Origin of the sequence: Sphingobium sp. 15-1 (assembly GCF_013375535.1) — a bacterium.
GTDB lineage: Bacteria > Pseudomonadota > Alphaproteobacteria > Sphingomonadales > Sphingomonadaceae > Sphingobium > Sphingobium aromaticivastans.
Genome location: NZ_JABXJG010000001.1, coordinates 57,672 through 113,574 on the forward strand (window position 1 = coordinate 57,672; position 55,903 = coordinate 113,574).

At 61.6% G+C, this 55,903-nt stretch carries 55 protein-coding genes and 1 tRNA gene (2 of these 56 only partly in view); 33 read left to right on the forward strand and 23 right to left on the reverse strand.

The features are described from left to right. From hemH to HUK72_RS00270, 8 genes are all read left to right on the forward strand, one after another. A protein-coding gene (gene hemH / locus HUK72_RS00235) for a ferrochelatase (RefSeq protein WP_176594991.1) crosses the window boundary here: on the forward strand, positions 1-843 show its 3' portion. 129 nt of this gene lie to the left of the window's left edge; only the last 843 of its 972 coding nucleotides appear in the window; its start codon lies beyond the left edge, outside the window; the stop codon is at positions 841-843. A gap of 36 nt (positions 844-879) precedes the next feature. Further along, positions 880-1,602: an acetoacetyl-CoA reductase gene (phbB, locus tag HUK72_RS00240; RefSeq protein WP_176594992.1), complete on the forward strand. Its 723-nt coding sequence runs from the start codon at positions 880-882 to the stop codon at positions 1,600-1,602. Then, entirely contained in the window at positions 1,602-1,877 is a 276-nt protein-coding gene (locus HUK72_RS00245; protein WP_176594993.1) for a ribbon-helix-helix domain-containing protein, read from the forward strand. Before phbB ends, HUK72_RS00245 begins: the two co-directional genes overlap by 1 nt. A gap of 85 nt (positions 1,878-1,962) precedes the next feature. Beyond that, positions 1,963-4,551 carry a TonB-dependent siderophore receptor gene (locus HUK72_RS00250; protein WP_176594994.1) on the forward strand — a complete coding sequence of 863 codons (2,589 nt, stop codon included), beginning with the start codon at positions 1,963-1,965 and terminating at the stop codon, positions 4,549-4,551. 271 nt (positions 4,552-4,822) lie between these two features. Further along, entirely contained in the window at positions 4,823-5,581 is a 759-nt protein-coding gene (locus tag HUK72_RS00255) for an energy transducer TonB (RefSeq protein WP_176594995.1), read from the forward strand. 116 nt (positions 5,582-5,697) lie between these two features. Beyond that, positions 5,698-8,190 carry a TonB-dependent siderophore receptor gene (locus HUK72_RS00260; protein ID WP_176594996.1) on the forward strand — a complete coding sequence of 831 codons (2,493 nt, stop codon included), beginning with the start codon at positions 5,698-5,700 and terminating at the stop codon, positions 8,188-8,190. Further along, on the forward strand, positions 8,190-8,942 hold the full coding sequence (locus HUK72_RS00265) for a tetratricopeptide repeat protein (RefSeq protein WP_255325571.1): 753 nt from the start codon (positions 8,190-8,192) through the stop codon (positions 8,940-8,942). Before HUK72_RS00260 ends, HUK72_RS00265 begins: the two co-directional genes overlap by 1 nt. Then, positions 8,936-9,619 (forward strand): Fe2+-dependent dioxygenase, encoded by a 684-nt coding sequence (locus tag HUK72_RS00270; protein WP_176594997.1) that lies wholly within the window; start codon positions 8,936-8,938, stop codon positions 9,617-9,619. Before HUK72_RS00265 ends, HUK72_RS00270 begins: the two co-directional genes overlap by 7 nt. A gap of 153 nt (positions 9,620-9,772) precedes the next feature. On the opposite strand, the gene HUK72_RS00275 is transcribed toward HUK72_RS00270, so the two are convergent. From HUK72_RS00275 to HUK72_RS00290, 4 genes are all read right to left on the reverse strand, one after another. Next, a complete protein-coding gene (locus HUK72_RS00275; RefSeq protein ID WP_176594998.1) occupies positions 9,773-10,645 on the reverse strand; it encodes an FAD:protein FMN transferase in 873 nt (290 codons plus the stop codon). Positions 10,646-10,746: 101 nt separating this feature from the next. Next, the gene (locus HUK72_RS00280; RefSeq protein ID WP_176594999.1) at positions 10,747-11,643 is read right to left on the reverse strand and encodes a DUF4198 domain-containing protein; all 897 of its coding nucleotides are present in this window, start codon (positions 11,641-11,643) and stop codon (positions 10,747-10,749) included. A gap of 125 nt (positions 11,644-11,768) precedes the next feature. After that, positions 11,769-12,299 (reverse strand): DUF2271 domain-containing protein, encoded by a 531-nt coding sequence (locus HUK72_RS00285; RefSeq protein WP_176595000.1) that lies wholly within the window; start codon positions 12,297-12,299, stop codon positions 11,769-11,771. Between the two features lie 16 nt (positions 12,300-12,315). Then, the gene (locus tag HUK72_RS00290; RefSeq protein WP_176595001.1) at positions 12,316-12,960 is read right to left on the reverse strand and encodes a PepSY-associated TM helix domain-containing protein; all 645 of its coding nucleotides are present in this window, start codon (positions 12,958-12,960) and stop codon (positions 12,316-12,318) included. A 385-nt stretch (positions 12,961-13,345) separates the two neighbouring features. On the opposite strand from HUK72_RS00290, the gene HUK72_RS00295 reads away from it, so the two are divergent. Further along, positions 13,346-14,314 (forward strand): VacJ family lipoprotein, encoded by a 969-nt coding sequence (locus HUK72_RS00295; protein ID WP_176595002.1) that lies wholly within the window; start codon positions 13,346-13,348, stop codon positions 14,312-14,314. Positions 14,315-14,687: 373 nt separating this feature from the next. Here the strand turns inward: HUK72_RS00295 and HUK72_RS00300 are convergent, their stop codons facing one another. Then, the gene (locus tag HUK72_RS00300; protein WP_176595003.1) at positions 14,688-19,343 is read right to left on the reverse strand and encodes an NAD-glutamate dehydrogenase domain-containing protein; all 4,656 of its coding nucleotides are present in this window, start codon (positions 19,341-19,343) and stop codon (positions 14,688-14,690) included. Between the two features lie 428 nt (positions 19,344-19,771). Beyond that, positions 19,772-21,043, reverse strand: a complete 1,272-nt coding sequence (locus tag HUK72_RS00305; RefSeq protein WP_176595004.1) for a hypothetical protein — start codon at positions 21,041-21,043, stop codon at positions 19,772-19,774. 182 nt (positions 21,044-21,225) lie between these two features. Between HUK72_RS00305 and HUK72_RS00310 the strand changes: the two genes are divergently transcribed. Continuing rightward, a tRNA-Thr gene (locus tag HUK72_RS00310) sits at positions 21,226-21,301 on the forward strand. Positions 21,302-22,018: 717 nt separating this feature from the next. Continuing rightward, on the forward strand, positions 22,019-22,225 hold the full coding sequence (locus HUK72_RS00315; protein ID WP_176595005.1) for a cold-shock protein: 207 nt from the start codon (positions 22,019-22,021) through the stop codon (positions 22,223-22,225). A 269-nt stretch (positions 22,226-22,494) separates the two neighbouring features. Here the strand turns inward: HUK72_RS00315 and HUK72_RS00320 are convergent, their stop codons facing one another. Further along, positions 22,495-22,725 (reverse strand): hypothetical protein, encoded by a 231-nt coding sequence (locus HUK72_RS00320; protein WP_176595006.1) that lies wholly within the window; start codon positions 22,723-22,725, stop codon positions 22,495-22,497. Here HUK72_RS00320 and HUK72_RS00325 point away from each other — a divergent pair. Together HUK72_RS00325 and HUK72_RS00330 are read left to right on the forward strand one after the other, a co-directional pair. Beyond that, positions 22,715-22,921 (forward strand): hypothetical protein, encoded by a 207-nt coding sequence (locus tag HUK72_RS00325; protein ID WP_176595007.1) that lies wholly within the window; start codon positions 22,715-22,717, stop codon positions 22,919-22,921. The two genes, HUK72_RS00320 and HUK72_RS00325, sit on opposite strands and share 11 nt — an antisense overlap. Continuing rightward, on the forward strand, positions 22,914-23,147 hold the full coding sequence (locus tag HUK72_RS00330; protein WP_218035878.1) for a hypothetical protein: 234 nt from the start codon (positions 22,914-22,916) through the stop codon (positions 23,145-23,147). The genes HUK72_RS00325 and HUK72_RS00330 overlap by 8 nt, the downstream gene beginning before the upstream one ends. Positions 23,148-23,166: 19 nt before the next feature. On the opposite strand, the gene HUK72_RS00335 is transcribed toward HUK72_RS00330, so the two are convergent. Then, positions 23,167-23,349 (reverse strand): hypothetical protein, encoded by a 183-nt coding sequence (locus HUK72_RS00335; RefSeq protein WP_176595008.1) that lies wholly within the window; start codon positions 23,347-23,349, stop codon positions 23,167-23,169. 52 nt (positions 23,350-23,401) lie between these two features. Continuing rightward, positions 23,402-24,094: a CDP-alcohol phosphatidyltransferase family protein gene (locus HUK72_RS00340; protein WP_176595009.1), complete on the reverse strand. Its 693-nt coding sequence runs from the start codon at positions 24,092-24,094 to the stop codon at positions 23,402-23,404. A 399-nt stretch (positions 24,095-24,493) separates the two neighbouring features. Here HUK72_RS00340 and HUK72_RS00345 point away from each other — a divergent pair, with 399 nt between their 5' ends. From HUK72_RS00345 to HUK72_RS00355, 3 genes are read left to right on the forward strand one after another with little or no spacing between them, the layout of a single operon-like run. Then, positions 24,494-24,709, forward strand: a complete 216-nt coding sequence (locus HUK72_RS00345) for a hypothetical protein (protein WP_176595010.1) — start codon at positions 24,494-24,496, stop codon at positions 24,707-24,709. Next, positions 24,706-24,948 (forward strand): hypothetical protein, encoded by a 243-nt coding sequence (locus HUK72_RS00350; protein WP_176595011.1) that lies wholly within the window; start codon positions 24,706-24,708, stop codon positions 24,946-24,948. Before HUK72_RS00345 ends, HUK72_RS00350 begins: the two co-directional genes overlap by 4 nt. A gap of 2 nt (positions 24,949-24,950) precedes the next feature. Then, on the forward strand, positions 24,951-25,118 hold the full coding sequence (locus HUK72_RS00355) for a hypothetical protein (protein ID WP_176595012.1): 168 nt from the start codon (positions 24,951-24,953) through the stop codon (positions 25,116-25,118). Here the strand turns inward: HUK72_RS00355 and HUK72_RS00360 are convergent. The 8 genes from HUK72_RS00360 to HUK72_RS00395 all read right to left on the reverse strand — a co-directional run bounded on the left by HUK72_RS00360 (position 25,101) and on the right by HUK72_RS00395 (position 32,295). Then, a complete protein-coding gene (locus HUK72_RS00360) occupies positions 25,101-25,850 on the reverse strand; it encodes a spermidine synthase (RefSeq protein WP_176595013.1) in 750 nt (249 codons plus the stop codon). The two genes, HUK72_RS00355 and HUK72_RS00360, sit on opposite strands and share 18 nt — an antisense overlap. Positions 25,851-26,188: 338 nt before the next feature. Beyond that, the gene (locus HUK72_RS00365) at positions 26,189-26,704 is read right to left on the reverse strand and encodes a nuclear transport factor 2 family protein (RefSeq protein WP_176595014.1); all 516 of its coding nucleotides are present in this window, start codon (positions 26,702-26,704) and stop codon (positions 26,189-26,191) included. 49 nt (positions 26,705-26,753) lie between these two features. After that, positions 26,754-27,095 carry a hypothetical protein gene (locus HUK72_RS00370; protein ID WP_176595015.1) on the reverse strand — a complete coding sequence of 114 codons (342 nt, stop codon included), beginning with the start codon at positions 27,093-27,095 and terminating at the stop codon, positions 26,754-26,756. Between the two features lie 55 nt (positions 27,096-27,150). Then, positions 27,151-27,948: an SDR family NAD(P)-dependent oxidoreductase gene (locus HUK72_RS00375; RefSeq protein WP_176595016.1), complete on the reverse strand. Its 798-nt coding sequence runs from the start codon at positions 27,946-27,948 to the stop codon at positions 27,151-27,153. Between the two features lie 69 nt (positions 27,949-28,017). Beyond that, positions 28,018-28,155, reverse strand: a complete 138-nt coding sequence (locus HUK72_RS00380) for a hypothetical protein (protein ID WP_176595017.1) — start codon at positions 28,153-28,155, stop codon at positions 28,018-28,020. A gap of 69 nt (positions 28,156-28,224) precedes the next feature. After that, complete coding sequence (locus HUK72_RS00385) at positions 28,225-30,630, reverse strand: TonB-dependent receptor (protein WP_176595018.1); 2,406 nt, start codon at positions 30,628-30,630, stop codon at positions 28,225-28,227. 110 nt (positions 30,631-30,740) lie between these two features. Next, positions 30,741-31,202: an antibiotic biosynthesis monooxygenase gene (locus HUK72_RS00390; protein WP_255325572.1), complete on the reverse strand. Its 462-nt coding sequence runs from the start codon at positions 31,200-31,202 to the stop codon at positions 30,741-30,743. Between the two features lie 697 nt (positions 31,203-31,899). After that, positions 31,900-32,295 (reverse strand): VOC family protein, encoded by a 396-nt coding sequence (locus HUK72_RS00395; RefSeq protein ID WP_176595020.1) that lies wholly within the window; start codon positions 32,293-32,295, stop codon positions 31,900-31,902. A 230-nt stretch (positions 32,296-32,525) separates the two neighbouring features. On the opposite strand from HUK72_RS00395, the gene dld reads away from it, so the two are divergent. The 12 genes from dld to HUK72_RS00455 all read left to right on the forward strand — a co-directional run bounded on the left by dld (position 32,526) and on the right by HUK72_RS00455 (position 44,925). Beyond that, entirely contained in the window at positions 32,526-34,232 is a 1,707-nt protein-coding gene (dld, locus tag HUK72_RS00400) for a D-lactate dehydrogenase (RefSeq protein WP_176595021.1), read from the forward strand. A 401-nt stretch (positions 34,233-34,633) separates the two neighbouring features. Next, the gene (locus tag HUK72_RS00405; RefSeq protein ID WP_176595022.1) at positions 34,634-35,566 is read left to right on the forward strand and encodes an SDR family NAD(P)-dependent oxidoreductase; all 933 of its coding nucleotides are present in this window, start codon (positions 34,634-34,636) and stop codon (positions 35,564-35,566) included. Between the two features lie 132 nt (positions 35,567-35,698). Beyond that, on the forward strand, positions 35,699-36,166 hold the full coding sequence (locus tag HUK72_RS00410) for a VOC family protein (RefSeq protein WP_218035879.1): 468 nt from the start codon (positions 35,699-35,701) through the stop codon (positions 36,164-36,166). A 44-nt stretch (positions 36,167-36,210) separates the two neighbouring features. Then, on the forward strand, positions 36,211-36,990 hold the full coding sequence (locus HUK72_RS00415; protein WP_176595024.1) for a hypothetical protein: 780 nt from the start codon (positions 36,211-36,213) through the stop codon (positions 36,988-36,990). Positions 36,991-37,022: 32 nt separating this feature from the next. Further along, on the forward strand, positions 37,023-37,874 hold the full coding sequence (locus HUK72_RS00420) for an alpha/beta fold hydrolase (protein WP_176595025.1): 852 nt from the start codon (positions 37,023-37,025) through the stop codon (positions 37,872-37,874). Then, positions 37,871-39,487: a gamma-glutamyltransferase family protein gene (locus tag HUK72_RS00425; protein ID WP_176595026.1), complete on the forward strand. Its 1,617-nt coding sequence runs from the start codon at positions 37,871-37,873 to the stop codon at positions 39,485-39,487. Before HUK72_RS00420 ends, HUK72_RS00425 begins: the two co-directional genes overlap by 4 nt. An 11-nt stretch (positions 39,488-39,498) precedes the next feature. Continuing rightward, entirely contained in the window at positions 39,499-39,825 is a 327-nt protein-coding gene (locus HUK72_RS00430; RefSeq protein ID WP_176595027.1) for a Dabb family protein, read from the forward strand. A 62-nt stretch (positions 39,826-39,887) separates the two neighbouring features. After that, on the forward strand, positions 39,888-40,217 hold the full coding sequence (locus tag HUK72_RS00435; protein ID WP_176595028.1) for a Dabb family protein: 330 nt from the start codon (positions 39,888-39,890) through the stop codon (positions 40,215-40,217). A 38-nt stretch (positions 40,218-40,255) separates the two neighbouring features. Further along, positions 40,256-41,044, forward strand: coding sequence for a fumarylacetoacetate hydrolase family protein (locus HUK72_RS00440; protein ID WP_176595029.1), 789 nt, complete (start codon positions 40,256-40,258; stop codon positions 41,042-41,044). Between the two features lie 118 nt (positions 41,045-41,162). Continuing rightward, positions 41,163-42,083: an acetaldehyde dehydrogenase (acetylating) gene (locus tag HUK72_RS00445; RefSeq protein WP_176595030.1), complete on the forward strand. Its 921-nt coding sequence runs from the start codon at positions 41,163-41,165 to the stop codon at positions 42,081-42,083. Further along, positions 42,083-43,150, forward strand: a complete 1,068-nt coding sequence (dmpG, locus tag HUK72_RS00450) for a 4-hydroxy-2-oxovalerate aldolase (protein WP_176595031.1) — start codon at positions 42,083-42,085, stop codon at positions 43,148-43,150. The genes HUK72_RS00445 and dmpG overlap by 1 nt, the downstream gene beginning before the upstream one ends. Before the next feature lie 77 nt (positions 43,151-43,227). Then, on the forward strand, positions 43,228-44,925 hold the full coding sequence (locus HUK72_RS00455) for an FAD-binding protein (protein ID WP_176595032.1): 1,698 nt from the start codon (positions 43,228-43,230) through the stop codon (positions 44,923-44,925). Positions 44,926-44,938: 13 nt separating this feature from the next. On the opposite strand, the gene HUK72_RS00460 is transcribed toward HUK72_RS00455, so the two are convergent. After that, complete coding sequence (locus HUK72_RS00460) at positions 44,939-46,432, reverse strand: PLP-dependent aminotransferase family protein (RefSeq protein ID WP_176595033.1); 1,494 nt, start codon at positions 46,430-46,432, stop codon at positions 44,939-44,941. A gap of 293 nt (positions 46,433-46,725) precedes the next feature. On the opposite strand from HUK72_RS00460, the gene HUK72_RS00465 reads away from it, so the two are divergent. From HUK72_RS00465 to HUK72_RS00480, 4 genes are all read left to right on the forward strand, one after another. After that, entirely contained in the window at positions 46,726-47,484 is a 759-nt protein-coding gene (locus HUK72_RS00465) for an oxidoreductase (RefSeq protein ID WP_176595034.1), read from the forward strand. Between the two features lie 252 nt (positions 47,485-47,736). After that, positions 47,737-48,444: an SDR family NAD(P)-dependent oxidoreductase gene (locus HUK72_RS00470; protein WP_369805975.1), complete on the forward strand. Its 708-nt coding sequence runs from the start codon at positions 47,737-47,739 to the stop codon at positions 48,442-48,444. 112 nt (positions 48,445-48,556) lie between these two features. Then, positions 48,557-49,447 (forward strand): VOC family protein, encoded by an 891-nt coding sequence (locus HUK72_RS00475; RefSeq protein ID WP_176595036.1) that lies wholly within the window; start codon positions 48,557-48,559, stop codon positions 49,445-49,447. A 67-nt stretch (positions 49,448-49,514) separates the two neighbouring features. Beyond that, a complete protein-coding gene (locus HUK72_RS00480) occupies positions 49,515-50,594 on the forward strand; it encodes a hypothetical protein (protein ID WP_176595037.1) in 1,080 nt (359 codons plus the stop codon). Between the two features lie 100 nt (positions 50,595-50,694). Here HUK72_RS00480 and HUK72_RS00485 read toward each other — a convergent pair whose 3' ends face one another. Further along, positions 50,695-51,258, reverse strand: a complete 564-nt coding sequence (locus tag HUK72_RS00485; RefSeq protein WP_176595038.1) for a TetR/AcrR family transcriptional regulator — start codon at positions 51,256-51,258, stop codon at positions 50,695-50,697. Positions 51,259-51,571: 313 nt separating this feature from the next. Between HUK72_RS00485 and HUK72_RS00490 the strand changes: the two genes are divergently transcribed. Further along, positions 51,572-52,072, forward strand: a complete 501-nt coding sequence (locus HUK72_RS00490) for a VOC family protein (protein WP_176595039.1) — start codon at positions 51,572-51,574, stop codon at positions 52,070-52,072. A 3-nt stretch (positions 52,073-52,075) separates the two neighbouring features. On the opposite strand, the gene HUK72_RS00495 is transcribed toward HUK72_RS00490, so the two are convergent. The 4 genes in view from HUK72_RS00495 to HUK72_RS00510 are tightly spaced (at most 43 nt apart) and all read right to left on the reverse strand, a layout consistent with a single transcriptional unit that may run on beyond the window. After that, positions 52,076-53,230 (reverse strand): acyl-CoA dehydrogenase family protein, encoded by a 1,155-nt coding sequence (locus tag HUK72_RS00495; RefSeq protein ID WP_176595040.1) that lies wholly within the window; start codon positions 53,228-53,230, stop codon positions 52,076-52,078. Continuing rightward, positions 53,227-54,171, reverse strand: a complete 945-nt coding sequence (locus tag HUK72_RS00500; RefSeq protein WP_218035881.1) for a nitronate monooxygenase family protein — start codon at positions 54,169-54,171, stop codon at positions 53,227-53,229. Before HUK72_RS00500 ends, HUK72_RS00495 begins: the two co-directional genes overlap by 4 nt. After that, positions 54,168-54,968 carry an enoyl-CoA hydratase/isomerase family protein gene (locus HUK72_RS00505; RefSeq protein WP_176595041.1) on the reverse strand — a complete coding sequence of 267 codons (801 nt, stop codon included), beginning with the start codon at positions 54,966-54,968 and terminating at the stop codon, positions 54,168-54,170. Before HUK72_RS00505 ends, HUK72_RS00500 begins: the two co-directional genes overlap by 4 nt. Before the next feature lie 43 nt (positions 54,969-55,011). Then, on the reverse strand, positions 55,012-55,903 hold the 3' portion of the coding sequence (locus HUK72_RS00510) for an AMP-binding protein (protein WP_176595042.1). It continues 674 nt past the right edge of the window; 892 of the gene's 1,566 nt are visible here — the last part of the coding sequence; its start codon lies off the right edge, out of view; it ends in the stop codon at positions 55,012-55,014.

A 55,903-nucleotide genomic window follows, 5' to 3' on the forward strand; every position in this document is an offset into this window, starting at 1 on the left:
CAGCCGATATTGCGCGGCCCGATCCTGCTGACCCGGCCGAAGAAATCAGCCCATGCCTATCGCCAGGTGTGGATGAAGGAGGGATCGCCGCTCGCCGTCTACACCCGCGACACGGCGCGGGGATTGCAGGAAAGGCTGGGATCTGCCGCGATGGTGGATTGGGCCATGCGCTATGGCAATCCCTCCATCGGCGCGCGGCTGGCGGCGATGACGGCGGCGGGGTGCGACCGCATATTGCTGGCGCCGCTCTATCCCCAATATTGCGCGGCGACGACGGCCACCGCGCTCGACGCCGCTTATGCGGCGCTGGGCAAGATGCGGTCGCAGCCGGCGGTCCGCACCCTGCCGCCTTATTACGCCGATCCTGCTTATATAGAGGCCCTGCGTGCATCGACGCAGGCGCAGCTCGCCGCGCTGGATTTCGCGCCCGACCTGTTGATCGCCAGTTTCCATGGCATGCCGGAGCGGACGCGGCAATTGGGCGACCCTTATCGCGACCAATGCGTGGAGAGTGCGCGCCTGCTGGGCGAGGCTCTGGGGCGCGAGGTGCGGGTCACGTTTCAATCGCGTTTCGGTCGCGCGAAATGGCTGGGTCCGGCGACCGATGCGGTGCTGCGTCAGCTCCCCTCCGAAGGTGTCGGAAATGTTGCTGTCCTGACCCCCGGATTCTCGGCGGATTGCCTGGAAACCCTAGAGGAAATCGCCCTGCGCGGCAAAGAGGATTTTATCGCTTCCGGTGGTAATAATTTTGTCCATTTGAGTTGTTTGAACGCGTCTGCGGACGCTATGAACCTATATGTGAATCTGGCCCGGCGCGAACTGGCCGGTTGGTTGGAGAGGTAAGTTTCGTCCCGTCATTTTTTGCTGAGGAGAGCCACTATGAGCAAGGTTGCAGTCGTCACGGGCGGAACGCGTGGAATTGGCGAGGCGATCAGCCTGGCGCTCAGGGAGATGGGGTTCACGGTCGCCGCCAATTATGCGGGCAATGACGCAAAGGCGCAGGCCTTTTCGGACAAGACGGGGATCGCATCCTTCAAATGGGATGTGGGCGATCACCAGGCCTGTCTGGACGGTTGCGCACAGGTGGCTGAAGCGCTCGGCCCGATCGATGTCGTCGTCAACAATGCGGGCATCACGCGGGACGGCGTGCTGGCGAAGATGAGCTTCGACGACTGGAACGAAGTGATGCGCATCAATCTGGGCGGTTGCTTCAACATGGCGAAGGCGACCTTCGGCGGGATGCGGGAGCGTGGTTGGGGCCGTTTCGTCAATATCGGATCAATCAACGGGCAGGCGGGCCAATATGGCCAGGTCAATTATGCCGCCGCCAAGTCGGGCATTCATGGTTTCACCAAGGCGCTGGCGCAGGAGGGCGCGAAATATGGCGTCACCGTCAACGCCATCGCGCCCGGCTATATCGACACCGACATGGTCGCCGCCGTTCCTCCGGCCGTGCTGGAGAAGATCGTCGCCAAGATTCCGGTGGGCCGTCTGGGCCATGCCGATGAAATCGCGCGCGGCGTGGCCTTCTTCTGCAGCGAGGATGGCGGCTTCGTGACCGGCAGCACGCTGTCGATCAACGGCGGGCAGCATATGTACTGATGGAGGAAGAGGGCGCTTCCGATGACGCCTCGGCGTTGGCGGGATCGCCCTTCGCTCCGCCCATCAAGCGCAGCGTGACCATTGCGGGCCATCAGACCGCGATCAGTCTGGAACCGATCTTCTGGCAAGCCCTCCGTGCGGTCGCCGCGCGGGAGGGCTTGCCTGTCAATGCGCTGATCGCGCGCATCGACGTCGCGCGCATGGCGGCGGCCGATCCCCCCAATCTGGCGAGCGCTATAAGATGCTGGCTTTTCAGGGATAATATGCAGCCATGAGATAATAATTATTCGCAATAGCATTGACTATGCGAACGAGTCGCAATAGCAGAAGCCCCAAGGTTCAAAAAGGGGTTCTGTTTTCATGTCCAAAGCAATGTCACGTCCTTCCTTCCTGGCGCTGAGTTGCGTCGGCGCGATGGCCTTCGCCTCCACCGCCCATGCGCAAAATGCTACGCAGGACGGCGCGCAGGGCGCCAAGCTCGGCGGGATGACGGTCACCGACACGGCGATCGACGAGTCACCGATCAAGGTCGAGAAGGCGGAATCGCCCAAATATACCCGGCCGCTGCTGGACACGCCGCAGACCATCATGGTGATCGGCAAGGAAACCATCCAGCAGCAGAATTTGCTGACGCTGCGCGAAGTCCTGTCCACCGTGCCCGGCATCACCTTCGGCGCGGGCGAGGGTGGCTTCGGCTATGGCGACCGCATCATCCTGCGCGGCCAGGACGCCAAGAACGACGTCACGGTCGACGGCGTGCGCTCCGGCGCGTTCCTGAACCGCAACGAAGTCTATAATATCGAGCAGGTCGAAGTCACCAACGGCGCCAATTCGGTCATGAACGGCGGTGGTTCGGTCGCGGGCACGATCAATCTGGTGACGAAGCGTCCGCTGGCCGATGATCAGACCATTTTGAATGCAGGCATCGGCACCGACAACTATTATCGCGCGACCATCGATACCAACAAGCGGGTCAACGATCTGATCGCTGTGCGCCTCAACGTCGTCTACCACAGGAACGACGTACCGGGCCGCGATGTCGAGGATTATGAACGCTGGGGCATCGCGCCCGCCATTACCATCGGTATCGACGGGCCGACCAGCCTGACACTCCAGGGCGAATATCTGGATGACAAGGCAATGCCGCAATATGGCATTCGTTACTTCCCGGCGATGGGTGGCATCGTCAAGGACTTCGATCGGTCGGGCTATTATGGTTTCGCCAATCTCGACCATCAGGACAGCAAGACCAAGTCGCTTCAGGCGATCTTCAGCCATGCCTTCAGCGACACGGTCAAGATTCGCAACCTGACGCGCTACGAACATATCCGCCAGGACACGGTGACCAGCCAGCCGAACGGCGTCTTCTGCCTCGACAACGGCACGGCGGGCGGCTTCAATCCCGATACCGGCGGCGCGTGTACGCTGCGCGTCGGATCGACCGCCGCAGGGCAGACGCTCACCATTCCGGTCGGCTATTATGTCCCGACCGGCGGTCGCGGCAACCAGCGCTTCATCACCAATGAGACCGCCTATGACCAGATCGACCTGAGCGCCGATTTCGACACCGGCGGCATCGGCCATACGCTGGTCGTCGGCGGCTCGGCCTTGTGGGAGCGCTACGATCAGTTGCAGGGCAGCATCGGCCGCACCGCCACCGGTTTCGATCCCTATGCCGCGCCGTTCAGCGCACCGGCCAGCGGCAATGGCACGGCCACAGCGACCTATAGCGCCGGGAGCAGCCTTGGCTTCTACCTTCCGCTCGTCAACATAGCCGATCCGTCTTCGGGCATCGTCGGCCCGGCCGCCACCAGCGGCCTGGCGCGCGTCTATGGCAGCAACGCTTATGTCGGCCCGGTCAACTTCATCCTCGGCGCGCACAATGTTGGCGAGCAGACCAGCTATGCCGCCTATCTGTTCGATACGATGAAGTTCACCGACTGGTTCGAGATCAACGGCGGCCTTCGCTACGAGAGGGTGAAGGGCTTCAACCGGACCTTCAGCTATGTGACCGCGCCGGGCGCCACGCTGGGCCAATTGTCGGTGCCGGCGGCGGGAGCGACCAATCCCACCTATTTGAAGGTGGAGGATAATCTCTTCTCCTTCCGCGTCGGCGCGGTCGTGAAACCGACCCCGAACACCAGCCTCTATGTCGCCTATGGCAACAGCAAGTTGCCCTCCAAATCCTCGGTCGACGGAAGCTGCACGGCAGACAACGCATCGGGCGGCAGCGGCACCTGCAACGTCAAACCGGAAACGACCAAGAATTACGAGATTGGCGCCAAGGCGGACCTGTTCGAAAAGAAGCTGCTGCTGACCCTGGCCCTGTTCCGCAACGACCGCGACCAGATCAAGGTGGTGTCGGGCGATCCGACCCTGCCCGATCAGGCGACGGATGGCTTCCAGCGGGTGGAGGGCGTGTCCTTCGGCGCGTCCGGCAACATCACCAGCAACTGGACGATCTCCGCCAACTACATGTACCTCAAGAGCAGGATCAAGCAGGGCGTTTCAGACTATTGCCTCGCCCACCCCGGCGCGACCGATCCGGCGGCAGGCACTTGCGCCAACAGCGCCGCCTTCCCCGATCCGACGGCGGGCTATGCGCTCACCAACACGCCCAAACATTCGGGCAGCCTGTTCACCACCTACCGCTTCGGCTTCGGTCTGGAACTGGGCTATGGCCTGACCTATCAGGGCAGCTTCCTGCTCAACCAGCCGACTCTCGCCCAGTTGGTCGCCAACAGCTATGTCGGCTATCGGGTGCCGAGCTACACCATTCACCGCTTCATGGCCTCCTATCCGATCACGGAGAATCTGAAGGCGCAGGTGAATGTGCAGAACTTCACCAATGAGAAATATGTGACGACGGTGCGCAACAACACCAACAATAGTTGGGCACAGCCGGCCCCGACCCGGTCGGCGGTGTTCAGCCTCAACTATATGTTCTGACCGGTCCAGGGCATGTTCGATTTGCTGAACCGGAACATGCCCTGATGGTCTTTTGTTTTCCGCGATTTCCTGACGGTCAGATGGTCCGGCTTGAAATCGCTTCGGTCCCCCCGGCACTCGTCCCTTGCCGGGGGAAACGGGCGGGCGGCGATGCACTCCTCTCCTCCTCGGGTCGCCGCCCGTCCGGTCCCTTCTTAAAGGTGCGATTGATTCGCATTAGAGTTCTCGTTATGACCGGGCCTTCCCGGCACGGCCGCAAAGGGGATCTGGCATGCTTCGCGTAGCGGATAGATTTGGTGAAGAGGCGGTGGATGGCCCGTTCGTCTCGCCACCGGCAGCTCTGGCGCTTGTTTCCAGCGCGGCCATGCAACCCGGCGCGCCGCCCGCCCGCTATGGAGCGCGGAGCGGGGTGAATGTGCCGGCGGTCGTTTTGATCGTGCTGCTTCACGCTGTCCTCATCGCCGCGCTGATCCAGGCCCGGCAGCATGTGCAGCGCGTGCGGGAAACGCGCTTGTCGGTGGTGAACCTGCTGCCGCCCCCCCCTCCACCGGCGGCTGATACGCCGCCTCCGCCTTCGCAACCGCAGATCGTCGCGCCGCCGCCGCTGGTGCAAGTGCCCGTGCCGCCCATGCCGACCGTGGCCACCACGCCGGAAAGCCTGCCGCCCGCGCCGACAGCTCCCCCCGCGGCGATCTCCGCTCCGCCCGCTCCGCCGGCCGCATCGCCAGGCGCCAGCATCGTTCAGGGCGGCGACCTCGGCACGCAGATGGTCGCGGGCAAGCCGCCCCGCTATCCGATCGAAAGCCGCCGCAAGCGGGAGCAGGGCACGGTCGTCCTCGCGCTGACGCTGGGCCTCGACGGCGGGGTGGACAGTCTGGACATCGCCCGGAGCAGCGGCTTCCCCCGGCTCGACAATGCGGCCCGCGACGCGGTGCGCGGCTGGCGCTGGAAGCCTGTGATGCGCGACGGGCAGGCCTTCCGCGTGAAAGGGGTCGTCGAAATCCCCTTCATTCTGCGCACCGACGGATAAAAAAGGGTCTGCCTTTTCCGCTTGCGCTGCTTTTGTTTCTCAATAGTGTTTGACTCTGCGAACGCGTCTCAATAACTGGGCCTCCAAAATAAGGCAAGAAAAGGGGACCGACCGCCATGCAATCCGATAACCGCCGACGCTCGGCGCCCGCCTTTCTGGCGCTTGGCTGCGTCGGGGCCTTCGCCTCGAGTCCCGCTTTGGCGATCGACAAGGCGGACGAGGCGGCGGTCGACCAGCAGGCGGACGCAGGCCAGATCGTCGTCAACGGCCGCTACAATCAGGAAATCATCTCGCCCAAGGCGACCGCGCCGCTGATCAACACGCCCCGGTCGATCGCGATCGTCAGCGAAAATGTGATCAAGGACACGGGCTCCGCCACACTGGTCGAGGCGCTGCGCACCGTGCCGGGCATCACCTTCGGCGCGGCGGAGGGCGGCAATCCGATCGGGGACCGGCCTTTCATCCGTGGCTTCGACAGCCAGGGCAGCACCTATGTTGACGGCGTGCGCGATACCTCGGCCCAGTCGCGGGAAACCTTCGCGATCGAGCAGATCCAGGTGGTGCGCGGTTCCGACAGTTCGCTGGGCGGGCGCGGCAGCGCGGGCGGTTCGCTCAACATCATCACCAAGCTGCCCCGCGACCGCGATTTCGCCGCCATGGACCTGTCCTACGGCACCGCCGACTACAAGCGGATCACGGCGGACATCAATTACAAGCTGACCGACTCGGTCGCCTTCCGCGTGGCGGGCATGTGGCACGATCAGGACGTGGCCGGTCGCGACGCCATCTGGCAGAAGCGCTGGGGCGTGGCGCCTTCGCTCACCATCGGGATGAACTCTTCGACGCAGCTCACCTTGTCCTGGTATCATCTCGATACGGACGAGCTGCCCGACAGCGGCATTCCCTACACCTATGTCTGCTCGACCACGACCTGCAACGCGCCGACCGGCTTCACCTTTTCGGAGCCGGCGATCGGGGATGTGACGCTGGCCAATGGCGCGACCGGCCATGTCGACCGCGACACTTTCTACGGTCTGAAGAACCGCGATTTCCGCAAGAGCAAGACGGACCAGTTCACCGTCCGCGCCCAACATGATTTCGGCGGCGTGACGCTGCGCAACACGGTGCGCTACAGCCACAACAACCAGGCCTATATCTATACCCAGCCCGACGACAGCCTGGGCAATGTCTATAATAACGGCCTGGTGTGGCGCCGCGCCAACAGCCGCTACGGCTATGTCGACACGCTGACCAACCAGACCGACCTGTTCGGCAAGTTCAACACCGGCGGCATCGAGCACAGCTTCGCCGCCGGCGTCGAATTTTCCTGGGAAAAGGCGCGGCGCGGTTCCTATGTCACCCGCGGCCTGCTCAACACCAGCGGCAATAATGTGGGGAGCGAGGCGCTGACGACCGGAGGGACTCAGGGCGCCTCCACCCGTTGTTCCGCCGCAGCCCAGTTGCGCTATAATTGCACCAGCCTGTTCGCGCCCAATCCGGCCGATCCCTGGGTCAACTATGCCAATGAAACCTCCCCGGTTCCGGCGGCGATCTCCAGGACTCTGCCAATCGCGGAAACGCAGACCGACGCCGATACGCAATCGGCCTATCTGTTCGATTCGATCACGCTGACGCCCTGGCTGATCGCCAATCTCGGCCTGCGTTTCGACAGCTTCAAATCCTCGGTCCTGCCCGGTCAGCCGATCGCGGCGACCCAGAGCTTCCGCCTGACGCGGGAGGACGATATCTGGAACTGGCAGGCGGGGCTGGTGGCCAAGCCGACACCGAACACCAGCATCTACGCCTCCTATTCCACCGCCGCCACGCCGCCGAACAGCCTGGTGGGCGAGGGGCAGGAAGGCAACAGCTTCGGCACGGTCAACAATGCGGCGGGCGTCGACGCGCTGAAGACCGAGCGGACCAAAAGCTACGAGGTCGGCGCCAAGGCGGACCTGTTCAATTCCCGCCTGTCGCTGAACGTCGCGCTGTTCCGGACTGAGACGAAGAACGCCCGCGTCACTGGCCCGAACAATACGGTTAAGTTCGTCGGTGAGCGTTGGATCAAGGGTGTGGAACTGGGCTTCAACGGCGAAATCCTGCCCAAGTGGAGCGTCTTTGGCGGCTATACCTATATGGACGCCAAGATTGTCGACGGAGGTTTCACAGCGCTGACGGCGGCGGCGGTCGGCGCTCAGGCGGCCAAGACGGTGCTGGTGCAGTCCGTCAACACCGGCCGCCAGTTCCCGCAGACCGCCAAGCACAGCTTCTCGCTCTGGACCAATGTCGAAGTGCTGCCCAAGCTGAATGTCGGCGGCGGCGCCTTCTATATGAGCCGGGTGTTTGGTGGCTATGCTGACAACCGCACCGCGACGCAGAATAGCTCAGGCATAGTGACCGTCAGCCCCGCGAGCAGGATCATCGCCCGGTCGGTGCCGAGCTACTGGCGCTTCGACGCCCGCGCCAGCTATGAATTCAGCGACAAGGTAGGCCTCAGCGTCAATGTCCAGAACCTGACGGACAAGCTCTATTTCAGCCAGGCCTTCTCCAACCATTATGCGACCATGGCGGCGGGACGGTCGGCCTTCGCGACGCTCAGCGTCAAATATTGATGGCGCAAGCGTCCCCGCCTTCGCTGGCCGATCTGAGCGTCATGAGCGCACAGGCGCTCGCGGCGCGGCTGGCAGGGCCGGGGGCGGATCGCGCTGCGCTGATCCGCGTGGCGGCGGAGGGCGGCATCGCCCAGGCGCAACTGCTGCTCGGGCAGATGCTGCTGGACGGGGTCGAGCTGCCCGCCGATCCGCGAGCCGCTTTCGGCTGGTTCAACCGGGCGGCGGCCCAACATGACATGTTCGCGCTCAACATGGTCGGGCGTTGCTATGAGCTGGGCTGGGGCGTCGCCATCGATCTGGATCGCGCCGCCGAATGCTATCGGGTCGCGGCCGGGCAGGGGCTGGCCGAGGCGATGTATAATTATGCGACGCGCCTCGCTCTGGCGGAGGAGCATGATGCGGCGCTGGACTGGTTCCGGCGTGCGGCGGGCGATCCGGGGCTGATCGGGGCGAAGGCAGCCAATTATATCGGCAGCTTTTACGAGGACGGCTGGTCCGTCGCGGCGGACCGGGTGGAAGCACTGCGCCATTATCGGATCGCGGCCGAGGGCGGAGATTTTCGCGGCCAGTTCAATCTCGCGCGGTTGCTGGCGGAAGATGGCGCGACGGATGAGGCGCTGCGCTGGCTCCGTCGGGTGCGGGAGACGGCGACGCCTGCCTTCATGGAGAAGGCGGCCGACTATCTGCGCCATTCATCATTGCAGCGGGCGGGGCTGGCCGCTCTGCTGGGACAGGAGTTGCCGACATGCTGACCGTCATTCCCGAACTGCTGGATGCCGAGACCGTGCAGCGCGTGCGGGCGCTGATCGACGCGGCGGAGTGGGTTGACGGCAATGTCACCTCCGGCCATCAATCGGCCCTGGCCAAGCGCAACCTGCAACTGCCCGAAGACTGCGCCGAAGCGAGGCAGGCGGGACAGATTGTGCTGGATGCGCTGGGCCGCTCGCCTTTGTTCATTGCGGCGGCCTTGCCGCTCAAGGTCTTTCCGCCGCTGTTCAACAGCTATGCGGGCGGGCAGGCCTTCGGCACCCATGTCGACAATGCGGTGCGGATTCAGGCGGGGACCGGCTTTCGTGTGCGGTCGGACCTGTCGATCACCATCTTTCTGGAGGAGCCGGAAAGCTATGATGGCGGCGAGCTGACGGTCGAGACCAATTTCGGCGTGCAGCGGGTGAAGCTGGCTGCGGGACATGCGGTGCTCTATCCGTCATCCTCGCTGCATAGGGTGGAGCCGGTAACGCGCGGGCGGCGGGTGGCGAGCTTCTTCTGGCTCCAGTCGATGGTGCGGGACGATGCGGCGCGGCAGATGTTGTTCGATCTCGACAGCAGCATCCAGCAACTGGCGGGGGAGTTGGGGCATGACCATGCGCAGGTCATTCGGCTGACGGGCGTATATCATAATCTGCTGCGGCGCTGGGCCGACGCCTGATTTTGGCCAGTTGCGGCCGGTAAGCGCGCCGTACTCCTGCGAAGGCAGGGCCCCAGTTCAGGCGGAGCGATGATTCACTAAGGGCAGGACTGGGCTCCTGCCTTCGCAGGAGCACGGTCTACTGCAAGGAAGGCAACCGGTCCGCTCCCCCAGTCACTCCAGCATCACCGCCAGCGCTGGTGTCATATATTCCTGCCCCCCTGTTTCCGTCCGCCGGATCAGGTACGCAGCGATGCCTTGGCGGGTGGCGAGGGCCATGCCCCGATCCTGGCCGAGAATGGTGATCGCGGTGGCCCACGCGTCAGCCAGCATGGCACTTTCGTGGAGGACGGTGACGGAGGCGACGTCGTTCGCGATGGGCGCGCCGGTCGACGGGTCCATGCTGTGGGAAAGGCGAGTGCCGCCTTCCTCGCGGAAGCGGCGATAGTCGCCGGAGGTAGCGACCGACAGGCCGCACAGTGCGATGCGCAGCATGGGAAGCGACAGGCCGGGAGGCGCCTCCACATCGACCCACCATGGCTGGAGGTCGGGTTTGACGCCATGCCCCCGCAGTTCGCCGCCAATCTCGATGAGGAAATGCGCCGCGCCATGGTCTTGCAGCGCCGCCGCCACCGCATCCACCGCGAAGCCCTTGGCGATGCCGGAAAAGTCCAGCGTCACATCGGCGGTGCGGCGGGCACGGTCGTCCTCGATCTCGATGGCGGTCCAGGGTGAGGAGTGGTTGGGCGCGGTGGACAGGCCTGTGAGGCCCTCGGGGCCGAAACCCCATGTCGCGACGAGACGGCCTATCGCGGGATCGAACGCGCCGCCCGAAAGCCGCGCCATGTCCAGTCCCGCGCGCAGTACCGTCAGCATGTCGGCGGGGAGGGACATCCATTGGCCGACCGGCGCGGCGTTGAAGCGGCTGATGGCGGAGTCCGTTTCCCAATTGCTCATCTGCGCGATGACGCGGTTCAGCACTGCCTTGATCGCCGCCGCGCTGCCCGGCGGCGCATCGACGATGCGGGCCGACCAGCTTGTGCCCATGGTCGGCCCGCCAAAATCGCTGATCCGGCCCAGCCCGCCCCGTAACGCGAAGGCGTCGGGCGACAGGCCAGGCGGGATGGCGATGCGGATGGGAGTTGCGCTCAGCCCTGCACCTCGATCGTCATGGCATAGGTGGCGCGATCCTGCGGCGGACCCATGAGGCGGGGACCGCCTTCGCTTGGCGGTCCGCCCTGGCCCTGCGGATTGCCCGCGCCCAGTGCACCGCCGGGGCCTTCACCCGGACCACGTCGCCCGCCGGTGCCCAGACTGACCCAGTACATGCCCGCTTCCGGCCAGGTGAAGGTGACCTTGCCCTGCGCGTCGGTCTTGGCGTTCATCTGCTTCAGGTCGGCGCGGTAGCGAATGCCGCCGGGGATCGCGACGACGTCCAGCCCCGCGGCGGGCTTGCCGTTCAGCAGGAACTGGAAGGTCGCCGCTTCGCCCACGGCAAGGTCGTTCGGATGGGTGACGGGGACCATCTCCAGCCCCTTGCCGGTCGTGGCGAAGACCTTGCGGTCCGGCTCGCCCGCCGTCACGAAGGTTTCGATGCGGGTGGTCGCCGTGGCGGTCTGCACATCCGTAGCGCCCTGCGGCACGGCGGTCGCCAGCGTGGCGGCGGTGGTGCCGCGCGGCAGCATCTTGCGCTCGCCGTTCAGCATGTAGCTGCCCATCAGCATCTCGTTGACGATGGCGATCCTGTAGGTGCCCTTCGCCTTGATGCCGAGGTCGAAGGTCTGACGCAGCTTGCCGACGGTGCGGTTCTCGACCTGCGCCGTGCTGCCGTCAGGGGCAGTGACGACCGGCTGCCAGTCCTGGCCGGGATGGTCGAAATAATAGAGGTCGCTGGAAATGGCGGCGTCTACCGTCAGCCATTCATTGCCGGAGCCTGCGAACATGGTTTCGGAGGGCAGCATCCAGGGACGCGCCGCCCCCGCCATTTGCGGCAGGGCAATGGCGGCGGTGGCGGCGAGCAACAGCAGCTTGCGGAATTTGGTCATGGCTTATCCCCTGTTTGGGTGCGTTTTGTTTGCTCTTCCGTGCTCACGCGAAGGCAGGAGCCCAGTTCCACCGTCTGGTCTGGGTTCCTGCCTGCGCAGGAACACGGGGGAGAGTTGGATTGGCCCTAGCGCGACAGCACGGCGCTGACCGCACCCAGTTCGAACTGGCCGGTGGCGCTGCCCTTGCCCCCTGCGGCGGTCACGTTGAGCGGCACGCGCACGACTTCACGGCCGCCATTTTCGCGGGCGGCTTCGACCACCACCATATATTTGCCGGGCGTCAGCGTCGGCATGCCGCCCTTGCCGGCGGTGAAGCTGAGCTTATGCGTGCCGGGCGCGCGGGTCGCGCCGGATATGCCGTCGGCGGGCAGGGTCAGCGAGCGGCCGGAGGCGCGCCACCACATGCGGATGTCGCGCAGCCATTTGGCGCCGCCATTGTTGCGCTTGTCGACATCGTAGAGGACCGACAGGGTGCGGGCCGGCGCGCCCTCCTTCTCCAGCCAGATCGCCACATAGGGGCGGTGATATTCGGCCACTGACAGGCGCGGCAGGGTGAGGGTGACGTCCAGCGTCTGCGCGCTGGCGGGCGCGGCGAGGGCGCTGGCGGCGCTCAAGGCCGCGCCGCCGGTCAGGACGATCTTGTGGCTGATCTGCATGAGGCGAAAATTCCCCTTAATGGATGAAGATGATGGCGAGGACCGCCGGGATGGCGAGGCCCATGGCGACCAGCGGCCAAGTGGTCGGCCGCTTCCTGGCGTGGAGCCAGAGCAGCAGCAGGCCGGTCAGCGCGAAGAGGAAACAGGCGACGGCGAAGATGTCGATGAACCATTTCCACACATTGCCCGCGTTGCGGCCCTTGTGCAGATCGTTCAAATAGCTGATCCAGCCCCGGCTGGTCGCTTCGCTGGTGACTTCGCCGCTGTGCCGGTCGATCGACACCCAGCCGTCGCCGCCGGGGCGGGGAAGGGCGAGATAGACCTCATCCGCCGACCATTCCGCTTCGCCCTTGCCGTTCTGGCCCATCTGCTTTTCCACCCATGTAGCGATGGGGGCGGGGAGCGGCTTCTTGGCGTCCGGCGTGTTATCCGGCGCGACCTGCTTCAGCAACGCGGGCGGTAGGGTGGCGGATTGGGTGACGGTCTGCGGCGACCCCTCCACATCGGCTGCATGGTTCAATGTGATGCCGGTGAAGGCGAACAGCAGCAGGCCGATCAGGCTGATGGCGGAACTCACCCAATGCCAGGTGTGAAGCTGTTTCAGCCAAAAGGCCTTGGGGCTCTTCTTCTTGTTCGGCTGAGCGCGGGCGGGAGCGTGCATCGGGAGCGGGACGAGTCCTGTATGGGATAAGGTCGGTTGCATAACGCGAACGACTCGCAATTGCAAATCTTGGTAGCCCGCGAAAATTGTATCAAAATGTACGACAGGCGTGTCGCAGTGACACTCTCCCATATCGTCACCCTGGGCTTGACCCGGGATTCCGCTTCTTGAAGCTGTGACAAAGGAAAAGCGCGGCCCCGGATCCAGCCCAGGGTGACGAAGCGGACGTCTATTTCACCTTTCGCCTTATTGTCGACAACCAGGTGAGGGTGGCCGGCGGCGTCATGCTATTGACGGGTCGCGCTATCCCAACTAGCCGCCTGTGAAATGGGGGTGACATGAAATCGTCATCGGTTCCGATGGCTTACCCGCAAAGGACGACACTATGCTGACGCCAGCCGTTGCCGCTGGAATGCTGATGATGGGTGTGCAGGCGGAGGCGGCGGGTACGCCGCAACCTGTCGCGCCTGTCGCCGCGGCGCAGGCGGCCGATCCGGCCCCCGGCCCGCAGGCCGCGCCGGAAAGCGAACCGCAGGTGCTGGTCGTGCCGCCGCCGCCGGTGATGCCGAACCTGCCGGGCGCCAGCGCCGAGCCTGCCCTTCCGCCAGCGCGGCCGGGCGACATCGTCGTCACCGGGCGCACGCGTCCGCCGCCGGGCGATCCGCTGGAGCGGCTCAACGAGAAGAGCTTCCAGACGGTGCAGGCGGTCGACAAGGCCGTGGTGGAGCCGGTCGCCAAGGCCTATAACAAGGGCCTGCCCAAGCCGGCGCGCAAGGGGCTGCGCAATTTCTTCTCCAACCTGCAGGAGCCGGTGGTGTTCCTGGCCTATATGCTGGAGTTGAAACCCGGCAAGGCGATGGAGACGGTGGGACGCTTCACTATCAACACGACGCTGGGCGTGGCGGGGCTGTTCGACGTGGCGAAGCGCAAGCCGTTCTTCCTGCCCTATCGGTCCAATGGCCTCGCCAATGTGCTGGGCTATTATGGGGTGGGGCCGGGGCCGTATATGTATCTGCCGATCGTCGGGCCGACGACGTTGCGCGACATCATCGGGGATACGGTGGACAAGATGATCGTGCCCTTCGCCGTGGGCAAGCCGTTCAACGAGCCCAAATATGTCATCCCCGCGACGATCCTGAACCAGTTGGGCGAGCGGGCCGCGTTCGACGAGACGATCCAGAATATCCGGCAGCAGGACAATCCCTATGCCGCCTATCGCGAACTCTATCTGAACCAGCGTAAGGCGGAGATCGAGGCACTGCACGGGCGCGCGCCGGAGGAACCGGTGACGCCGGTGTACGGGCCGGGGCTGGGTAAGGTGCCGGTGGTCGTTGGGGATGATGAACAGCCATAAGCTGGTTTAGGATGTGTGGGGATTCAGTTCAGGGTGGAGCGAAAATGGTGGATTTCGAGAACCGGCGCGCAGCGTACTCAAAGTACGTGAGCACTGGAAGCGCAGAAAGCCGCCATTTGCAGCCCGCCATGGGCTGAATCCCCACACACCCCAGAGCGCGCTGCGTTAAATCGGACGCAGGCCGCGCGCTCTAAGCTTTTGTTGTCGCATCGTTTTAAGCGCAAAACCGATTCCCACTTTTGCGCACGATGCTCTAAGTCGTCGTTCCCGCGAAGGCGGGAACCCATCTCCTGACCATGCCCCTTGGGGCTGCTAATGGGAGATGGATCCCCGCTTTCGCGGGGATGACGGCGTAGTTGGGGGGAGCGGAGGTCTACCGCCCCAGCAACCCCCGCGCTTGCCCCGCAATCTCCGCCAGCATTGCGACATTGGGGATGGCGGCGGCCTTGGCGCGGTGGACCAGGGCGCGGAATTGCTGGATGCGGGCGCCCTTTTCCTTCAGCCATTCCTCGACATGATGGCTGATATCCTTGCCTTTGCCCAGGGCGAGGAAGTCGAGCCGCACCTGCTGCATGTCGCGCGCCACGCCGGAGATCAGCAGCCGCTCCCATGGGTCGGAGGGCGCCATGCGGGCGGCGGTGGACTGCACCCAGTCGATGCCCACCGCCTCGCCCAGATGGGTGAAGGCGCGGGTCAGGGCGACCTCATCCACCGACAGCCGCCCGGCCAGCGCGGCGATGCCGACCGCGCCGTCCAGCTTGAACAGGCCGGCGGTGCGGCGGGCGAGATCCTGCGGCGCGCCGAGCGACAGCAGGCGATCCGTCGCTGCCGTGACGCGGCGCAGCGCTTCGCTGGTGAGCAGATCGTCCACCTGCTTCGCCAGCTTGCCCACGCCCTTGGCCAGAGCGGCATGGCCCGCCTCCGGCAGCGTGCCGGGGGGCAGGCTGCGGAGGACGTCCGCGATCTGCGCGCGCATGCCATTGGCGATGTCCCCGAACAGCGCGAGGCGGGCGGCTTCGGACATGTCCGCCGCGTCGATGTCGTCCCATAGCTGCCGGATGTCGTACAGCCGCTCCGCGATCAGGAAGGCGCTGGCGAGGTCGGCCAGCGAACAGCCCTCCTCCTCCGCCAGTTCGAACGGGTGGATGAGGCCGAGGCGGTTGACGATGCGGTTCGCGACCTTGGTGGCGATGATTTCCTTCTTCAGCGCATGGGCCGCGATGGCGTCGGCTTCCTTCTTCTGCATCGCGGGCGGGAAGGCATGCGCGAGTTCGCCGCCCATGCTGGCGTCGGTGGCCAGGTCGCCATGCTCGATCGCATCCTGCAAGGCCAGCTTGGCGGTCGACAGCAGCACCGCCAGTTCGGGACGGGTGAGGCCAAGTCCATCCTGGCCGCGCCGCAGCAACTGGTCGTTGGCGGCAAGGCCCTCTACCTGGCGATCCAGCCTGCCCGACTCCTCGAAGGTTTCGATCAGCCGCACATAGCTGGCAAGGTCCGCCGCGCCGCCCGCCTCCGCAATGGAGAGGCCCAGCGCCTGAAGCCGGTTGTCCTCCAGCACGATGTCGGCCACCGCGTCGGTCATGCTGACCAGCAGCTTGTTGCGGTCGTCGAAGGGCAGACGGCCTTCCGCCATTTCCTTGTTCAGCGCGATCTTGATGTTGACCTCATTGTCGGAGCAGTCGACGCCCGCGCTATTGTCGATGAAGTCGGTGTTGATCCGCCCGCCGCGCAGGGAGAAGGCGATGCGAGCGGCCTGAGTGGTGCCCAGGTTCGCACCTTCGCCCACCACCTTGACGCGCAACTGCTCGGCATTGACGCGCAGGCGGTCGTTGGCCGGGTCAGCGACGTCGCCATGGCTCTGCGCGGCGGCCTTCACATAGGTGCCGATGCCGCCGAACCAGAGCAGGTCGTTGGGGCTTTTCAGGATCGCGGCGATGAGCGCGGTCGGCTCCATCTCCGTGTCGGTGACGCCCAATATGGCCTGCACTTCCGGGGTCAGCGATATGCTTTTCAGACTGCGCGAAAAGACGCCGCCGCCCTTGGAGATCAGCTTCTTGTCATAATCCTCCCAGCTGGAGCGGGGGAGCTGGAACAGGCGGTTGCGTTCCTCCCACGACCTGGCCGGATCGGGATCGGGATCGAGGAAGATATGGCGGTGGTCGAAGGCGGCGACCAGCTTGATCGCCTTGCTGAGCAGCATGCCGTTGCCGAACACGTCGCCCGACATGTCGCCGCAGCCGACGACGCGCACTGGCTCGCTCTGCACATCGATGCCCATTTCCGCGAAATGGCGCTTCACGCTGATCCACGCGCCTTTGGCGGTGATGCCCATCGCCTTATGGTCATAGCCGTTGGAGCCGCCGCTGGCGAAGGCGTCGCCCAGCCAGAAATCCCGCTCCAATGCGATGGCGTTGGCCACATCGGAGAAGGTCGCCGTGCCCTTGTCGGCGGCAACGACGAAATAGGGATCGTCGCCATCATGGATGACGATCTGCGCGGGGTGCCTGACCTTGCCCTTGACGATATTGTCGGTGACCGACAGCAGCGAACGGATGAAGATGCGGTAGCTTTCCGTACCCTCCGCGAACCAGGCGTCGCGGTCGGCCTGCGGGCTGGGGAGCTGCTTGGGATAGAAGCCGCCCTTGGCCCCCGTTGGCACGATGACGGCGTTCTTCACCCGCTGCGCCTTCATGAGACCCAATATTTCGGTGCGGAAATCGTCGCGCCGGTCGGACCAGCGCAGGCCGCCGCGGGCGACTGGCCCGGCGCGCAGGTGGATGCCCTCGACGCGGGGGCTGTAGACCCAGATTTCGCGCCACGGCAGCGGCGCGGGCAGGCCCGGAATCTGCGCGCTGTCGAGCTTGAAGGCCAGTGCCTCCTGCGCCGCCGGGGCGTAGAAATTGGTGCGCAGCGTCGCGGTGATGACGGCGCGCAGCAGGCGCAGCACGCGATCCTCGTCGATCGCGATGACCTGTTCCAACCCCTCGTCAATGGCGGTCTGCGCTGCCTGGGCGCGGGCGGCGCCATCCTTGGCCTGCGGATCGTGCAGCGCCTCGAACAGTTCGATGAGCTGCCGGGCGATGCCCTGTTCGCGCCGCAGCGTCTCGGCAAAGGTCGCCATGCCATAGGCCATGCCGGTCTGGCGCAGATAGCGGAACAAGGCGCGCAGCAGCACGACCGACCGCTGGTCGAGGCCCGCCGTGACGATCAGCTCGTTGAACCGGTCATTCTCCGCCACGCCCTCGGTCACCTGGGCGATGGCTTCGGTGACGATGTCGGCGCGGGCGATCACGGCGTCGGCATCGCCGCCCGCGGGCAGCTCCAGCACGAAACGCTGGACATGGCCGAGCGCGCCGCCCTCCACCGCCGTCATCATCTCGTCGATCACGCGGAAACCGAAATTCTCGAAGGCAGGGACGACTTCGGACAGGGCGATGGCGTCATGGCTGTAGAGCTTTAGCCGCAGCCGCTGAGACGTATCCTCCGCATTGCGGTAGATGCGGATCGATTTGTCGCCGGGTCCGGACAGACCATGGAGCAGGCGGATGTCGATCGCCGCCTCCGCCGGGCCGGCGCCGTTGCGATAGCCCATCGGAAAGCCGGGCGCATAGCGTTGCGCGAGCGTCGCGGCGCGGCCCGCCTCCTCGCTGTCGGCCAGCGCTTCCTCCACGGCGGGCAGCCAGCCCCGCACCATCTGCTTCAATTGGCGGTCGAGCGGTTGTTCGTCCGGCTCCACCCCGCCGTCGCGCAGGTCGAGCGTGATGCGCAGCAGGGCGAGGCCGCTTTCCTCCAACGCGATCGACCAACTCAGCACCGGGCCGTTGCAGGCCTGGCTCAACATGTCCTGCACCGCCACGCGCCGCGCAGTGGTCAGCTCCTCGCGCGGCAGCCAGGCGAAGGCGTAGAGATGGCGGGCGAGCGCGCTGGTGCCCAGCACCAGCTTCGGGCGCGGCCGGTCGGTCAACGACATGAAGGTCAGCACCAGCCGTTCCAGCGTCTCGCGGTCGAAGCCGATGAGGATGTCATGCGGCAAAGCGGTCAGCGCATGGGCTAGCACCTTGCCCGCATGGCCGTGCGGATCGAAATTGAACTTGTCCATCAGCGCCGACAGGGCGGAGCGCAGCAGCGGCACCTTGTCCGGCGTCGTCGCCAGCCCCGCGCTGGTCCACATGCCCGCGTGGATGGAAAGGGCGGTGACCTGCTTCCCTTCCCGCACCGGCACGATGATCAGGTCGAGCAGCACCGGGCGATGAACGCGGGAAAGGCGGTTGGACTTGATGATGAGGGGCGTGCGCTTGCCTTCCTCGAACCAGGTGAAGGCGGCTTCGATCGTGGCGGGCGCCAGCAGCGGCTGGTCGCGCAGGCCGCAGACGCCGATACGCAGATCCGCCTTGCCGTCGCGGCCGCGCCGTTCATGGCCGATCTGGGTGAAATGGCGGGCGAGGAACCAGCGGAGCAGCGCCGCGCCTTCCTCATCGGGCACGGCATCGGCGTCGGCGGCCATCGCCTCGCGCATTTTCGGCCAGTCGGTGACGGCGGCGCGGACATCGGCCAGCGTCTCTTCCAACGCCTTCTCTAGCGCGCGGCGGGCCTTGGCGTCGGCCCGGTCCGCCTCGATATAGATCATCGATTCCCGGCGGGCGCCGGGGGTGTCATCCTCCAATATCGCCTTTAAATGGCCGTTGCCGTCCCGCTCCACCGACAGGACGGGATGCAGCAAACGGTGGATGATGATGTCGGCGGCAGCCAGAGCGTTGGCGATGGAATCGACCAGAAAGGGCATGTCGTCATTGACGATGGCGATCCGCATGAAGCGGCCGGTCGCCCCTTCGCCCAGTGTCTCCATGGCGATGGCCACAAGGCCGGGGCGGCGGGTGGCGGCGGTGCGGGCGATGAAGCCGGCCGCGTCCAGCACGGCGTCGTGATCGAAGCCCTCGCTTTCGCCGGGGAGCGCGCCGCGCGCCAGCGCCATTTCCAGGGCGTCCCGGATGCTGTGGTCAACCTGCCTCGATTCAGCCAATGCCGTCATGCGCTTGCCTCTTGCCCGCGGGATTGGTTCCCGCTTCTTGTGAACGGAGAAGACGCCGGAGAACCGCCACGCGACTTCTCAAACCGATGCCGTCCACTATGCGCCACTGCGTCGTGAGGCTCAACCCAAGACAAGAAATAAAGTTACTCGATATTGAAATAATATGATGCAGCGCAACATGGGGGACGAACGCCCCGAAGGATAAGCCAGGGAATCGGACCATGATCCCGTTCTGTCAATCCGACGCGGCGGTTTCTGCCGATAAAAGGGGTCCGAGCCGCGATAAGGTCGCGATTAAGGATGTGCTCCGATTAAATCGCCACGTGCTGCTGCGCAGGCAGGAGCCCAGTTCGACCGGTGGGACTGGGCTCTCACGAGCTCCCTGTCTGGTTCGAGTGCCTGCGCAGGAGCATGTGGCGCCTCAACTCCTAATTCGCCGCGGCGACGATCGCCCGTTGGCTGAGGTCCGATCCTTCCGGCAGGGCGCCGACGATGGCGAGCGACCCGTCCTTCTCGCGCCGGGCGATGACGACCGCCAGCCCATCGCCGTCGGTCGCGACGGTGAAGGGATCGATCGCGGCGGCAGCCTTCATGGCGGCGCGGGCGGTCTGCTGGCGATCCGGCTTGGCCGGGCCGTCGCCACGGCGTTGGGCGCGCTCGTCGCGGACCAGGGCCTTGAGGCCGCCTTCATATTGAGCGAGATAGTCGCCAAAGCTGCCCAAGGCGATGCCGTTGGCGCGGGCATGGTCCAGCGCGGTCGCATATTCGGTGATGCGCGTCTTGTCGTAGCTGGAGCCGAAGACCAGCTTCACCACGGCGGTCATTGGCGCGCGCGCCTGAACCTTCAGCCCGCTATTGTCCAGCAGCTCGGCATATTCCTCCGGCCGGGCGATGGTGACGAGGGCGAAGTCGTAGCTGAGGCCGATGGCGCGGTAGAGCGCGGCATGGCTGCGCGCTTCGCTGGTGCGGGCCTGCTCCGCGCTGTCGCGGGCGAGGGCGAGCCAGTCGGCCAGCGGAGCATCTTCGTCGGGGCTTTCCATGCCGCTGAGGTCGAGCGTGTCGAAATCCTCGGCGGCCGGGCCATCGGCCCAGATCGGCGCGACCGGCGGCGCGGCGGGGGTGGAAAGCAGGGCAGCCTCCACCTCCCGGTCGATTTCCGCGGTGACGGCCTGGCTGGCCGCTTCCTTCCAGTTGATGACACCGAAGACGAAATCGATCGTCTCATCGTCGGAAGAGAAGGGCATCAATATGCCGCGATAGAGGATTTCCGCGCCGCGCTGGTTGACGAAGCCCGCCTCGAAGCCGATGGGCGCGGCATTGGCGATGATCTGGAGATAATGGTCGGTCAGCCGCGACAGCAGCGATCGCGTGGGCACGTCGTTGATATATTGGATCGGCCCTTCAATCTCGCACTCCTCGCGCAGCGCGGTGCCAAGATAGACGATCGCGGGATTTTCCAGCCCTGTGCTGAAGTCGAGCAGGACGCTGTAAGGACCGAAATCCTCCAGATCCTCCGGCGCGAGGTCTTCGATTGAGGGCAGGCTGCGCTCGCCCAGCAGCGACGCCCAATAATTATAGGCGCGCACCTGCATCCGGCGTTCGTCGGAACCGACGAGGGGCGGCGTTTCGATCGCCGCGTCGTCGGCAGGACCGAAATCATCCTCGTCATCCGGGATTTCATGCCCCCGCAGAGTGTCCATCAATCGGTCCTTAGCCCAGGTAAAAGCTTTTCCTCGAGACTCGACAGTGCCACGGGATGGTAAACATGGTGTAAAGGCGGGGCGAAATGATGGTCCGATGCGGTTTGATGGCGGATGGCGCGGATGAATCGCATTTGCCCGCTTGTCCTCCAGCCAAAGCGCTGTTATCTGCCCGCCCCAACGCCGCTTTAGCTCAGTCGGTAGAGCATCGCATTCGTAATGCGAGGGTCACGTGTTCGAGTCACGTAAGCGGCACCAGTATCTTGGCCTTATCGGCCGGATTTTCCCTACTGAAAGTGCTTTGAGACGGGTCCGTCGTGGGTTCCCCAATAGGAAGCGCTTGCGCTGAACCCTATCTTGAAATTTATCGGGTGATGTTCGCGTATATGTTGGCCGGCCGCCCGGCGCTTGAAGATGGGAGGCGGTGCTTCCGCACGGCCGATGATTAGGTTCAATCTTGCAGCGCCAGCGACCCATGCGAGGGGATTTTCGGGAAGCCTTTGATGTCCCGTGACGCACCGCCGAGCGCATACGGGGTCAATAGAGGCTGGCTCACTCATAAAATTGGATCATCTCGCCCATCTTTTGCTTGTTGCGAAAGAAAAACTGGAAGGTGATTTTGATCTTTTGGCAGAGAAGGTTCGTGCGCCTAACGAAGCGTTGGATAAGCTGACATAATAGCGAGAGCGGCAATAAAATTCATAATATCTATTTCTACGCCATTCATTGATCGGGACGGCAGAGATTCCTATTTCCCCGCGGCAATCCCGCCCATCCTTGGGCCGAGAATTAGAGGATTTAGCAAGCATCACAGGGAGGCAGATTGACTTTTGCCCCGTCGCCTGCCATATGGGACATGCTAAACGTCGCCTGCGACGGAATTTGCCCCATTGGGTGCTCCTTCCCTTCTCGCGCTATCAGCTCCGCTCGTGCTTTTGCGGGCGGGTATTCTGTTTTCGTGAAAGGAAACATCCCATGCCCATCGGCACCGTCAAATTCTTCAACGCCGACAAAGGCTATGGCTTCATTGCGCCCGAAGACGGCGGCAACGACAGCTTCGTGCATATCTCCGCCGTCGAACGCGCGGGCATGGCGACGCTGCAGAAGGATCAGCGGCTGAGCTATGAGGTCGAGACCGACCGTCGTGGCAAGCAGTCCGCCATCAATCTCGCAAGCGCCTGACAGGTCGAGAGGCGGATTTTCCGCTCTGGACCAATCTTTCCCGGCACGATCTTTGTCGATGCCGGGTCGGCATTCCCCGTTTGCCTGTCCTCATAGCTGAGGAGAGCGCGGGGAATGTCCAAGACTTGAGGAGGCCATCGCGCGCCTCTTGCCGTCGAGCCGGATTCCGGTCCGGCGATTTCCGTGCGCCGGACCGCAGAAAATCGTCCGCGCACATCCAGCCGCCCCTGTCGCGGCTGGCACAGGCGCCGCGGATATGCGCGCCACTCTTAATCATTGTGCGCCCACAGGCGTTCATCAGGATCATCATGAATTTCAAATTTCCGAATATCTCCGGCCTTTCCAATCGGCCTTCCTCTTTTCGCAGGATGCATCGGCCGGACCATAAGCCCGCGCCCGCAGGCATATTGTCGGCCCCGGATTTGCGCCGCATCGTGGCCGAAATGCTCGGCTGAACGCTGCAGCCAGACTTCATCCGGGAGACTGTCCATGTCCGTCACCAGCGATTTCTATCTTGCGCGGGTCGCTCAATGCGATCGCGAGGCAGGCGAGACCGATCTGGCCAATGTGCGGGACCGTTGCTTGCGCGCCAAGGCGGCGTGGCAGGCGATGGCCGACCGGGTTCTGAAGGGCGAGGCGGATAGAAAACAACAGGCCGCCGACAAGGTGGTCCATCGGGAGCGGCCCTTTGGCTAGACAATCAGGCAGACATTTCAACGGTCCCCGCCTTTCTTCGGAACAGGCGGCGCGGCAAGGCCGAATTTCCCAACTCGCCATCGCCCGGCTGGGCGCGCAGGACGCCATCGCCTTTCTCAACGGCAATGACGAGAAACTGGGCGGAAGACCGCTCGACCTGGCCATAGAAAGCGTCGAAGGCCTGCGCGCCGCGGAGCAGCGGCTGGAAAATCGGACGGACGGCTGACTTCCTCTTGCAGCCGGCTTCAAAATGCAGAAGGCGGCAAATCCTGATCAGCGTCGAGGCGCCGGTCTATCGCTTCGCCCAACTCATCAAGCTGGTCGAAGGATATGCCGATGTCGATAGTCGCGCCATCCTCCAGGGTCAGCCTCAGCCGATAGCGTTCCGCCTCGGCTTCGATCGCGAAACTGGCAAGGCGGCTGGTCATGACGGTCTCCGGCAAATGGCGGCCGCAAGGCCCCAAGGGATGCTCTTGCCCCTCACTTCAGGATGCGGCGTTCCGCTTCCGCAAGAGCAAGCCTTCTCCCCGTGACCAGCGTCTGGCCGATGAAAAGGAAGATCAGGATCGAACCGACGGTCCCCACGAATATGTCGAAGCCCGACCAGCGCCCGAATAGTCCGGGCGCCGTCCCCAGCGCCATCATCATGACGGTCAGGCCGATGAGCATCAGCCGGAGCTCCGTTGGTCCGGCGGAAAGATAGGAAAGCTTCAATTCGCCCAGCACCCGCGCCGACAGAAAGGCGTGGATCGACAGCAGCAGATAGCCCGCGAGCGCGATCATGGCGACATCCATCGTGACGAATGGGCTGAGGCCGATCCCGGCAAGGATGAGCAGCGTCGCCAGCCCGTCGCAGCTATGATCGATGAAATATCCGTAGGAAGGGCGCTCGATGCGCCGGTATCGCGCCAGGCTGCCGTCCATGGAATCACCGAACCATTGCACCGCATAGCCCGCAATGGCGAGCAGCAGCCAGGCCGAAGCGATGTTGCTGGCGACATATCCGGCGAAGATCATGACCGCGCCCGCCATGCCCGTCGCCGTCAGCCGATCCGGCGTTATCCAGGGCGGCATCCGGTGGCACAGCCAGTTGAGCAGCCGCCGTTCATTGGCGGCCAGCCAGTTCTGTTGAATCCTGGAGAGCGATTGGGGGGATTGGGGCTGGATCGTCATAGGCCTTCGATCATGGTCTGGAACAAGCGGCGCATCCGGGGCGCAATATATGCCGGCATCAACCGCCGCGTCCAAAGATGCGCCAGCCAAGAAAAATCAGCACTATCACAGATGCGACCAGCGCTACCTTAAAAGAGAGATAATCTTCCTGCACGGCATGCTTCCCTCTGCGCGGGAGCACTCAAGTCTCTCTGTCGGATCGTGCGTAAAAAAGACCCGATAACCCTCCGTAGCAGCCTTCATGCGAGCCGAACAGAATTTTCCCGGTTCTGCGCGCTTTTCCAACAGACGGGAAGGATCTTCCGTGCTATTAAGCCATTATTGCGCGAAATTTGCTGCAAGCATTCGCCGTGACAGAGAGACTATCGTGCTCCCGCTTGCCAGCCGAGGAGCATCGCCATGGAAGACCTGAATTATCTGCTGAAACGCGAGCAGGAGGAATTGCTGCGCGCCCGGATCGCGCATAGCCCCGCCGCATGCCGTGCCCATAAACGGCTTGCCCAGGGATATGCCAGCCGCATCCGCAATCACCCGCATCCCTATCGGTCCGAGAATGCCGATGGCTTGGTTTCCTTCAATCCCTTTCCGTTCAACGTGGAAGGCGGCGCGGCATGAGCAGGGTCGTTAATGTTTGGGCCACGCCGGACATCATCAAGGCCGCATGCGACAAGCACGCATTCCGGATATCCGCTCTGGAAGCGCTGGTTTCCGGTGGCGCAAGGGTCGTGATGCTGGACCCTAAGGATGCCGACGCCTTTCGCATATTGATGAAGGACAAGCTGATCGAAGGCGCCGTAAAGCGATCCGCATCCCACATGGCCCGGCAATGGTCCCCCTCGCTGCATCGGAAATAGTCATGAAGCGGTTCGACTATCTCGATCGCCGCAGACAGGCTGCGCTGAACCATGCCGATCTCGCCATCTGCCCGGTCGAGAGAAGGAAACATGAAGAGCAGGCTCGCGCCTACGCCAAGATCATTGCTGTGCTGCGCCGGGAGGAGGAGGCGTCACTCCACGCCCGATAGTGGGATGGAGTGGGCCGGCTTGGCCGCGAACCAGATATTATGCCAGCGCTCCGTGCTGCCGATATAGGCCGGCAGGATGATCTCGTCGACGTCGAAGCCGGACGCCTCAAGCCTGCCCGCAAAACAATCGTCCGCATAGGATGACCAGACGGACAGAAGCCCGCCCGGCTTCAGGGCGGCATAGGCCGCCGACAGACCGGCATGGGAATATAGCCGGTCGTTCAACGGCGTGATGAAGCCGTCCGGCCCATTATCGACATCCAGCAGAATGGCGTCGAAGCGATCCGGCGTCTCCGCGATGACATCATGGACATCGTGCAGGCGAAGGCTGACGCGGGGATCGGTGAGATTTCCCCTGAACAGATGCGCCAACGGCCCCTTGGCCCAGACGACGATCTGGGGAACCAGCTCCGCTACGGTCACAAGCGCTTCCGCAGCCCAGCAGGCCAGCACCGCGTCCAGGGTGAAGCCCATGCCCAGCCCGCCTATCAGGACATGCCCGTCTTTCCTGCCCAGCCGCTCGCCGGTCAGGGTGGCCAGCGCCATTTCCGACACATGGTCCTGACTTCCCATCAACTCGTCGCGGCCGAACTGGATGGAAAATTCCTTGCCGCATTTGAGCAGATGCAATTGGCCACCGCCCGGAATATCCGCGACATCCACCGTTTCTATGGGCAGACGGCTTGTTTCGGCGGTCCTGGTTTGCCGTTCATCGCTGCTATCAATCTGCATGGCGGAAGACCGCCTTGACGAAGCGCTGTCACGATTCATGCTGTTCCTGTCGCATTCTCGGGATCAATCGCGACGTAAACCAGCGTGGCGTCCATTGCGCGGTGACGCCGTGCAATGCCCGGCCTGCATCTTCTTTGCAAGGCCGTGCAGCAGATCGTTTTTGACAGGGGACGCACTGACGTGAAGCGATGGTTTAGGCCCTCAGTGACAAGGTGAAAGGGCGCAAGGACAGCTTCCTACCCAAATGCTCTCGATAGGAAGCTGTCGAAACCGGGCTTTCGCAGCGTTTGGGTCTGCCGCGTGAAAGGTGAATAGCCGCCTGCTCGGTTCCCGTAAGCTCACGACCGGGGCCAGTGCGCCTTCATCGGCGGCAAGCCGGGCAGATGAAGCCGCTCTTCCCGCAGCAGCAGCCCAGCATAATCTTCTGCCGGTGAGAAATATAGAAACCCCAGCAGGCGTTCTGCGAAGAGCCACTTTCCCTCGAGGCGGACATATGTGTCCCGATAACGAATGCCGCTGACTTGATGTTCGTTTGCGACGGTCACTTCTGCATGGCAACTAAGGATGCCATGGGCAAGATCCAGGTTGTCGTCTGTCCACTCGATCACATGGTCATGGTTGGTATGGAAGCTCACGCCGCCAGTCTGGATATTGGCTTTGAGCAGGGCCGCGATCTTCTCGGCGCCCTGTGCATGGATCTCGTCGTAGAAACCGTAGCGCGCATTTGGCGCCCATAGGGTTGCGAGGACATTAAAGTCGTGATCGTCGACGGCGAACGCGTAACGCGAGATCAGATTGCGGATCGCCTCGCGATCTTCCAACTGTTGGAGCCGGGCGGCCAGATCGTCGCTCATCGTAAAATCCTTCCTGTCTTGAAAGGCGCGTGGTTCAATGACGCGCCGATCATTGAATGGAACCGGCCACGCCGATGGCGCAGCATGCCCCGACGAGAAGGGCAAGCTTGGAAAAGGATAGGGCATTGCCGTAAACGAAATAATCCACCGCGATCGATGCCAGTGGAACCGATGCTGCGAACAGCGGCATGATGACGTTAAGCGCCACGCCCTGCCGGATCATGACGGCAATCAGCCAGAGGGAGATGAGGAACGGGATCACGCAGCAGATCGTCCAGCTTGCGTTGGCAAATCCGTTGGTCTGCGGCAAAAGCGATACCGAGACGACCTGAGACCCCAGCGAGATCAGGAATATGGCGATGACGCCGAACGGCATTGCGGCAAGGCTCATGTTTCGCTCCCGATAGGCTGATCCTTGAAGGACCAACTTGTCCTGGACTGTCCTCTCATTGCGCGGTCATCCCGCCATCGATGACCAGTTCGCTGCCCGTCATGAACGCCGCGCGGTCGGAAGAGAGGAAGACGACGCCATCCGCGATGTTGTCCGGCGCCGCTACGCGTCCCATGGGATTGAGCGCGGCGATTTGCTTCAGGCCCTCGCTCTCCTCTACGCCGATGGCCTGGGAATAGGCGGCTACCGCTTCGTCCGCCAGTGCGGTCATGGTAAGGCCGGGGTGGACCGAATTGACCCGAATCTTCTGCGTTGCGAGTTCGAGGGCAAGACATTTCGTCAGGAGACGCACCGCTCCTTTCGACGCGCAATAATTGCTGGTGTAGGCCGATCCCACAATACCACCCACCGAGGAAAGATTGACGATGGAAGCCCCTCCCGTCCACTTTCCGACCCTCTCGGCCAAGACGGGGATTGCGTGCTTGCAGCCCAGAAACACACCTTCGACATTCACCGCCTGCATGCGGCGCCATTCCTCGATCGTCGTGTCGACAAGCGGTTTGAGGCCGAATATTCCGGCATTGTTGACGAGTATGTCCAGTCCGCCCGCCTCTTCGCGGGCAAATTGCATGGCTGCCTGCCAATCCGGCTCGCTGGTCACGTCGAGCGAGCGGGCGACGCCGCCGATTTCGTGGGCGACTGCGCTCCCGTCCGCTATGTCGCCCACAATCACCTTTGCGCCGGCCCGCGCGAGGCTCCTGGCAATAGCCGCACCGATCCCTTGCGACCCGCCGGTCACCAAAGCGACCCTTCCCTCCAATTCGCGAGCACCTGCTTGAGAGGAACTATCCATATGGTCATATCCCTAGATTTTATTTAACTTTTAGAATAGCTTAGGAAAATCGCAGGCCTTCAGGATAGCTCAGCTATCTGCCAGGAGCATGTCCGCCGCCTTCTCAGCGATCATGATCGCGGGCGCGTTGGTGTTGCCGCTCTGAATCTCCAATATGCCGGCAAGTCGACAGCAAAGCTTCGGTCGATCGGAGAGATATTTCGCCATTCAGAGATTTGTTCACCGCTCATGGAAATGCCCGGAACGTCAGCCGAAGCGGCGTTCCAGGCATAGGGATCAGTATTTCACGGTAATGGTTCCGCCATAGGTGCGCGGCGCCGCCGCAACGCCACGCCAGCCGCTGGCGCCAAAGCCGTAAACATTGCCCTCAGAGAAGGCGTAATATTGTTTATTGCCGATATTCTTGCCCCAGAAACTGATCGTCACATTGTCGAGAGACGAAGGAGTGAAGGAGAGCGACGCATTCACAAGCGCCATCGGTCGCTGCCAGATGCCATTGTAGGAGTAGGTAACGCCCCAATTATACTTGCTCGTATGAGCAAGGCTCACATCTGCCACGAATTTGCCGATCTGCGCATCAAGCGCATAATTGGCTCCGACGCTGAAGCTCCAGGTCGGCGCGTTCGGCATCCGGTAGCCCGTCGCGTCGAAGGTGGTCGGGAAGATCGAAACATCATTGATGTCGGTCGCCCCGGTCAAGATCGGATATGGCGAGCCGGAGCCCGGAACACCGCCTTCATAATGCGGCGCGTTGACGAAATCGGTATATCTCGCGTGGAGGTACGTCACGCTGCCGCGCAGTTGAAGCCCTTCAGTGGGGATGGCGGTCAGTTCAAGCTCGAATCCCTTGGAGCGCGCCGAACCGGCGTTGATCAGGCCGGCAGCCGCGTTCGGCGGGGTGCCGACGACGGTCTGGACCTGCGGGTCCTTGATGTCGCTCAGGAACAAGGCGCCGTTCAGGCGGACACGGCGATTGAAGAACTCCGATTTGAAGCCGATTTCATAAGCATCGACGATTTCGGGCGCCGCCGGCTCGGCGCTGAGCGGGATGGTGTTGTAGGTGCCGGACTTGTAGCCGCGGCTGTATGAAGCATAGGCCATAAGATCAGGCGTAAAATGATGGTCGATGGCTGCCTTCCAGGTCACGCGCTGGAACGAGTGATGGGCGCGAGAGACGCCACCGGCCAGATAAGTGCCGACCGCCGGATCGTCGATATAGGTATAGCCCTTGCCCTTCAGGCGATCGTAAGTATAGCGAAGGCCCCCGGTCACGTTGGTGCTGTCGTTCAGGGGAACGGTCGCCTGGCCGAAGGCCGAATAGCTGTCGACCGTCTGGAAGCCGTACTGGTTCTGAATCGCACCCGGCGCCACGAAGAAGTTCGTCAGGTCGCCTTTGAACACGGCCGGATCGTACCCGGCATAATAGTGCATGTAGAAAGCGCCGACAATCCAGTTGACCGGGCTACTTGCCTTGGACTTGATCTGGAATTCCTGAGTGATCTGATTGTCGCGGTTGCCGACGTCAATTTCGAGCCATCTGGGTGAGACCCAACTGATCTGATTATAGGTGAACCCAAATGAGTTTTTGAAGGCGCTGATCGATACGAGATCGGCAAAGGCGGTTTCCTGATCGATCCTGAGCGATGCGCCGTACGTCTCTATGTCGGCATCGGTGCGGTAGATATTGCGCGAGTCGTAAAAGCCCCCCGAATCCGCAAGCGAGGGATATATCACCACCGGATCGGGATAGCCCGTGGCGGTGGGCACCACCGATGCTATATTCGTCGTACCGGAGACTGTGCCTTTCAGCACGTCATGCTCTTGGCCGAAATCATCCTGCTGGCGTGCATAGAAACCCACGAGCTTGACACGCGTCGTCGGCGTGGGCTCCCATAGCAGTTTGGAGCGCACGGTCCAATTTTTGCCCAGATATTCTTTCTGGCCATTCACGATGCTGCGCCCCCAGCCATCGCGCTGATTGCTCCAGCCAGCCGCCACATTCCATGACAAGGTGTCGGTCAGCGGCGCGGAAAGATAAGCATGGGCGCTTAATGTGTCATAATTGGCGTATCCGACATCTGCATTGACCTCCAGCTTCTTGCCGGGGTCCTTCGTAAATATCTGGATTGCGCCGCCAGAAGCATTCCGGCCAAATAGCGTGCCTTGCGGTCCCTTCAGGACTTCGACATGCTCGACATCGTTCAGACCGACAATCGAGGAATATAGACGAGTATAATAGAAATCGTCGACATAGATCGCGACACTTGATTCATTGCCGATCACGCCGGCAGCCATGTTGCCGATGCCGCGCAAAAAGGGGAAGGCGATGCCCTGGTTGAAGTTCGTTTTAACCGAAGGATCGACATGTCCCAGTTCAATGGCCGAGGTGATGCCGCTGGCCTGCAATTGGGCGCCGTCGAACGCGGCGACCGAGATCGGCACGTCCTGCGCACTTTGCGCGCGCCGTTGAGCGGTCACCGTGATCTCATGCAACTGATCGCCGCTGCCGGTCGTATTCGCGTCGACCGTGTTATTGGCGACCGTGCTTGCTTCCTGCGCGAAAGCGATTGACGAACAAGTGGCGCTCGACAGCAACATCGCCGTATAGGTGATGCAGGAAGATACCGAATAATTTTTCAGGTTATTGCGGCGAGCCGGCGCGGGAAATTTATTTCTGCTCATTTTAAAAGCCTTCATCATTCTTGAGGCCCGACTATCTCCGTGGGCCAGAAGGTGCCTAGAACATAGCGAAAACTGCAATTCGGCCTTTATTTTCAAAGCCGTTGCCAAGCCTATTCGCTCACCTGCATCGGGACGTCCTTGAAAACGGCGGTGCTATTTTCAGTTTCCTTCATGACGGGGAAGTGGAAGCCGCATTTGGGGCAAGGCTCCGCCAGTGCGGCCTGTTCCATGTTCACGTCATAGACTGTGTCTGAAATATGCGCGCAGGCCGGGCATACCCGGATCAGGCGGGCATTCTTGAACTCAAAATTGGTGATGATGTCTTCCATGATCGCACCAGTGCGCACGGCCCATTCTTTCGCGTGCTTGTGGTACGTGTCCATGTGCCAGTCCTTGAGCGCGTCGAAGCTCGTCCAGAAACTGACCTCATTATACCAGCGCGGATCATCCGGATGGACCCACCAGGTCAGATGCAGGAAGCCCGGCAACTGCATCAATTGGTGACGGACGTTGGCAAAAATGGTCTGAAACTTGTTGTAGCCATCCTCGCTTGAGAATCTTACGCGCTGCATACTTTGATATACTGGCATTCCGCCCTCCCTTTGAGCCGACGCCCCTGATGCGCCAACATTGAAAGGTTACATCGATTTGTCACATGACATTGCACCACTTGCCCTTTTACTCTTTGGTCCACCTCTACGACGGAAAATTCTGTGGATATTCTATGGCTTACTCTCTCGCGATCGAGAGAGGCGCCCCCGCTCGGAGCATCATATCGCTGCCATAGGGTGGGGGAGCCACTCTCAACCGGGGAGCGGGGCATGGGATCTTCCCGGCGTCGCAGGATTACGCAATGTCGTTTCGAGGAAGCTGAAAGCATGATGTCGCAGAATATCTCTGCTAAGTGATGCTCCACGATCGACATAGTCCGGCCAGCGCCGGTTTCGTCTGATGAAGCTTCCAATCCGTGGCTGTGCCAACTGGCCGGCAATGAACGGCATCACAAGCCGTAGCATGATCCTGATGCAAGCCGGCGGCCTAAAGGAAGAACGGAGGAATTCCGGCATCGGGCGTATCCCCAGCGACTTGCGCACTGACCCCATATGCCGGCATGAAGGCTACGATAGTCATGGCGATCAGAATCGAGCCGACATAAGTGCTCAATTCTAGGAAGAACTTTCACATACCCTTTCATTCAGGCAGGGTCGAATTGAATTCACGCCACTCATTTGAAATTTACTCGGATTCCATCCAGATATATCCATTCATCTAAATATATCGGCCATGGCGTTGCAAGACTTCGATCTTGTAGCCATCTGGGTCCTGAATAAAGAAAAATCGCGCCATCAAGGAGCCGTCTCTGAAGAATTCCTTGATCGGCAGCGGGTTGATGCCGGCTTCATCCATCCGCGCATGGGCCGCGTCGAGGTCTGCGACCGTGACGGCGACGTGGCCATATCCATCGCCAAGGTCGTAAGGCTCGGTTCGGTCGTGATTCACGGTGAGTTCGATTTCCACGTCATTTTCCTGGTTGCGTAGGTAGATGAGCGTGAAACCGTCGAACGGGAATCGGTCCGCCACGTCGAGATCGAGGGCCGCTTTGTAAAAGGCGACCGATCGTTCTTCTTCAAGCACGCGGATCATGGTGTGAATATATTTTGCCATCGATTTAATCCATTTTTTCGTCGGCAACCGACTATTCCGCGCGGAGACTGCGGGTCAATCGGTATCGCTTCTGGACCCAGGACAATAAGTCTCACCGGACAAATTGACACTCTTTCGCAGCAGTGGGACTGAGACGCCCCTTGGGCAACGGAGCCGCTGCGAAGGCTGCAAGGCATTGATGCCCACCCGTATTTGTCGTGACCATCGTGCAGACAGGATAGTTTATCGATATGACGGACTCAAAATCTGCTCGTGCTGACCTGGTCGATGCATTGCGATCGATCGTCGGCGCCCATGAAGTCTTTACGGACGAGTCCTGCACGCGGCGCTTTACGACCGGTTATCGTTATGGCGAGGGTGCCGTGCTCGCTGTCGTGAGGCCGCGCAATCTCGTCGAATTATGGCGAACGCTGAAGGAGTGCGTGAAGGCCGGCGTCATCATCATCATGCAGGCGGCGAATACCGGCCTGACGGGCGGCTCGACCCCCTATGGCGACTATGATCGCGACGTCGTTCTTATCAATAGCCTGCGCATGAAGGGCATTCATCTGATCGTTGGAGGACGCCAGGTCGTGTGTATGCCGGGCGCGACGCTCTATGAGCTGGAGGATGCGCTCAAGCCCCATGGTCGCGAGCCGCATTCCGTAATCGGATCCTCGTGCATCGGCGCTTCGGTATTCGGGGGCATCTGCAACAATTCGGGCGGTGCGCTGGTCCAGCGAGGGCCTGCCTATACTGAACTCGCGCTCTATGCGCGGATCGACGAAGAGGGCGAGCTGCAACTGGTCAACCACCTCGGCATCAGGCTGGGCAGCGATCCTGAAGAGATGCTTCGTCGCGTCGAGGCCGGCGGGTTCGATAATGCGGATATTTTGCACGATGCGGTCCGTCGCGCTTCGGACCATGATTATTCCGCCCATGTTCGCAAGGTGGGCGAGGCGACGCCCGCGCGATTCAATGCCGACCCGAGCCGGCTTTTCGAAGCGTCGGGAAGCGCGGGGAAAGTGGCGTTGATGGCCGTGCGGCTCGATACCTTTCCCAAAGAAGCCGATACGGCGACATTCTATATCGGCACCAACAGCACGAACGACCTGGGTCGGATCAGGCGGGAAATTCTGCAGAATTTCCAGACTTTGCCCATCGCGGGAGAATATATCCACCGGGACGCCTTCGACCTTGCGGCAAAATATGGCAAGGACATGGTGATCGCGATCGAACGGCTGGGAACCGCGCGACTGCCTTCGCTATTCGCCCTGAAGGCCCGCGTCGATGAGTGGGCGCGCAAGCTTCCGCTGCTGCCGCGGCGCATGAGCGATCATATCCTTCAGATGAGCGGTCGGCTGTTTCCCGATCATCTGCCCAGACGCATGTGGGACTTTCGGGATGGTTACGAACATCATCTGATCCTGAAGATCGGCGCGGACGGGATTGCGGAAGCGCGCGCTTATCTGGAGGCGCGCTACCCAAATGGCGACGGCGATTTCTTCGAATGTACTAAGGCAGAGGCGGAAAAAGCCTTTCTGCACCGCTTCGCGGTAGCGGGCGCGGCGGTCCGTTATCGCGCGGTCAACAGCAGGACAGTCGAAGATATCATCGCGCTCGATGTCGCGCTGCGCCGCAATGATAGCGAATGGTTTGAGGTGCTGCCTACGGCCATAGAGAAGCATTTGGTGAAGACGCTCTATTACGGCCATTTCTTCTGCCATGTGTTTCACCAGGATTATATCGTGGCGAAAGGTGCCGATCCGGTGGCACTCGAGCATGAGATGCTCGAAATCCTCGACCGGCGCGGCGCTGAATATCCGGCCGAGCATAATGTCGGTCATCTCTACAAGGCCAAGCCCGCGCTGGAGAGCCATTATCGCGCGCTTGACCCCGGCAACAGCTTCAATCCGGGGATCGGGCAAACGGCGCGGGGAGCGAACTGGCAGCCCTGAGTTCGGCCATCAATTTGAAGGGAGCGGCCTTATGGTTCGAAAGGGTGTGGCGGGATGGCGTGCATCTCACCTGGCTCGCCTGGACCAACTCCAAATTCCCGGATTGGAGCAAGCGCTCCCTAAAGAGTCAGCCTAGAAAACAATGGATACACGATCGCAAAGTGGCGGTAGCGGCCATTTGCCCGTGTGACCGGCCATTGCTGTCAACGCATCATGGCCGTTTGTGGGGGAGGATAGCGTGACCCTTTCTGGATCAATGCCGCATCGACTGAAGTCTGTCGCTCCAAGCGACGCTTCAGACTGCGTCGAATATCTTGTCGGAACCGCTTCGCAATCAGTTTGCGACCCGATGTTGCAGGCGTTTGCGCTGGTCGACTGTGCGTGGGCTTTACGGTGTGATCATGTCGCAGCTTGAATTCACCGGGCAGGTTGCCATCGTCACTGGGGGCGGGCGCAATCTTGGCCGTGGCTACTGCATCGACATCGCTCGGCGTGGTGGCGCGGTCGTGGTCAACGACATCGATTGCGCCGCAGCGGATGCGGTGGTTCAGGAGATCGTTCGGGCGGGTGGAAAAGCCGTTGCTTCCTATGACACGGTCGCGACGCGCGAAGGTGGAGGGGCTATCGTCGCCACGGCGGTGGAGCATTTCGGGACTGTCGATATTCTCATAAACAACGCCGGCAATGTGCGCGCGGGCGATTTTGCCGACATGGCCCTCAAAGATTTTGAGGATGTTCTTGCGGTGCATCTCAAGGGAGCTTTCTGCGTGACCCAGTCGGCTTGGGCGATCATGCAGGAAAAAGGTTATGGCCGGATCGTCATGTCCGGGTCCGCCGGCGGTGTCTTCCCGGAGCAGGGCTACAGCGAATATGCTACGGCCAAGGCCGGGATCGTCGGCATGACGCGCGCGCTTGCTGCGGAGGGCAGGGAGCACGGAATTCTGGTCAACGCGATCCATCCTCAGGCGGGGGGTTCCTCCATGACGGCTGCGGCAAACCCGATTCCGGGCCTGAAGGATAAAAGCCATGCCGGCCCGGACGCGGCGCTTTCGCCTTACAAGTCCGTCGCGGCGGTAAGCCCGTTGGTCCTTTATCTTTGTTCCGCGCAGTGCGACCGGACAGGCTTGATCCTGGCTGCTGGCGCTGGATGGTTTGGCCGCGTTTTCCTGGGTCTGACCGGTGGCTGGATCGCGCCCGAATTGGGCGTGGCGCCGAGCCCGGAGGAGGTTGCCGACCATTTCGACGAGGTGGTCGACACCCAAAATTATATCGTCCCGCAGGGCGCATCGGAAGAAATGAGTCACATAGCGACGCGGCTCGGTCTTTCGACCTGATGAAATCGGAAGGCGGGCGGTTCGGGTGACGATGGGACCGAGAGGAGATCGAATAATGAAAAGAGCAAGGCCTGGCCGGGTCCATTCCGAGCTTCCGCGGCATCCGGATATGGCGTGGATGGGTTGCGCCGCATGATCCGGGGCATTCATCATGTCGGCATCCACACGTCCAATCTGGATCGTTTGAGGGACTTTTATGAAAAGGCGTTCGGCTTTGAAGCGGTCGGTGAAGAAATGCGCTTTGAGGACTATCCGGTCGGCGCGCTTGTCGTTGGGGTTCCCAATCCCGTGGCGCGCGTTTTGATGATGAAGACAACGAACTGCTACATCGAATTATTTGAATGGCGGTCGCCGGAGAGCGAAAAGCTTGCGCCCAGCAAGCCCTACGACTTCGGCTATACGCACTTCATGGTCGATGTCGACGATATTGACGCCGAGTATGAGCGCCTGTCCGCTCTGGGCATGAGGTTCGTGCATCCTTCCCCGCTGCATTTCGGAGGGGGCAATGCCTCGGTCTATGGTCAGGACCCGGACGGGAACATCATCGAGATCGGCCAGATTCCGCCCGGGAACGGTTTTCACCTTGAGGTCAAGGCCTGAACGGTGGCGATAATGAAGACATCCGGATTTGAAGGAGATTTCTCTTGAGCGCCAAGACAGTTTATATGGTTTACGGTGGGCCTACTTCGGATGAAGTCGAGGAAGAGGTGGCCCGCTGGTACGAAACCCATCTCATCGAGATGTGCACGCTTCCGGGCCTCATCTCTGCGCAGTTGTTCAAACCCGCAGAGGCTCAACTGCCGCGGCTGACGGTCAAGCTGCCGAAGACCATGGCGATCTATGAGTTCGACACCGACGACTTGGCCGGCGCGTTCAGGACATTGTGGGCCAGCAGCCTGACCAAACGGCTTCCCCCGCCGCGCGAAGGCACGTTCGAACTGCATCCCGGTTTCCAGTCGTGCGTATATGAACTGGACCGGGAGTTCCCGGACGATCATGGCAATCAGTCGCCGGGCGAGGGTCTTCCGGCCCTGCCGCCGGCACGCAAGCACGTCATGATGGTTTTCGGCTCACCGACGTCCGAAGAGGCGAAGCCGATCGTCGACGCCTGGTGGGGGCCGCATGTCGAGGAAATGACCACGGCGCCCGGCCTCATCGCGTGCAGTTTCTACCGGCCCAGCAAGGTGCAGTTGCCCCGGCTGGTGGGAGATCTGCCGCAGAATTTGGCGATCTGCGAATTCGACACGGACGACATCAAGCGCGACATTGCCAAGCTCGTCCGCATCGGGATGGAAGGGCATCGGACCGGCAAGTTCGTTCCAGGCGAGTCGATCGCGTCCCCGCCGGAAGGCTCGTTCCTGCTCGATCCGGTCTACCAGACCGGGGTCTTCGAGCTGGTCTCCCAGTGGCCCAAGCCGGTCTGAGAAGAAGCCGGAAGATTTTCAAGGATAGAGATATGGATCAGGGGAAAAGTTTCGACCCGCGGAACCCGGCGGCCGGCGCCAGCATTGTCGCGGACGGTCTTCGCACGCATTATCTGGATGCCGGCCGCGGCGAGCCGATCATCCTTCTCCATGGTTCGGGTCCGGGCGTTTCGGCCTGGGAGAACTGGGCCGGGCTTATCCCCGTGATGGCGCAGCACCGCCGCGTCATCGCGCTCGACATACCGGGATTCGGGGCGACGGAGCGCAAGGCGGACGGTCAATATGACATGGATTTCTGGGTCGGTCACCTGTTCGCGTTCATGGATGCGCTTGGCATCGCCAGCACGCCGCTGGTCGGCAATTCGTTCGGCGGCATGGTCGCGATGGCCGCATCGCTGCGCGACTCCAGCCGCACGTCGGCATTGATCCTGATGGGCTCGGCTGCCGGCGACATTCCGATGAGCGAGGCGCATAAACTGGCATCCGTCTATGACGGCACGATCGAGAAGCTGGAAGAGATACTGCGCATCTTCCCATTCGATCCCGCCTTGCTGACTCCCGAGATGCTCAAACGCCGTCACGCGCAGAGCATTGATCCGGAAGCGAAAAAGTCTCCGCATCCGGTGCCGGTCGTCAAGAACGATCAGGGCGAGACCGTCTTTCGGGTCTCGTCCGAAGCCGAACTGGAAGCCATCACCACCCCGACGCTGATCCTGCATGGCCGCGACGACCGGGTGCTTCCGCTCGAACTGGCGATCCGCGTGCATCGCGCGATCAAGACCTCGCAGTTGCACAGCTTCGGCAATTGCGGCCATTGGGTGCAGCTTGAGCGCTCCGACGATTTCGTGAAGCAGGTCGTCAGCTTCCTGGAGAAGATGTCATGACCTTCCATTCGGGGCAATCGGACACCCCGAACTCGGCCGTGGCCTCGCCGCACTGGCGGGCGAGCCAGGCCGGACGGGACGTGCTCGCCGCGGGTGGCAACGCGCTTGACGCGGCGCTGGCCACCAACGCCATGCTGTGGGCCTGCTATCCCCATATGTGCGGTGTGGGCGGCGACATCTGGATGCTTTATTACGACGCGGCAACCGCACGGGTTCATTGCCTCAACGGCTCGGGCGGAGCGCCGCGCACCGCGACGCCGGAGGAATTCGCGCGACGCGGGCTTTCGCAGATTCCCGTCAAAGGACCGATGTCGCTTGCCGTGCCGGGGGCGGCCGCCGGATGGCATGACGCAATGAAGCGTTTCGGCACGATGCCGGTAGCCGACCTGCTTCGCCCTGCCGCCCAGGCGGCGCGCGAGGGCGTGGAAATCACGCTCCGGATGTCCGGCTGGATGGATAAGGTCGCGGACCTGCTCCCGACCGATCCGACGCTTGCGAAATCCTTTGTCGTCAATGGCGCGCTCTTGCCGGCAGGCTCCATCTTCCGCCAGCCCGACCTGGCCGACGCGATCGATCGCCTGGCCGATGCCGGCTTTGCCGACTTCTACTCCGGCGATCTTGGCGCGCAGATCGCCAAGGGCATCGCTGAGGCGGGGGGCATGCTCACCGCAGAGGATCTCAGGACGCATGCCACGCTCTGGGTGGAGCCTGTGAAGACCCGCTTCGATGGCCTGGAGGTGCTTACCACGCCGCCGAACAGCCAGGGCGTCGCGGCTATCGAGATCCTTAACCTGCTTTCGCTGATCGAGGGCGGACGTTCCGCTCCGGGCACCGCCAGGCAGCTCAACGCCTTTCTGGAGGCGAAGCGCCTCGCCTATCTCGACCGCAACAGCTATGTTGCCGATCCCGCGCATGTCCCCGTTCCGGTCGACAGGCTGACCAGCCTCGACCATGCACGCTGGCTTGCCGAGAATGCCGGAGCGCTGCCACGCGGCGGCGCTGCGCCGATGGAAGGCGATACGGTCTATCTTTGCACCGTGGACAGGTGGGGCAACGCATGTTCGGTGATCCAGAGCCTCTATCACCCCTTCGGCTCGTGCTTCGTGCCGGCCGGCACGGGCGTGGTCATGGCGAACCGCGGGTCCTATTTCTCGCTGGACAGGAGCCACGTCAACGTCGTGGCTCCGGGCAAGCGGCCGGTGCACACGCTGATGGCCTCGATGGCGCTCAAACGAGGGAAGCCTTGGCTCGTTTTCGGGACGATGGGTGGCGAGGGGCAGCCGCAGACCTCCGTTCAAGTGCTGCTGCGCGTCCTGAACGGGGATGGCCCGGCCGAAGCGGTGGCCGCGCCGCGCGTGCTGAGCGGGCAGATTTATCCCGGCGACGCGGATGATCAGCTCCATATCGAGGAAGATTTCGGGGAGCAGGTGATCAACGAGATCGTGCGCTGTGGCTACAGCGTGAAGTCCGTTCCCAGGCATGACGAGATGATGGGGCACGCCCATGCGATCCTCATGGAAGACGGGAAGATCGAGGCGGGCGCGGACCCCCGCAGTGATGGCGCGGCAATTGCCATTGCCGCCAATGCTCCCGCGCTCCCCGCAACATCATAAGGAAAACAGGCATGACGACATCTTCCACCGACGCGAAGCACATGCTGATGGCATGCTGGAAAGTGAACCAGGCGGGCAATGAAGAGCATTTGCGAGAACTCGTCGACGCGATCGAAGCACAGGTCCGGATTCCGGGCGTTCTCGCCATCGAGCACGGCCCAAGGACCGCTCAGGTCGATTGGGAAGGCCCTGACAAGGATTTCGGCTATGCGATGCTGGTGACTTTCGATGGCATCGGGGCGGTTCGGGCCTATCCCTCGCACCCGCTGCACCAGCAGCTCGTGGGAACGATCTATTATGTCGGGGACGACATCCGCTGGTTCTGGATGGACTGCTGAAACAGGCGCGGGGGCCTGCATCCACGGGCCGCGAACATGATCAAGGATGAAGGATCGAGATGGTGTCGAACGATAAAGCCAAGCATATCCTGACGGTCTTCTGGGTGTTGAGCGACCCTTCCCATGTCGAGAAGATGGGAGAACTTGTCGCGGCGGTGGAAGCGCAGCGGGAAATACCGGGCGTCCTGTCGGTCAAGCACGGCCCCCGCACGTCCGAGGTGGATTGGGAAGGCCCTGACAAGGCGTTTGACTATGGCATGGTGCTGACGTTCGATAATTTCGACTCCGCCCGCGCTTACGTGCCGCATCCTATCCATCAGACGCTGGTCTCGACCATCCTGCGCCTTGGATCGGAAGTGTCCGACATTCGCGGGTTCTGGATTGATCGTTAATTTATTATACCGCAAACGCGGCTTGAAATGGCAGCATTATGACCATTGATCCCAAGACTATTCAATATCATGGCGACGCGCTCTACGATGCGTTCGTTACTCGCTCGACACTGCCGCCTTTGCGCGACCGCGTCGAAGGCCTGACGATCGAAGATGCGTATCATATCGCGGCCCGCATGGTGCAGCGCCGGGTCGATGCGGGTGAGAGGATCATCGGCAAGAAGATCGGCGTCACCTCGAAGGCTGTGCAGGACGCCATTGGCGTTTTCGAGCCTGATTTCGGGCAACTCACATCGGGAATGGCCTTTGACGATGGCGCCGTGATCGAACTGGATTCCCTGATACAGCCCCAGGCGGAAGCAGAGATCGCCTTCATCCTGAAGTCCGATCTCAGTGGACCGGGAATAACGCCCGACGACGTCCTGCGCGCGACTGACCATGTGCGCTGCTGTTTTGAGATTGTCGACAGCAGGATTCAGCGCTGGGACATCAAGATTCTCGATACTGTGGCTGACAATGCATCCTGTGGCGTCTTCGTTCTTGGCCATGACAAGGTCGATCCGCGCGAAGTTGACCTGGCGCTCGCGGGCATGGTCGTCCTCAAGAACGGCGAACTGGCCTCGACAGGGGTGGGCGCCGCCGTACAGGGATCGCCGCTCAATTCGGTCGCTTGGCTGGCCGATACGCTGGGCAGGCTGGGAGTGCCGCTCCTTGCAGGAGAAGTCGTTCTTTCCGGCTCGCTTGGGCCGCTCGTTTCCGTCGATCGCGGGGATAGCCTCGAAATGAAGGTTCTTGGGATCGGATCGTGCTCGCTTCGCTTCGCGTGAGCTGGCGGCCGATAGTTGATGGTCTCTCAATCGTAAACCGCCCTGTTCACAGGCTGCTTCATTCAGTGCGACGAAGAAGCGGCATCAGAGCAGCGGCCTCAAATAACGGAGCTCTCAGGTGAGCAAAATCAAATGCGCCATTATCGGGCCGGGGAATATCGGCACGGATCTGCTGTACAAGCTGCTGCGATCCGATGTGCTGGAGCCGATCTGGATGGTCGGCGTCGATCCAACGTCGGCTGGCCTTGCCAGGGCGCGCGAACTTGGCCTCAAAACGACCGAGGAGGGCGTTGATGGCCTTGTGCCGCATGTCGTGGCCGATGGCGTCCAGATCGCCTTCGACGCGACTTCGGCCTATGTCCATGCGGAAAACAGCCGCAAGCTCAATGCGCTTGGCGTGCTGATGATCGATCTCACGCCCGCCGCCATAGGGCCATATTGCGTGCCGCCCGCGAATTTGGACGAACTGGTCGGACGCAAGGTGATGAACGTCAATATGGTCACCTGCGGCGGTCAGGCGACGATCCCGATGGTATATGCGGTCAGCCGCGTGCAGCCCGTCGAATATGCCGAGATCATCGCGACGGTGGCCTCGAAGTCGGTCGGTCCCGGCACGCGCAAGAATATCGACGAATTCACGCGCACCACGTCCGGCGCGGTCGCCAGGGTCGGGGGGGCGAAGGCGGGCAAGGCGATCAACGTCATCAATCCGGCGGAGCCGCCGCTGATGATGCGCGACACGGTTTATTGCGAGACGGAGGGGGAGCCCGATCGCGAGGCGATTACCCGCTCCGTGCACGAGATGGTCAAGGAGGTTCAGAAATATGTGCCGGGTTATCGGCTGAACAATGGTCCCTTGTTCGATGGACGCAAGGTTTCCCTGTTCCTGGAAGTGGAGGGGTTGGGAGACTTCCTGCCCAGATATGCTGGAAATCTGGACATCATGACGGCCGCCGCGGCGCGCACCGCGGAGATGTTCGCGAACGAGATCATGAGCGGCAAACTGACGCTCGAACCCACGACCGAGGAGTCTGTCTGATGAGCGAAGAGACCAAAGTCCGCGGTCGCAAGGTGAAATTGCATGACATGTGCCTTCGGGACGGCATGCATTCCATGCGCCACCAGATCACGGTCGAGCAGATGGTCGACATCGCGACCGGGCTCGATGCGGCCGGCGTGCCGTTATTGCAGGTGACGCATGGCGATGGGCTGGGCGGTTCGTCGCTCAACTATGGCCGCGGTCTGCACAGCGACAGGGAATATATCACTGCCGTCGCCTCGCGGATGAAGAATGCGGTGGTGTCCGTGCTGCATGTGCCGGGTATCGGCACGCTCGACGAACTGAAGATGGCGGCCGATTGCGGCGCTGGCTGCGTGCATGTCGCCTCGCACTGCACCGAGGCGGACGTGACCGAGCAGCATATCGGTCTTGGCCGGAAGCTTGGCATGGACACTGTCGGTTTCCTGATGATGGCCCATATGGCGCCGGTCGAAACCATGGTCGGGCAGGCCCTGCTGATGGAAGGTTATGGCGCCACCACCATCTACTGCACTGACAGTGCGGGCTATATGTTGCCCGGCGAAGTGACCGAAAGGATTTCGGCGCTGCGTTCGGTCCTGCAGCCTGACACGCAGATCGGGTTTCATGGCCACCATAATCTGGGGATGGGCGTGGCTAACTCGATTGCGGCCGTTGCCGCGGGGGCCGATCGCATCGATGGATCGGCAGCAGGGTTGGGCGCGGGCGCGGGCAACACGCCGCTGGAACTGTTCGCCGCCGTTGGCGAGCGAATGGGCATTGAGACCGGCATCGACGTCTTCAAGCTGATGGATGTGGCGGAGGACCGGGTTCTGCCGATCATGCCGCAACCGCCGCGCGCGGATCGGGATGCGATCACGCTGGGCTATGCGGGCGTCTATTCCACCTTCCTTTATCTCGCGAAGGATTGCGCCCGCAAATATGGTGTTCCTGCCCGCGACATCCTCATGGAACTGGCCCGCAAGAAGATGATCGGCGGCCAGGAGGACATGATCGAGGATACCGCGCTCACCATGGCCCGCGAACGCGGTCTGAATGTGGGCGGAACCGTCTCCGCCGGCGGTTGATCAACGAGAGGCGAGGACGTCCCATGCCCTCTGCCCGGCCATGACAATGCGACAATAATCAAGGGGGGCGGATTCATATGGAGCAGGCGACTTCGGCAGACATTGTCGTGGTGGGTTCCGGGCTGGGCGGGATGATGACCGCTTTGCGAGCGCATGATCGCGGGTTGAAGCCCCTGATCATTGAGAAATGCTCGCATTATGGGGGCACATCCGCCTTTTCGGGCGGTGGAATCTGGATTCCCAACCATCGCTGGCTCAAGGGCGTGGATACGCCCGAGAAGGCGCTGACTTACCTGCGGGCGATCACCAGGGGGCAGGGCGACGACGACAAGTTCCGCGCATTTATCGACAACGCGCCGGCCATGGCGGAATATGCCATGTCGCTTGGCGCGGACCTGTTCATGCTGGAAAGCGTGCCGGACTATTTCTCCGAAGAGGAAGGGGCGGTGTCCGGGCGGCAGCTTTCGCCCAGAGATTATATCGCCAAGCCGCTGGGCTTGGAATTCCACCGCATGCGTTCAGCTTATCCGGGCTTCTTTGTCGCGGGCCGCTATCAGTTGGGGCTGAATGCGCTTGGACCGCTGATGAATCGCGGGAAAGGCTGGATGCGGGAGGGTTTCAAGCTGGTCGGGGGCTACTGGGCCGATCTTGGCTGGCGCCTCAGAACCCCGCGCGACAGTCGGCTGTCGATGGGCAGCGCTTTCGTCGGCTATATGCGAAAGGCGATGGTGGACCGTGACATCCCTCTGCTCCTCAATACAGCATTGGTCGGGCTGGAAAGGACAGGCAATCGGGTTACCGGAATTCGCGTCAACCATAATGGCAATCATCGGGTGATAGCGGCTGGAGCGGTGATGCTGGCCGCAGGCGGGTTCGACCAGAACCAGGCGATGCGGGATCAATATCACTCCGTCCACACGAAGGTGGCCAACTCCCTGACCCCACCGGGCGGGAATGAAGGGGACGCGATCCGGGCGGGACAGGAGATCGGGGCGGCCATAGAGAATATGGAAAATTCCTGGTGGTGTCCGTCCTTTTCCATTCCAGCCCAGAACAATTTGCGTGAGCCCGCCGGCCAGTTGATATTCGAGCGCGCGCGGCCCGGATCGGTCTGCGTCAACCGGTTGGGCAAACGTTTCGTCAACGAAGCCTGCTCCTATGATCGCTTCGGTCATGCAATGATCGCGGATCACAGGAAGACGGGCGCGAACCTGCCCTGTTGGATGGTCTTCGACGCTCGCTACCGTCACAGATATAATGTCAGCAACCTCCTGCCCGGATGGCTCTGTCCGGACAAAAGGCTTCCGCCCGAATATCTGGACAACATCATCTATCGCGCCGGTACGATCGAGGAACTGGCGCGCAAAATCGAAATCGATCCCGATGCCTTGGCAGCAACCGTGCGCAGCATGAACGACTATGCCAGGACCGGAAAGGACCCGGAGTTCCATCGCGGCGATTTCCTGTTCGACAGGGCGTTCGGGGACAGCGGCGCGGGCCCCAATCCCAATCTCGGCCCGATCGAGAAGGCGCCCTTTTATGCCATAAAGGTGGAGCTTGGCGACCTTGGCACGAAGGGGGGCTTGCGTGTCGATGAATGCGCCCGCGTTCTGGATATGTCGGGCGATCCCATCGAGGGGCTCTATGCCACCGGCAATACGACCGGTTCGCTGTTCGTCGATACCTATCCCGGACCCGGCAGCACGCTCGGGGCTTCAATGACATTTGGCTTTGTCGGCGCCAATCATGCGGCCGATAGGATGTTGGCGCGATAAGGCGCAGACAGGTCTAGGCTGGACAGCTACCTCCATCCGATCCGGATTGGTCGTGAACCACCCGTTTGAGCAGATCGATCGCGGAGCCGATCTGTTGAGGGGTCAGGCAGGCATATCCAAGCAAGATAAGGCGATCGTGATCGGGGCTTGGCACGATCTGGCACGTCGGGCTGCCAGCCAGGCTGTAGATTCCCACGCCCAGCTTGCGGGCCGCCGTTTGTAGATCGAATGCAGGTTCGAATTTCGGGCTGGTCTTCCAGACCAGATGCATGCCGCCTTCATATCCGCTTGTCTCCGTATCCGGAAAGGCGGCGGCAATTCCCGCGATGACGGCGCTTCGCCTTTCGAGGTAATTTTTGCGCATGCGTCCCAGATGTTGTTCGAAGGCGCCGGAACTGATGAACTGGGCCATGATGGATTGTTCCAGCCACGGATGCCCATTGTTCATGACTGATTTGATGGCGGCCGCCGGCTCAGCGAGATGTTCGGGGAAGACCGCATAGCCCAGCCGCAGACCGGGGCCGATCGACTTGGAGAATGTTCCCAGATAGACCACGCATTCAGGACCTGCCGCCTGCAAGGCCATGAGCGGCGTTGAATTGTGCCGGAAATCGCTGTCATAATCGTCCTCGATCACCAATGTGCCGCTTTTCCGGGCCCATGCGATCAACGCCATGCGGCGGTCGGAGGACATGGTCACGCCCAAAGGGAACTGATGCGATGGCGTGACGTAGGCGAGGCGCGCGCCCTTCTCGGGCAAGGCGTCCGTGTCGATCCCATCCCTGGTCACGGCGACGGGATACAGCTTGCCCCCCAGGCTGCGGAACACCTGCGCGGCGCCGTTATAGCATGGGTCCTCGACGATAACGTCCTCGTCATGAATGCCAATCAAGCGGGCGACGAGGTTGAGTCCTTCCTGCGCGCCGGCCGTTATGATCACCTGCTCCGGGCGGCATACTATGCCCCTTGTCACGCGCAAATGGTGAGCGATGGCTTCCCTCAGCAGTAAGTGGCCCGCCGGCGGAGTGTAGTCGATGGCCATTTTGGTAAAGGTATCAAGATGTTCTGAAGCCAGGCGGCGCCAATGGTTTCGCGGAAAAAGATGCGGATCGGGTCTGCCGATGCGAAAATCATAAGGCAACCGTTCGCCAAAGGGTTGAAAGAGGTTCATCCCTTCAACCCTTTGCTGCACCTCGGGAAGAATATTGACGCTGGACTCAGCAACCTTTGGCGGAGGAGGAATACGGATGCCCAGGCTGGGCAATTGATTGCATATGAAGGTGCCATGACCTGGCCGTGTTTCGATCAACCCTTCATCGATCAGTCGCTCATAGGAAAGCACGACCGTCCGCCGGGAAAGGCCGAGCAAGTCTCCCATTTCACGGCTGGACGGAATCTGATCTCCAGGCTGCAGGACTTTCGATGAAATCAAATCTCGGATTTGATCCACGAGCTGCTGTTGGAAAGACTTTTCTTTTGAGTAGCGTACCGAAACCGGAAGCTGCATGATGGGATCCCCGTGCAATCTGGGCGCTTATGGTCTGTCCAGCTCTTTGGAATCGCGTGCAATCCATTGCTTCGTCCCCGACACATTCTGGGCCTGAACAGGCTAGATGGATTGAGCAACCTCTCTGCTTCGACCAGCGACTCTATTTCGTCCGCGGATAATATCAATCAAAGCGGACTCTTGACAAGCGGATCAGTTGTTCACATAAACGGATCACTGATACGTTTTATGATCGTCGATCTGGACATCCGTTCGGAAATTGCCGGCGATCCGCTTTGGCGAAGGCAGCATTCATGGCTGATAAGCTTGATCTTTCGACGGAATTTCGCGGTCGTCGCGCTCTTGTGACCGGGGGCACGCAGGGTATTGGCGCAGGGATAGCGCAACGCCTTCTCGACGGGGGCGCGCAGGTGGTGGTCGCGGGACGTTCCCGCAGCGAATCCACGCCCCAGAAGGCAATCTTGGTCACGGGCGACCTCAGTGTCGCGGAAGGGGTTGAGGCTGTCGCGCGCCAGGCGCTGGATGCGATGGGCGGACTTGAAATCCTGGTGAACAACGCAGGCGGGTCGCCTATCTTTCTGGATGGCGTGACGGCGATCCCGGATGAGGAATGGCAAAATAGCCTTGCGCTCAATCTCATGGCTGCGGTCCGTCTCACCAATGCCGTGCTTCCTGCGCTCCGGCAATCCCAGGGCGGCGCGGTCCTCAACATGTCATCGGTATCCGCTACGATGGCCTTTCCCTTCGCCGCGCAATATGGGGCCGCAAAGGCGGCGCTGGATTATTATTCGCGTACGCTGGCCGTCGAATTGGGGCCGATCGGCATCCGGGTCAATGCGATTTCGCCCGGCCCTGTCTCAACGCTGAACGCGGATGAGCAGCGCAAGCAATTTCCCATGTCCGATGACGATTGGCGCCGGGCCGTACCGCTGGGAAGCATGGGCATGATCGATGACATTGTCGAGGTTGCTGCACTGCTGCTGTCGCATCGCGGAAGCTTCTTAACCGGTGTGAACTATGTTGTCGACGGTGGAATGACCGCTCGTCGATGAGTGGCTGTCGCTTCGACGGTCGCGGACCAATATGAAAATCGGCCATTGGTCCAATCATATAATCAAAATTTCTATAAGTTTATTCGTAGCAAGACGCAAATCTCTCTTTCGAGGATTGGCAACGAGTAAACATAACTATTTTCGAAAATTGATCTTGTTCCCGAAGCCAATTCTGTCGGGAGCAGGGGTCGAAAGCTGCCAATTGTTTTTGAGAGGTGAGTTGTGGGTAAACTTGATGGCAAAGTTGCGGTTGTGACGGGTGCGACGAGTGGCATGGCCTTGGCGAGCGCAAAGCTTTTCGTTGAAGAAGGGGCTTATGTCTTCATCACTGGCCGGCGGCAGGATCTTCTGGAGGAAGCAGTCCAGGAAATCGGCCGTAACGTGACGGGCATCAAAGCCGATTCAACAAATCTGGATGATCTCGATCATCTATATGATGTCGTGCAGCGCGAAAAGGGCAGTATCGACATACTCTATGCCAGCGCCGGCATGGGCGAGCCCATGCCGATCGGAGAGATCACGCTGGACCATTATGACAGACAGTTCAATCTCAACACGCGGGGCACGCTGTTCACCGTGAACAAGGCGATCCCCCTGTTCAACGATGGCGGGTCGATCCTGATGACGGGCTCTATAGCTTCGGTCAAAGGTTGGCCCGGCTGGTCGGTCTATGCGGCGAGCAAGGCGGCGCTCCACGCTTTCGCGCGCGGCTGGGTGAGCGATCTCGCGAAGCGCGATATTCGCGTGAACGTGCTCAGTCCGGGCCAGGTCTTTACGCCGACGCAGGAAGAGGTGATGAAGGACCCGGATATGAAGGCGGCCTTTGAAGCCATGATCCCGCGAGGAAGAATGGGCACGCCGGAAGAGATTGCGGGGGTCGCTCTTTTCTTGGCAAGCGATGATTCAAGTTACGTAAATGGAATGGAGTTGAAGGTCGACGGAGGAACCTCGTCGATCTGATTCGACTGACCGCAAGGCGGGGGAGAAGGGTAGACCGACTTCCCTCTCGCAAGATATTCTCCAGAAAATAATCGACACGCGGCGCTTAGGGCAGGGACACGGGAATAAAGCAATGAACGGTGTGACGGAGCTTGGTTATCTGGTGCTTGGCGTGAAGGACATGCCGCGCTGGCGGGCCTATGCGGGCGATTTTCTCGGACTGGAGGTCGTCGATGGCGAAACTTCGGCCGAAACCTTTCTTCGCATGGATTTTTGGCATCACCGGTTGATCCTGGAAGAAGATTCCCTCGACGACGTCACAGCTTTGGGACTGCGGGTCGCTGATGAAGAGGAATTCGAAAAAATGGCCCGCCGCTTGAACGATGCGGGCGTACGGCACCGCATCTGCTCGAAAGAGGAAGCGCAGGCGCGGCGAGTCCTTCGTTTGATGAAGCTGGAAGATCCCGACGGTCATCCGATCGAGATTTTCCACGGTCCCCTCGTCGAGTTCAACAAGCCGTTCCATTCGGGACGGAGGATGTATGGCCAGTTCGTGACCGGCGCGGCCGGGCTGGGCCATTGCCAGATCGCGGGGGCCAACATCCCGGAATTTCTAAGCTTCTATCGACTATTGGGCATGCAGGGCGATGTCGAATATAAGGCTGAACTCAGCCCCGGCAAGGTGACGGAGCTTGCGTTCGTGCACACCACCGGTCGCGAACGTCAGCATGTGATCGCCTATGGCCTTCCAGGCACCAAGCGCATGAATCATATCATGTTCGAAAGCAATTCGATCGATGATCTGATCTATACATATGAACTGGCGCAATCCATGGACATTCCCATCGTGCTGGCGCTGGGACGGCATTCGAATGACCACCAATATTCCTTTTATTGCGCTTCACCGTCCGGCTATATGATCGAATATGGTTGGGGTTCACGTCCGGCTACAGTTCAGACGGAATATTACAGCGCCGACTTTTACGGACATCAGTTGCTGACCACACCTCCATGGAATCAGTGACATCTCCAATCCACTTCGCGAACGAACCTGAGTTCTGACCGCGTCTGTTTTCCGAGGAATGAAGCAAATGGCAATTCGTGTTATCCAGTGGGCGACCGGTGCGGTCGGGGCGTCCACGCTGAAGGCGATCATCGAGCATCCTGACATGGAACTGGTCGGCGTGTGGGTGCACGCGGCGGAAAAGGTGGGCAAGGATGCTGGCGAATTGGCCGGTTTGCCCCAGAGGACCGGCATATTGGCCACCAATGACGTGAATGCCCTTATCGCGCTCGACGCTGATGTCGTCGTTCATGCGCCGGCGGGGCAGGGGCCGATCGAGGAGCGCGACCAGGTCGTGTTCGATCTGTTGCGTTCGGGCAAGAATGTGGTCTCGTCCACCGGTCCGTGGTTCGTGCCCGAACTGCGCAGCCCCGAATATCTCCAGCAGATTGAGGAGGCATGCCGCGAAGGCGGGACCACGCTGATGTCCGCCGGCGCGAACCCGGATGTCGTCGTTCCTTGGCTGGGCGCGGCAATGACGCGCATGTCGCTGGATGTCGATCATATCTACTTGGCAGAAATCGACGATTTCTCGCCCAATCCTAATCTCAACATGATGGTTGAATTGCTGGGCTTGGGAAAACCCGCCGAAGAATTCGAGCCATGGATGGAAGAAGGCGGTTATTTCCAGCAGAGTGTCCTGGAATGGCTGCACCTGCTGGCCAGGAACACCAACATCCAGCTTGGAGAGGTGAGGGGCAGTTACGACTTGTTTCTCGCAACGCGCGACTTTGAGATCGCCGTCGGTGAAATAAAGAAGGGCACCGTTTGCGGCGCGACATTCCGCTGGTCAGTGCCGCGCCTTGGCGAGACAAAGCCGTTCATCGACTTCGAGTTCATCTATACCGTGCAGCGTGATCATCCCGATTTTCCGGGTTTGTCAGACGAGGTGCGCTTGGTGGTGGAAATCGAGGGCGCGCCGTCCACGCGTACGACAATCGATATTGCTCCCACCTTCACGGGGAACGGCAGGTCTATCGAGGAATGGCCGGCTTCGGGCGTCTTTCTCGCCGCCGCTGCGAGCGTATTCAACTGCATCCCGGTCGTCATCGATGCCCCGGCCGGATTGTTCACCATGCCAGTGCCCGGTGCGTGGAAGGCGCCCTGATTGGCAGGTCGGCGCCAGCAATCTTTTTCTCGGGCACAGCAGGTCCAGTCCCCAGGCAGTATGCGTGTGACGCTGCAGAAAGGGGAACCGCTGGGCCCGATTATAAGATGGGCTTTGTCGGATCAGTCAGAATGGCGCGTGCGATAACGTCGGTGAGATACTGGGAACGGTGCGCAAAGGAGGATTGATCGCGTAGCCACCCCGCCGCCGCAATAAGGGCGAACAGATCGGCGCCATCAAGGTCCGTTCGCGCTTTGCCGTCATGTTGCGCGCGCGCAAGCAGCCGCGTGCCCGCGGAGCGCATGGTTTTGCACGATTTGTAAAGCGCGGATGCCGGATCGGCATCGGCCGCAGCCATGAGGTCGGTTACGCCTCTGTAGCGTTGAAAAAAATCAACGCCGCTCCGGAACCAGGCGACAAGTCCTTCTCCCGGCTGTTCGGAACTCTCAAGTTCTTCCGCTTTGTTCGTCAGGGCGTCAAGATCCGTGCTCAGCAAAATATTGATCAATGCTTCACGAGAGGGGAAGTGCCGGTATAGCGTAGCCAATCCTACATCGGCTTTGCGGGCGATGTCGCGCAGGGAAGCGTTCGCGCCTTGCTCCGAGATGACATCCCGCGCGATCACGAGCAAATGATCGTAATTTTTTTTTGCGTCGGCGCGCATTGCTCAAGCTCCGAGTCAATTCGACAGAGGTTCTCGCGTTCAATAGCGTTTGTTGAGTAAAGCGCAATGCACGGCTTTGTTGATCCGCCCGGCAGATCTAGAATTGCGGACGATTTCCGATGCGCACTGGACAGTCCTAATGGCCGGCCATGTGGACCAAAGTCGAAACTCGCGACTGGTCCAAAGCCGTGTCGATTATGGCTCTATGATGTCCGTTCCGAAGCTTGATGAAGCGCTTTTGAGAGGGTGCTGTGCAAATCTGCGTCAAGCCTCATCATTTCTTGTTTCACCTAGTGGAAGGCGAATTTTCAAGATGGCAATGAATCTTCACCACATCAATATCAGCACGCCGGACATGAAACGTCTGCAAGACTTTTATGAAAAGGCATTCGGTTTCGAAGCGGTTTTCGTACATGATTTGGAAGATTATCCAGAAGAAGCGGAGCGGGTCATCGGCATCAAGGATGCGGCCGCAACGACCGTCACGTTGAAGGGGGGCAATGTGTATATTGAGCTCTTCCAGTGGTCGAACCCGAAAGGCCGGCCGCTCGAACCGCTCCGTCCCTATGATTACGGCTATACGCATCTTTGTTTCGCCGTTGATGACATAGATGCCGAGTTTAAGCGTTTGTCAGATCTTGGCTTGCCCTTCGTGCACGAGTCTCCGGTAAAGTCGGTCTTTGATGGTAAGACCTATGGGTCAGTCTATGGTCGCGATCCGGATGGCAACCTGATAGAAATCATGCAGTCTCCGTCTGACAGCGTTATGGCTCTTAACAAGTGCGAGGCGCTGGCCACGCCCATTATCTCGTAACCGTTAGCTGAACGCCGAAATCCCCGTCAGCGTCCGCGCGATAATGAGCTTCTGTATTTCCGTCGTTCCGTCAGGGATGGGCAGGATGATGGCTTCGCGCGCGAGCCGCTCGACAATGAACTCGCTGGTGACGCCGTTGCCGCCATGGATTTGGACCGCCTGCCGGGTCGCTTCGACGGCGATCTCCGTTCCGTACCATTTCGCCATGGCACATTCGGCGTCGCAGCGTTTGCCCTCATCGATCATCGACGCGGCGCGAAGCGCCAACAGGCGAGCTGCGTCGATCCGGGTCGCCATGGTCGCGATCTTGTCTGCGATCAACTGATGCGCGGCGATCGGCTTGCCGTGCTGGACGCGATCACGCGCATAGCGGATCGCTTCGTCTTTGGCACGGCGCGCCAGGCCATATCCCAGCGCGGCGACGTGCACCCGTGCCCGCTCGAACACGGATAGCGTATTGCGGAGCCCGTCCCCCACCTGGCCGATCATATTGGTTACCGGAACGCGCACATCGTCGAGGAAGATCTGGGCGGTCGACTGGCCGTTCAGCGCGATCTTCTCGATGCCGCGCACCTCATAGGGATGCTTGTCCCGCTCCAGGAGGATATGGGTCAGTTCGCCCTCGCCGGTGCTGCATGTGCAGATCAGGAAATCGGAATGGGCGCCATTGGATATCCATGTCTTTTCGCCGGAGATGATCCAGTGATCGCCGTCGCGGACCGCCCGCGTGCGCACGCCGGACACGTCCGATCCGACATTCGGTTCGGATATGCCCATGGCGGCGATCGTCTCGCCGCGCAGCAATGCGGGAAGATAGCGATCGCGAAGATGCCGGGGCGCGAGCTGATGGATGATCGACGCGCATACCGTGTTCATCAGCAGCGGTATCGCCAGATCGATGGAGGAATAGGCGACCTCCTCGAACAGGCGCAGATGGAGGCGCCAGTTCTGGCCAAGGCCGCCTGCCTCCTCCGGAAGCGGCGCGTTGATGAGGCCGAACTCCGCCAATTCTCCCATCCATCCGGCAAGCTGGGCCTTGGAGAAATGCGCCTGTCCATGGGCCCGGATTTGCGGCTCCAGCCTTTCGTCCAGGAAGCGCCGCAGCGCATCGACGGCGAGGCGCTCGTCATCGTCATAACCGTAGAGCGTGTCGGTCATATCTCCACCTCCGCTGTGCGGCCGTGGCGGGAGAGGGAGGCGAGCGCGTCGCGATATTGCCGCTCGATCTGCGCCGTGAGATCCCGAACCGAATGGATGCCGTCGATCGGACCCACGCCATGTCCGGCGGTCCAGATGTCGCGCCACCGTTTCGGGCTGATCTCCTCGGTGACGTTGAACTCGCCCTCCGGCCGGGTGAGGGTGTCGGGCACGGTCTGGCGCAGGAAATTCGCATGGAGCCCCGAGACGCGGTCGGTATAGACGATGTCGCTCGCAGAGGATGCGACGATCATCTCCTTCATTTCCTGGGCCGCCATGCTCTCGAGCGTGGGGATGAACACCGTTCCCATCGACACCATGTCCGCTCCCGCCGCGATCGCCCCCGCCACGCTGTGGCCATTGCCGATCGCGCCGGCCAGGATCAGCGCTTTGTCGCCCAATATGGGGCGCAACTCGGAGATGAAGGCGAAGGGGTTGAGCGTGCCGGCATGGCCGCCCGCTCCGGCGCAGACGGCGATGATGCCGTCGACATTGGCGTCGATCGCCTTGCGGGCATGGCGCATGTTGGTCGCGTCATGAAACACCAGGCCGCCATAGGAATGGATGGCGTCCGTCACCTCCCGGCTGATGGCGAGCGTCGTGATGACGACCGGCACCTGATGCCGGATCGTGATTTCCAGATCCGCTTCCAGACGTTCATTGGTGGCGTGCACGCTGAACTGGACGCCGAAGGGCGCGTCGGCGGAGGTCAACTGCCTCCTGATCTCGACCAGCCATTCCTCATAGCCTTCCGCCGTGCGCTGGTTGACTGAGGGAAAGGTGCCGAGCAGCCCCGCGCGGCAGGCCGCCACGACGAGATCGGGTCCGGAAACGAGGAACATGGGGGAGGTGAGGGCTGGAACGCGCAGGCGGTCCGCAAGCGAAGCAGGCAACATGATCATGATTCTCCGGCGTTGGATTGCGGCCAAAGGGGGCGCCGCTTTTCAAGGAAGGCAGCCACGCCTTCGTGGAATTCGGGACTGCCCAGGCAGGTGCTGGCCGCAATCCGTTCCGCTTCGAGATAATCCTCGAACGGCAGGGTGCAGTCGCGAAGTAGCGAACGGGTCTGGCGCAGCGCAAGCGGCGCCCGGTCAGCGAGGCGGCTGGCAAGGTTCACCGCCATTTCCTCCAGCGCGGCATCGTCCGAAAGCTGGTCGCACATGCCAAGGGTGAGGGCGCGCTCCGCTAGCACCGGCTCGTCCTGAAGGACGATATGGCGCGCAGTCTGCGGACCGACGCGCCGGGCCAGCCAGTAAGGCAGCGCCATGTCGGGCGTGAGGCCGATCCGCATGAACGGGATCAGGAATCGCGTCGTCGTTGAGGCCAGAAGCTGGTCGCACGCCAGCGCAAGCCCCATCGCGCCGCCCGCGCAGGCGCCGCGTACCGCGCCGACGATGGGCTTGTCGGCCCCGCCGATGATGCGGCACAGATGGAGCAGACGGCCGTGGAAGGCGGTGAAGGCATCGGCTTCGAGCTGCCGCATATATCTTATGTCTCCGCCCGCGGAGAAATTCGCGCCCATGCCCGTCAGGATGATTGATTTTATCCCGTCGTCCGCCAGCGCATCTTCCAGCGCCTGTTGCAGTCCCGCGCGGGTTTCTTCATCGATGGCGTTGAGGCTTTCGGGCCGGTTCAAGGCGATGCGCCGAACCCCCAGAGCGGGGCTGTCGGCGGTCACTTTCAAGGCAGGAGCGCTCATGCGCGGGCTCCGTCGCGTGGCGGATTGCGGAAAAACATGGTCATCAGCTTCTCTCCGAAGCGGGAGTCCGGCCAGCGAGATCGCGAAGGGCCTTTTTGTCGATCTTGCCCACGGCGGTCAGCGGAAGCGCGTCGACGAACTCCACCCGTTTCGGGGCGTAAAGCGATCCCTTGCGCGCCTTCACATGGGCGGCGAGCGCCTGCTCGGAGACGTCCGCTCCGGCCTTCCGGATCACATAGGCGGTCACCGCTTCGCCCCATTTGGGATGCGGCGTGCCGATGACGGCGCAAATGTCGACCTGCTCGTGGCTGGTCAGGGCATCCTCGACATCGCGGCTGTAGATGTTGAAGCCGCCCGAGATGATCATGTCCTTCTTGCGGTCGACAATGTAGAGATAGCCGCGTTCGTCCTGCGTCCCGATGTCCCCGGTGTGCAGCCAGCCGCCGGCCAGCGTTTCCGCCGTGAGTTCGGGCAGATTATGGTAGCGGTCGAGCGCGGCCGGGCTGCGCACGCAGATTTCGCCCGGCTCTCCTGTGGGAACGGGCTTGCCGTCCTCATCCAGCAGCGCGACCGTCGCGGACGCCGCCGGGAAGCCGCACGAAGACAGAAGATGCGGCGCATCGGCCCGGTGATCGGCGCGGCGAAGGATGCTGAGCGGCAGGCATTCGGTCTGCCCATAGCCCTGGGAGAGTATTGGCCCCAGCCGTTCGACGGCTTCCAGAAGCCGTGGCGGCGCGATGGCGGAGGCGCCGTAGAAAAGCGTCTCCAGCGACGAAATGTCGCGGCGTCCCAGCGCCGGATCGTCGAGCAGGGTGTAGATCATCGAGGGAACGAGGAAGGTGAAGTTGATCCGCTCCCGCTCGATGATGGCAAGGGCCTGCTCGACGTCGAAGCCTCGCATCAGATGGATGGTGCCTCCCCGCCAGAGCAGCGGC

What these genes read in the sequence shown, in the direction of transcription:
- HUK72_RS00260 (WP_176594996.1), top strand. Translation starts at nt 5,698, where the DNA reads ATGCAATCCGATAACCGCCGACGCTCGGCGCCCGCCTTTCTGGCGCTT.
- HUK72_RS00325 (WP_176595007.1), top strand. Translation starts at nt 22,715, where the DNA reads ATGTCCGTCACCAGCGATTTCTATCTTGCGCGGGTCGCTCAATGCGAT.
- HUK72_RS00370 (WP_176595015.1), bottom strand. Translation starts at nt 27,095, where the DNA reads ATGAGCCTTGCCGCAATGCCGTTCGGCGTCATCGCCATATTCCTGATC.
- HUK72_RS00375 (WP_176595016.1), bottom strand. Translation starts at nt 27,948, where the DNA reads ATGGATAGTTCCTCTCAAGCAGGTGCTCGCGAATTGGAGGGAAGGGTC.
- HUK72_RS00505 (WP_176595041.1), bottom strand. Translation starts at nt 54,968, where the DNA reads ATGAGCGCTCCTGCCTTGAAAGTGACCGCCGACAGCCCCGCTCTGGGG.
- HUK72_RS00340 (WP_176595009.1), bottom strand. Translation starts at nt 24,094, where the DNA reads ATGACGATCCAGCCCCAATCCCCCCAATCGCTCTCCAGGATTCAACAG.
- HUK72_RS00500 (WP_218035881.1), bottom strand. Translation starts at nt 54,171, where the DNA reads ATGATCATGTTGCCTGCTTCGCTTGCGGACCGCCTGCGCGTTCCAGCC.
- HUK72_RS00420 (WP_176595025.1), top strand. Translation starts at nt 37,023, where the DNA reads ATGGATCAGGGGAAAAGTTTCGACCCGCGGAACCCGGCGGCCGGCGCC.
- HUK72_RS00350 (WP_176595011.1), top strand. Translation starts at nt 24,706, where the DNA reads ATGAGCAGGGTCGTTAATGTTTGGGCCACGCCGGACATCATCAAGGCC.
- HUK72_RS00455 (WP_176595032.1), top strand. Translation starts at nt 43,228, where the DNA reads ATGGAGCAGGCGACTTCGGCAGACATTGTCGTGGTGGGTTCCGGGCTG.
- HUK72_RS00410 (WP_218035879.1), top strand. Translation starts at nt 35,699, where the DNA reads ATGATCCGGGGCATTCATCATGTCGGCATCCACACGTCCAATCTGGAT.
- HUK72_RS00495 (WP_176595040.1), bottom strand. Translation starts at nt 53,230, where the DNA reads ATGACCGACACGCTCTACGGTTATGACGATGACGAGCGCCTCGCCGTC.
- HUK72_RS00390 (WP_255325572.1), bottom strand. Translation starts at nt 31,202, where the DNA reads ATGCAGCGCGTAAGATTCTCAAGCGAGGATGGCTACAACAAGTTTCAG.
- HUK72_RS00280 (WP_176594999.1), bottom strand. Translation starts at nt 11,643, where the DNA reads ATGACCAAATTCCGCAAGCTGCTGTTGCTCGCCGCCACCGCCGCCATT.
- HUK72_RS00285 (WP_176595000.1), bottom strand. Translation starts at nt 12,299, where the DNA reads ATGCAGATCAGCCACAAGATCGTCCTGACCGGCGGCGCGGCCTTGAGC.
- HUK72_RS00290 (WP_176595001.1), bottom strand. Translation starts at nt 12,960, where the DNA reads ATGCACGCTCCCGCCCGCGCTCAGCCGAACAAGAAGAAGAGCCCCAAG.
- HUK72_RS00490 (WP_176595039.1), top strand. Translation starts at nt 51,572, where the DNA reads ATGGCAATGAATCTTCACCACATCAATATCAGCACGCCGGACATGAAA.
- HUK72_RS00305 (WP_176595004.1), bottom strand. Translation starts at nt 21,043, where the DNA reads ATGGACACTCTGCGGGGGCATGAAATCCCGGATGACGAGGATGATTTC.
- HUK72_RS00245 (WP_176594993.1), top strand. Translation starts at nt 1,602, where the DNA reads ATGGAGGAAGAGGGCGCTTCCGATGACGCCTCGGCGTTGGCGGGATCG.
- HUK72_RS00255 (WP_176594995.1), top strand. Translation starts at nt 4,823, where the DNA reads ATGCTTCGCGTAGCGGATAGATTTGGTGAAGAGGCGGTGGATGGCCCG.
- HUK72_RS00270 (WP_176594997.1), top strand. Translation starts at nt 8,936, where the DNA reads ATGCTGACCGTCATTCCCGAACTGCTGGATGCCGAGACCGTGCAGCGC.
- HUK72_RS00385 (WP_176595018.1), bottom strand. Translation starts at nt 30,630, where the DNA reads ATGAGCAGAAATAAATTTCCCGCGCCGGCTCGCCGCAATAACCTGAAA.
- HUK72_RS00395 (WP_176595020.1), bottom strand. Translation starts at nt 32,295, where the DNA reads ATGGCAAAATATATTCACACCATGATCCGCGTGCTTGAAGAAGAACGA.
- HUK72_RS00465 (WP_176595034.1), top strand. Translation starts at nt 46,726, where the DNA reads ATGGCTGATAAGCTTGATCTTTCGACGGAATTTCGCGGTCGTCGCGCT.
- phbB (WP_176594992.1), top strand. Translation starts at nt 880, where the DNA reads ATGAGCAAGGTTGCAGTCGTCACGGGCGGAACGCGTGGAATTGGCGAG.
- HUK72_RS00405 (WP_176595022.1), top strand. Translation starts at nt 34,634, where the DNA reads ATGTCGCAGCTTGAATTCACCGGGCAGGTTGCCATCGTCACTGGGGGC.
- HUK72_RS00355 (WP_176595012.1), top strand. Translation starts at nt 24,951, where the DNA reads ATGAAGCGGTTCGACTATCTCGATCGCCGCAGACAGGCTGCGCTGAAC.
- HUK72_RS00300 (WP_176595003.1), bottom strand. Translation starts at nt 19,343, where the DNA reads ATGACGGCATTGGCTGAATCGAGGCAGGTTGACCACAGCATCCGGGAC.
- HUK72_RS00380 (WP_176595017.1), bottom strand. Translation starts at nt 28,155, where the DNA reads ATGGCGAAATATCTCTCCGATCGACCGAAGCTTTGCTGTCGACTTGCC.
- HUK72_RS00475 (WP_176595036.1), top strand. Translation starts at nt 48,557, where the DNA reads ATGAACGGTGTGACGGAGCTTGGTTATCTGGTGCTTGGCGTGAAGGAC.
- HUK72_RS00485 (WP_176595038.1), bottom strand. Translation starts at nt 51,258, where the DNA reads ATGCGCGCCGACGCAAAAAAAAATTACGATCATTTGCTCGTGATCGCG.
- HUK72_RS00345 (WP_176595010.1), top strand. Translation starts at nt 24,494, where the DNA reads ATGGAAGACCTGAATTATCTGCTGAAACGCGAGCAGGAGGAATTGCTG.
- HUK72_RS00430 (WP_176595027.1), top strand. Translation starts at nt 39,499, where the DNA reads ATGACGACATCTTCCACCGACGCGAAGCACATGCTGATGGCATGCTGG.
- dmpG (WP_176595031.1), top strand. Translation starts at nt 42,083, where the DNA reads ATGAGCGAAGAGACCAAAGTCCGCGGTCGCAAGGTGAAATTGCATGAC.
- HUK72_RS00315 (WP_176595005.1), top strand. Translation starts at nt 22,019, where the DNA reads ATGCCCATCGGCACCGTCAAATTCTTCAACGCCGACAAAGGCTATGGC.
- HUK72_RS00480 (WP_176595037.1), top strand. Translation starts at nt 49,515, where the DNA reads ATGGCAATTCGTGTTATCCAGTGGGCGACCGGTGCGGTCGGGGCGTCC.
- HUK72_RS00335 (WP_176595008.1), bottom strand. Translation starts at nt 23,349, where the DNA reads ATGACCAGCCGCCTTGCCAGTTTCGCGATCGAAGCCGAGGCGGAACGC.
- HUK72_RS00295 (WP_176595002.1), top strand. Translation starts at nt 13,346, where the DNA reads ATGCTGACGCCAGCCGTTGCCGCTGGAATGCTGATGATGGGTGTGCAG.
- HUK72_RS00365 (WP_176595014.1), bottom strand. Translation starts at nt 26,704, where the DNA reads ATGAGCGACGATCTGGCCGCCCGGCTCCAACAGTTGGAAGATCGCGAG.
- dld (WP_176595021.1), top strand. Translation starts at nt 32,526, where the DNA reads ATGACGGACTCAAAATCTGCTCGTGCTGACCTGGTCGATGCATTGCGA.
- HUK72_RS00265 (WP_255325571.1), top strand. Translation starts at nt 8,190, where the DNA reads ATGGCGCAAGCGTCCCCGCCTTCGCTGGCCGATCTGAGCGTCATGAGC.
- HUK72_RS00250 (WP_176594994.1), top strand. Translation starts at nt 1,963, where the DNA reads ATGTCCAAAGCAATGTCACGTCCTTCCTTCCTGGCGCTGAGTTGCGTC.
- HUK72_RS00425 (WP_176595026.1), top strand. Translation starts at nt 37,871, where the DNA reads ATGACCTTCCATTCGGGGCAATCGGACACCCCGAACTCGGCCGTGGCC.
- HUK72_RS00360 (WP_176595013.1), bottom strand. Translation starts at nt 25,850, where the DNA reads ATGCAGATTGATAGCAGCGATGAACGGCAAACCAGGACCGCCGAAACA.
- HUK72_RS00275 (WP_176594998.1), bottom strand. Translation starts at nt 10,645, where the DNA reads ATGGGCACAAGCTGGTCGGCCCGCATCGTCGATGCGCCGCCGGGCAGC.
- HUK72_RS00460 (WP_176595033.1), bottom strand. Translation starts at nt 46,432, where the DNA reads ATGCAGCTTCCGGTTTCGGTACGCTACTCAAAAGAAAAGTCTTTCCAA.
- HUK72_RS00440 (WP_176595029.1), top strand. Translation starts at nt 40,256, where the DNA reads ATGACCATTGATCCCAAGACTATTCAATATCATGGCGACGCGCTCTAC.